This window comes from Rhodococcoides corynebacterioides, assembly GCF_019834675.1.
Taxonomy (GTDB): Bacteria; Actinomycetota; Actinomycetes; order Mycobacteriales; family Mycobacteriaceae; genus Rhodococcoides; species Rhodococcoides corynebacterioides_A.
The window spans coordinates 55573-111992 of sequence record NZ_JABUBU010000010.1; the positions used below are offsets into that span (position 1 = coordinate 55573).

At 71.4% G+C, this 56420-nt stretch carries 49 protein-coding genes and 1 pseudogene (1 of these 50 running past the window's edge); 19 read left to right on the top strand and 31 right to left on the bottom strand.

The genetic code is table 11. From position 1 onward, the window contains the following. A protein-coding gene (locus tag HQ603_RS12035) for an HAD-IIA family hydrolase (RefSeq protein ID WP_068104775.1) crosses the window boundary here: on the top strand, positions 1–71 show its end. Its footprint begins 691 nt before the window's first position; the window shows 71 of its 762 coding nt (coding positions 692–762); the start codon falls outside the window, past its left edge; its stop codon occupies positions 69–71. Continuing rightward, positions 68–1159 (top strand): isochorismate synthase, encoded by a 1092-nt coding sequence (locus HQ603_RS12040; RefSeq protein ID WP_222684769.1) that lies wholly within the window; start codon positions 68–70, stop codon positions 1157–1159. Before HQ603_RS12035 ends, HQ603_RS12040 begins: the two co-directional genes overlap by 4 nt. Positions 1160–1185: 26 nt before the next feature. Here HQ603_RS12040 and HQ603_RS12045 read toward each other — a convergent pair whose 3' ends face one another. Continuing rightward, the gene (locus HQ603_RS12045) at positions 1186–2391 is read right to left on the bottom strand and encodes an O-succinylhomoserine sulfhydrylase (RefSeq protein ID WP_222684818.1); all 1206 of its coding nucleotides are present in this window, start codon (positions 2389–2391) and stop codon (positions 1186–1188) included. After that, positions 2391–2801 carry a rhodanese-like domain-containing protein gene (locus HQ603_RS12050; protein WP_222684770.1) on the bottom strand — a complete coding sequence of 137 codons (411 nt, stop codon included), beginning with the start codon at positions 2799–2801 and terminating at the stop codon, positions 2391–2393. Before HQ603_RS12050 ends, HQ603_RS12045 begins: the two co-directional genes overlap by 1 nt. An 82-nt stretch (positions 2802–2883) precedes the next feature. Between HQ603_RS12050 and HQ603_RS12055 the strand changes: the two genes are divergently transcribed. Then, the gene (locus tag HQ603_RS12055; protein WP_222684771.1) at positions 2884–4575 is read left to right on the top strand and encodes an MDR family MFS transporter; all 1692 of its coding nucleotides are present in this window, start codon (positions 2884–2886) and stop codon (positions 4573–4575) included. Positions 4576–4669: 94 nt separating this feature from the next. On the opposite strand, the gene HQ603_RS12060 is transcribed toward HQ603_RS12055, so the two are convergent. Continuing rightward, the gene (locus tag HQ603_RS12060; protein ID WP_222684772.1) at positions 4670–5074 is read right to left on the bottom strand and encodes an Rv0361 family membrane protein; all 405 of its coding nucleotides are present in this window, start codon (positions 5072–5074) and stop codon (positions 4670–4672) included. A 13-nt stretch (positions 5075–5087) separates the two neighbouring features. Next, positions 5088–6167, bottom strand: coding sequence for an alkene reductase (locus HQ603_RS12065; RefSeq protein ID WP_371831046.1), 1080 nt, complete (start codon positions 6165–6167; stop codon positions 5088–5090). A gap of 169 nt (positions 6168–6336) precedes the next feature. Here HQ603_RS12065 and HQ603_RS12070 point away from each other — a divergent pair, with 169 nt between their 5' ends. Next, a complete protein-coding gene (locus tag HQ603_RS12070; protein ID WP_222684773.1) occupies positions 6337–7716 on the top strand; it encodes an FAD-dependent oxidoreductase in 1380 nt (459 codons plus the stop codon). On the opposite strand, the gene HQ603_RS12075 is transcribed toward HQ603_RS12070, so the two are convergent. Beyond that, a complete protein-coding gene (locus HQ603_RS12075; RefSeq protein ID WP_222684774.1) occupies positions 7713–8582 on the bottom strand; it encodes an SMP-30/gluconolactonase/LRE family protein in 870 nt (289 codons plus the stop codon). The genes HQ603_RS12070 and HQ603_RS12075 overlap by 4 nt on opposite strands. Before the next feature lie 74 nt (positions 8583–8656). On the opposite strand from HQ603_RS12075, the gene HQ603_RS12080 reads away from it, so the two are divergent. Further along, on the top strand, positions 8657–9391 hold the full coding sequence (locus HQ603_RS12080; RefSeq protein ID WP_222684775.1) for an amidohydrolase family protein: 735 nt from the start codon (positions 8657–8659) through the stop codon (positions 9389–9391). A gap of 29 nt (positions 9392–9420) precedes the next feature. Here the strand turns inward: HQ603_RS12080 and HQ603_RS12085 are convergent, their stop codons facing one another. The 3 genes from HQ603_RS12085 to purT are packed head-to-tail and all read right to left on the bottom strand — an operon-like array spanning position 9421 to position 11857. Then, entirely contained in the window at positions 9421–10164 is a 744-nt protein-coding gene (locus HQ603_RS12085) for an alpha/beta fold hydrolase (protein WP_222684776.1), read from the bottom strand. Between the two features lie 45 nt (positions 10165–10209). Further along, entirely contained in the window at positions 10210–10689 is a 480-nt protein-coding gene (locus tag HQ603_RS12090) for a DUF456 domain-containing protein (protein ID WP_222684777.1), read from the bottom strand. Positions 10690–10699: 10 nt separating this feature from the next. Then, complete coding sequence (purT, locus tag HQ603_RS12095) at positions 10700–11857, bottom strand: formate-dependent phosphoribosylglycinamide formyltransferase (RefSeq protein ID WP_371831047.1); 1158 nt, start codon at positions 11855–11857, stop codon at positions 10700–10702. Positions 11858–12235: 378 nt separating this feature from the next. Between purT and HQ603_RS12100 the strand changes: the two genes are divergently transcribed. The 4 genes from HQ603_RS12100 to HQ603_RS12115 all read left to right on the top strand — a co-directional run bounded on the left by HQ603_RS12100 (position 12236) and on the right by HQ603_RS12115 (position 16502). Beyond that, entirely contained in the window at positions 12236–13321 is a 1086-nt protein-coding gene (locus HQ603_RS12100) for a CaiB/BaiF CoA transferase family protein (RefSeq protein WP_222684779.1), read from the top strand. Next, positions 13321–13923: a class I SAM-dependent methyltransferase gene (locus tag HQ603_RS12105; RefSeq protein WP_222684780.1), complete on the top strand. Its 603-nt coding sequence runs from the start codon at positions 13321–13323 to the stop codon at positions 13921–13923. The genes HQ603_RS12100 and HQ603_RS12105 overlap by 1 nt, the downstream gene beginning before the upstream one ends. Before the next feature lie 132 nt (positions 13924–14055). Then, positions 14056–15891 carry an acyl-CoA dehydrogenase gene (locus HQ603_RS12110; RefSeq protein WP_222684781.1) on the top strand — a complete coding sequence of 612 codons (1836 nt, stop codon included), beginning with the start codon at positions 14056–14058 and terminating at the stop codon, positions 15889–15891. Between the two features lie 131 nt (positions 15892–16022). Then, positions 16023–16502 carry a DUF4383 domain-containing protein gene (locus HQ603_RS12115; protein ID WP_222684782.1) on the top strand — a complete coding sequence of 160 codons (480 nt, stop codon included), beginning with the start codon at positions 16023–16025 and terminating at the stop codon, positions 16500–16502. A gap of 362 nt (positions 16503–16864) precedes the next feature. On the opposite strand, the gene HQ603_RS12120 is transcribed toward HQ603_RS12115, so the two are convergent. From HQ603_RS12120 to HQ603_RS12160, 9 genes are all read right to left on the bottom strand, one after another. Next, positions 16865–17650 carry an HpcH/HpaI aldolase/citrate lyase family protein gene (locus HQ603_RS12120; RefSeq protein WP_222684820.1) on the bottom strand — a complete coding sequence of 262 codons (786 nt, stop codon included), beginning with the start codon at positions 17648–17650 and terminating at the stop codon, positions 16865–16867. A gap of 26 nt (positions 17651–17676) precedes the next feature. After that, positions 17677–18108, bottom strand: coding sequence for a MaoC family dehydratase (locus HQ603_RS12125; protein WP_222684821.1), 432 nt, complete (start codon positions 18106–18108; stop codon positions 17677–17679). A gap of 47 nt (positions 18109–18155) precedes the next feature. Next, positions 18156–19316, bottom strand: a complete 1161-nt coding sequence (locus HQ603_RS12130) for an acyl-CoA dehydrogenase family protein (RefSeq protein ID WP_222684783.1) — start codon at positions 19314–19316, stop codon at positions 18156–18158. Continuing rightward, positions 19313–21328: an acetyl-CoA carboxylase biotin carboxylase subunit gene (locus tag HQ603_RS12135; RefSeq protein ID WP_222684784.1), complete on the bottom strand. Its 2016-nt coding sequence runs from the start codon at positions 21326–21328 to the stop codon at positions 19313–19315. Before HQ603_RS12135 ends, HQ603_RS12130 begins: the two co-directional genes overlap by 4 nt. A gap of 8 nt (positions 21329–21336) precedes the next feature. Then, complete coding sequence (locus tag HQ603_RS12140; RefSeq protein ID WP_222684785.1) at positions 21337–22911, bottom strand: carboxyl transferase domain-containing protein; 1575 nt, start codon at positions 22909–22911, stop codon at positions 21337–21339. Positions 22912–22987: 76 nt separating this feature from the next. Continuing rightward, a complete protein-coding gene (locus tag HQ603_RS12145) occupies positions 22988–23482 on the bottom strand; it encodes a flavin reductase family protein (RefSeq protein WP_222684786.1) in 495 nt (164 codons plus the stop codon). A gap of 104 nt (positions 23483–23586) precedes the next feature. Next, entirely contained in the window at positions 23587–25290 is a 1704-nt protein-coding gene (locus tag HQ603_RS12150) for a VanW family protein (RefSeq protein WP_222684787.1), read from the bottom strand. A gap of 112 nt (positions 25291–25402) precedes the next feature. Then, positions 25403–26755 carry a reverse transcriptase family protein gene (locus HQ603_RS12155; protein ID WP_261773754.1) on the bottom strand — a complete coding sequence of 451 codons (1353 nt, stop codon included), beginning with the start codon at positions 26753–26755 and terminating at the stop codon, positions 25403–25405. A 208-nt stretch (positions 26756–26963) separates the two neighbouring features. Beyond that, positions 26964–28265, bottom strand: coding sequence for an acetyl-CoA C-acetyltransferase (locus tag HQ603_RS12160; RefSeq protein ID WP_222684788.1), 1302 nt, complete (start codon positions 28263–28265; stop codon positions 26964–26966). 142 nt (positions 28266–28407) lie between these two features. Between HQ603_RS12160 and HQ603_RS12165 the strand changes: the two genes are divergently transcribed. The 4 genes from HQ603_RS12165 (at position 28408) to HQ603_RS12180 (ending at position 33116) form a co-directional block, all read left to right on the top strand. Next, positions 28408–29754: a 3-oxoacyl-ACP reductase gene (locus HQ603_RS12165; RefSeq protein ID WP_222684789.1), complete on the top strand. Its 1347-nt coding sequence runs from the start codon at positions 28408–28410 to the stop codon at positions 29752–29754. A gap of 1 nt (position 29755) precedes the next feature. Continuing rightward, positions 29756–30628, top strand: coding sequence for a MaoC/PaaZ C-terminal domain-containing protein (locus HQ603_RS12170; RefSeq protein WP_222684790.1), 873 nt, complete (start codon positions 29756–29758; stop codon positions 30626–30628). 86 nt (positions 30629–30714) lie between these two features. After that, positions 30715–31380 (top strand): acyltransferase, encoded by a 666-nt coding sequence (locus HQ603_RS12175; RefSeq protein WP_308126494.1) that lies wholly within the window; start codon positions 30715–30717, stop codon positions 31378–31380. After that, entirely contained in the window at positions 31377–33116 is a 1740-nt protein-coding gene (locus HQ603_RS12180) for a glycosyltransferase family 2 protein (protein WP_222684791.1), read from the top strand. The genes HQ603_RS12175 and HQ603_RS12180 overlap by 4 nt, the downstream gene beginning before the upstream one ends. Before the next feature lie 45 nt (positions 33117–33161). Here HQ603_RS12180 and HQ603_RS12185 read toward each other — a convergent pair whose 3' ends face one another. Beyond that, positions 33162–34448 (bottom strand): hypothetical protein, encoded by a 1287-nt coding sequence (locus HQ603_RS12185; RefSeq protein ID WP_222684792.1) that lies wholly within the window; start codon positions 34446–34448, stop codon positions 33162–33164. A gap of 236 nt (positions 34449–34684) precedes the next feature. Here HQ603_RS12185 and HQ603_RS12190 point away from each other — a divergent pair, with 236 nt between their 5' ends. Together HQ603_RS12190 and HQ603_RS12195 are read left to right on the top strand one after the other, a co-directional pair. Then, on the top strand, positions 34685–35995 hold the full coding sequence (locus tag HQ603_RS12190; RefSeq protein WP_222684793.1) for an O-antigen ligase family protein: 1311 nt from the start codon (positions 34685–34687) through the stop codon (positions 35993–35995). Between the two features lie 2 nt (positions 35996–35997). Further along, complete coding sequence (locus HQ603_RS12195) at positions 35998–36744, top strand: hypothetical protein (RefSeq protein WP_222684794.1); 747 nt, start codon at positions 35998–36000, stop codon at positions 36742–36744. Here the strand turns inward: HQ603_RS12195 and HQ603_RS19125 are convergent. The 11 genes from HQ603_RS19125 to HQ603_RS12250 all read right to left on the bottom strand — a co-directional run bounded on the left by HQ603_RS19125 (position 36692) and on the right by HQ603_RS12250 (position 48452). Further along, positions 36692–37786 carry a glycosyltransferase gene (locus tag HQ603_RS19125; protein ID WP_222684795.1) on the bottom strand — a complete coding sequence of 365 codons (1095 nt, stop codon included), beginning with the start codon at positions 37784–37786 and terminating at the stop codon, positions 36692–36694. The genes HQ603_RS12195 and HQ603_RS19125 overlap by 53 nt on opposite strands. Continuing rightward, a complete protein-coding gene (locus HQ603_RS12205) occupies positions 37783–39069 on the bottom strand; it encodes a glycosyltransferase (protein ID WP_222684796.1) in 1287 nt (428 codons plus the stop codon). Before HQ603_RS12205 ends, HQ603_RS19125 begins: the two co-directional genes overlap by 4 nt. Beyond that, positions 39066–40505, bottom strand: coding sequence for a lipopolysaccharide biosynthesis protein (locus HQ603_RS12210; protein ID WP_308126495.1), 1440 nt, complete (start codon positions 40503–40505; stop codon positions 39066–39068). Before HQ603_RS12210 ends, HQ603_RS12205 begins: the two co-directional genes overlap by 4 nt. A gap of 5 nt (positions 40506–40510) precedes the next feature. After that, positions 40511–41650: a DegT/DnrJ/EryC1/StrS family aminotransferase gene (locus HQ603_RS12215; protein WP_222684798.1), complete on the bottom strand. Its 1140-nt coding sequence runs from the start codon at positions 41648–41650 to the stop codon at positions 40511–40513. After that, positions 41647–42318 carry a PglD-related sugar-binding protein gene (locus HQ603_RS12220; RefSeq protein WP_308126496.1) on the bottom strand — a complete coding sequence of 224 codons (672 nt, stop codon included), beginning with the start codon at positions 42316–42318 and terminating at the stop codon, positions 41647–41649. The genes HQ603_RS12215 and HQ603_RS12220 overlap by 4 nt, the downstream gene beginning before the upstream one ends. Further along, a complete protein-coding gene (locus HQ603_RS12225) occupies positions 42315–43448 on the bottom strand; it encodes a DegT/DnrJ/EryC1/StrS family aminotransferase (RefSeq protein WP_222684799.1) in 1134 nt (377 codons plus the stop codon). Before HQ603_RS12225 ends, HQ603_RS12220 begins: the two co-directional genes overlap by 4 nt. Beyond that, complete coding sequence (locus HQ603_RS12230) at positions 43445–44452, bottom strand: NAD-dependent epimerase/dehydratase family protein (RefSeq protein WP_222684800.1); 1008 nt, start codon at positions 44450–44452, stop codon at positions 43445–43447. Before HQ603_RS12230 ends, HQ603_RS12225 begins: the two co-directional genes overlap by 4 nt. Next, a complete protein-coding gene (locus HQ603_RS12235; RefSeq protein WP_222684801.1) occupies positions 44449–45507 on the bottom strand; it encodes a Gfo/Idh/MocA family protein in 1059 nt (352 codons plus the stop codon). Before HQ603_RS12235 ends, HQ603_RS12230 begins: the two co-directional genes overlap by 4 nt. Then, positions 45500–46447, bottom strand: a complete 948-nt coding sequence (locus HQ603_RS12240) for a WecB/TagA/CpsF family glycosyltransferase (protein WP_308126497.1) — start codon at positions 46445–46447, stop codon at positions 45500–45502. Before HQ603_RS12240 ends, HQ603_RS12235 begins: the two co-directional genes overlap by 8 nt. Before the next feature lie 154 nt (positions 46448–46601). Beyond that, positions 46602–47189: a TetR/AcrR family transcriptional regulator gene (locus tag HQ603_RS12245; protein ID WP_068099303.1), complete on the bottom strand. Its 588-nt coding sequence runs from the start codon at positions 47187–47189 to the stop codon at positions 46602–46604. Positions 47190–47243: 54 nt separating this feature from the next. After that, positions 47244–48452: a glycoside hydrolase family 3 N-terminal domain-containing protein gene (locus HQ603_RS12250; protein ID WP_222684802.1), complete on the bottom strand. Its 1209-nt coding sequence runs from the start codon at positions 48450–48452 to the stop codon at positions 47244–47246. Between the two features lie 95 nt (positions 48453–48547). On the opposite strand from HQ603_RS12250, the gene HQ603_RS12255 reads away from it, so the two are divergent. The 3 genes from HQ603_RS12255 to HQ603_RS19290 are packed head-to-tail and all read left to right on the top strand — an operon-like array spanning position 48548 to position 53547. Then, complete coding sequence (locus HQ603_RS12255; protein ID WP_222684803.1) at positions 48548–49015, top strand: universal stress protein; 468 nt, start codon at positions 48548–48550, stop codon at positions 49013–49015. Positions 49016–49051: 36 nt separating this feature from the next. Next, complete coding sequence (locus HQ603_RS12260; RefSeq protein ID WP_072681274.1) at positions 49052–49213, top strand: DUF2613 domain-containing protein; 162 nt, start codon at positions 49052–49054, stop codon at positions 49211–49213. A 26-nt stretch (positions 49214–49239) separates the two neighbouring features. Continuing rightward, positions 49240–53547, top strand: coding sequence for an alpha-(1->3)-arabinofuranosyltransferase domain-containing protein (locus tag HQ603_RS19290; protein ID WP_442981437.1), 4308 nt, complete (start codon positions 49240–49242; stop codon positions 53545–53547). Here the strand turns inward: HQ603_RS19290 and HQ603_RS12270 are convergent. Further along, positions 53511–54659, bottom strand: a pseudogene (locus HQ603_RS12270) (acyltransferase family protein); the annotation flags it as partial. The gene HQ603_RS19290 and the pseudogene HQ603_RS12270 overlap by 37 nt on opposite strands. A 107-nt stretch (positions 54660–54766) precedes the next feature. Here HQ603_RS12270 and HQ603_RS12275 point away from each other — a divergent pair. Beyond that, positions 54767–55924 (top strand): DUF3068 domain-containing protein, encoded by a 1158-nt coding sequence (locus HQ603_RS12275; RefSeq protein ID WP_222684805.1) that lies wholly within the window; start codon positions 54767–54769, stop codon positions 55922–55924. A gap of 4 nt (positions 55925–55928) precedes the next feature. Here the strand turns inward: HQ603_RS12275 and HQ603_RS12280 are convergent. After that, positions 55929–56420: zinc-binding dehydrogenase (locus HQ603_RS12280; protein WP_222684806.1), on the bottom strand; the 492-nt coding region annotated here is incomplete at its 5' end.

Sequence of the window (56420 nt, forward strand, 5' to 3'; positions counted from 1 at the left end):
CGTTCCGGCCGACGCGGGTCATCGAGTCGGTCGCGGACCTGGTGGGCCACACGGAGACTCCGTTCGGATGACCTTTCTCTACTCCCGTCCCGACCGCAGCGTGGTGGCGTCGGGCGCACGGCAGTCGTTCGACCACGTCGACGACGCGCGCGAGGCGCTCGCCGACGGTGACGCGTCGGTTCTGGTGGGGGCGTTCGGGTTCGACGCCACCACGCTGTGCGCGCTGGTGGAGCCGGTCACGTTCGAGCGGTACGACGAGCCCCGCGTCCCCGCCGACGACCTCGACCTGCCGGGGGCGGTGATCGCCTCGCGGAACCCGCCGCCGGAGAAGCACGTCGACCGAGTGCGCCGGGCCCTGACCATCCTGCGGCACCCCGGCGGGGCACTGCGCAAGGTGGTGCTGGCCCGCTCGATCACCCTGGTCTTCGACCGCCCGCTGGACCCGATCGTGTTGGCGGACAGCCTGATCGCGGCCAACCCCGGCCACAACGGGTTCTGCGTCGACCTCACCGCGGCGGGTGGCCCGTACTTCGGGCGTCACCTCGTCGGCGCGTCGCCGGAACTGCTGGTCCGCCGTACCGGACGGGAGGTGGTGTGTCGTCCCTTCGCCGGGACCGCTCCGCGCAGCGCCGACCCCGACGCCGACCGCGCGGCCGGCGAGGCGCTGCTCGCCAGCGCGAAGAACCTCGAGGAACACCGCTACGTGGTCGACGCCATCGCCGCCGCGCTCGCCCCGCTGTGCGACGACCTCGACGTTCCCGCCGAGCCGACGCTGATCGGGACGCCGGCCGTGTGGCACCTCGCGACCCCGATCACCGGCACTCTGCGCGAGACCGCCACCACCGCACTGGATCTCGCGTTGGCGCTGCACCCGACGCCCGCCGTCGCGGGCAGCCCCACCGACCTGGCCCTGCGCACCATCGACCTGGTCGAGTCGGGCCGCAGCCGCGACTTCTACGCCGGTGCCGTCGGGTGGTGCGACGCCTCGGGCGACGGCGAGTGGATGGTGGCCATTCGCTGCCTCGACCTCGCGGCCGACGGCAAGAGCGGTGTCGCGACGGCCGGCGGCGGCATCGTCGCCGAGTCCGACCCCGACGCCGAACTCGACGAGACCACCGCCAAGTTCGCGACGGTGCTCGCGCCGTTCGGCCTCGCCTGATCGGACGCGCGAGCGCCGCGCCGCCGCTATCGGCTCAGCGCGCCCTCGACGTCACCGAGCAGGTCCGCCACGTCCTCGAGACCGACGGAGATGCGGACCACGCCGTCCGTGATCCCCACGGCCGCACGGCCTTCCGGTCCCATGGACCGGTGGGTCGTCGTGGCCGGGTGCGTCGTCATGGTCTTGGCGTCGCCGAGGTTGTTCGAGATGTCGACGATGCGCAACCCGTTGAGGAACTGGAACGCCCGCTCCTTGCCGCCCTCGAGCTCGAACGTGACCACGGTGCCGCCGCCGGACATCTGGGACATCGCCAGCTCGTGCTGCGGGTGCGACTCGAGGTACGGGTACCGCACCCACGAGATGCCGGGCTGCGTCTCGAGGAACTCCGCCACGGCCAACGCGGACGCCGTCATCCGCTGCACCCGCAGGGCCATCGTCTCGAGACCCTTGAGCAGGGTCCACGCGTTGAACGGGCTCAGCGCCGGGCCCGTGTGCCGCATGAGCTTCTGGACCGGGCCGTCGATGTAGTCCTGCGAGCCCAGGATCGCGCCGCCGAGCACGCGGCCCTGACCGTCGATGTGCTTGGTGCCGGAGTAGACCACCACGTCGGCGCCGAGGTCGAAGCTCCGCTGCAGGATCGGCGTCGCGAAGACGTTGTCCAGCACCACCTGTGCGCCCGCGGCGTGGGCCATCTCGACCACCCGCCGGACGTCCACCAGCGACTGCATCGGGTTGGACGGCGTCTCGAAGAACACCGCCGTGGTGGGCACCGACAGCGCCTGCTCCCACTGGTCGAGATCCTCGCCGTCGACGAAGACCGTCTCCACGCCCCACCGCGGCAGGATCTCGTTGCACACCACGAAGCACGAGCCGAACAGACTGCGCGCCGCCACCAATCGGTCCCCGGCCTTCAGCAGCGCCCCGAGCGCGGTGAACACCGCCGACATGCCGGACGACGTCGCGAACGCCGCCTCCGCGCCGTCGAGCAGCCGAATGCGCTCCTCGAACATCGACACCGTCGGGTTGCCGTAGCGCGAGTAGACGAAGTGGTCGACGTCACCCGTGAAGGCCTGCTCGGCCGCCTCCGCGCTCTCGTAGACGAAGCCCGACGTGAGGTAGAGCGCCTCGGCGTTCTCCTCGAACCCGGACCGGTTCAGCCCGCCGCGCACTCCCAGGGTGCCGGGGCCCACGCCGCCGGGAAGGGGCTTGGCGAAGCCACCGCCGCGAGGGATCACTTCTGCCGCCACGCGAGGCCGACCGCACGCCACCCGGCGCCGCCGCGGTGCCCGTCCTCGTCGGTGGCGCCCTCGAACCCGTCGAGCACGTTGTAGGCCGGCGAGATGCCGGCCGCCGTCGCGGCCTCCGCGGCGCCGATGGACCGCTGACCGGAGCGACACAGGAAGACCACCGGGCCGGACTCGACCCCGGACGCGCGCAGCTGCTCGACGAAGTGCTCGTTCGGCCGACCGTCGGGGTAGCTCACCCACTCGACGAAGGCGGTGCGCTTGTTCAGCGACGAGGTGTCCGGCACACCGACGTACGTCCATTCCGCGTGCGTACGGACGTCGACCAACGACGCGTTCGGATCCGAGGCCAGCATCTCCCAGGCCTGCTCGGGCGTGATGTCTCCTGCGTAGCTCACGGCCCCAGTTTCGCACACAGGGCTTCGTGCCCGATTTGTCGCATAGTCGCAGCGCAGGGCGGTATGAGGGCAAGATGTGCCGATGAGCGACACCACTGCTCCGGGGAGCGAAGCCACCGCGTCGGCGCAGGATTCCACCGGGACCGACTTCACGCACAAGCAGATCCTGACCGTCATCTCCGGGCTGATGCTCGGAATGTTCCTCGCGGCGCTGGATCAGACGATCGTCTCGACGTCGATCCGCACCATCGCCGACGACCTGCAGGGGTTCTCCATCCAGGCGTGGGTCACCACGGCGTACCTCATCACCGCCACGATCTCGACCCCGCTCTACGGCAAGCTGTCCGACCTCTACGGCCGCAAGCAGTTCTTCCTCGCCGCCATCACAATCTTCGTGATCGGGTCGGCGCTCTGCGGCTTCGCGACGTCGATGTACCAACTGGCCGCGTTCCGCGCCGTGCAGGGCCTCGGCGCCGGCGGCCTGTTCTCGCTGGCCCTGACCATCGTCGGCGACATCGTCCCGCCGCGCGAACGCGCCAAGTACCAGGGCTACTTCCTCGCCGTGTTCGGCACGTCGAGCGTGCTCGGTCCCGTCATCGGCGGCGTGCTCTCCGGCGCCGACGAGATCCTCTCGATCACCGGCTGGCGCTGGGTGTTCTTCGTCAACGTGCCCATCGGCGTCGTCGCGTTGTTCGTCGTCGCCAAGGTCCTGAATCTGCCGCCGCGGCGCGGGAACGCCGTCGTCGACTGGGGCGGCGCCGCCGCGCTCGCGGTGGGCTTGGTGCCGCTGCTGATCATCGCCGAGCAGGGCCGCGTCTGGGGCTGGGGCTCCGGCCGGGCGGTGATCTGCTACGTCGTCGGCGCGCTCGGTATCGCCGCGTTCATCGCGGTCGAGGTCCGGATGAAGTCGAACGCCCTGATTCCCATGCGCTTCTTCCGCAACTCGACGTTCAGCATCGGACTGCTGCTGTCGGTGGTCACCGGCGCCGCGATGTTCGGCGGCATCACCCTGCTGCCGCAGTACCTGCAGGTGGTCAAGGGATCGTCGCCGACGCTCGCCGGGTTCCAGATGCTGCCGCTGGTGCTGGGCATCATGATCGCCTCGGTCTTCTCCGGGCAGATGATCTCCCGCACCGGGCACTACCGCCCGTACCCGATCATCGGCACCACCCTGATGACGGTCTGCATGTTCGCGTTCTCGTTCATCCGCTACGACACCCCGCTGTGGGCGATCATGCTCGCGATGTTCGGGTTCGGATTCGGCCTGGGCAACCTGATGCAGCCGCTCACCCTCGCCATCCAGAACGCGCTGCCGCCGCAGGACATGGGCGTCTCGACGTCGTCGGCCACGTTTTTCCGCCAGATCGGCGGCACCATCGGCGTCGCCGCGTTCCTGTCGCTGCTGTTCTCCCGCGTCACCGACACCATTCGCGACGCGTTGATCTCGGCCGCCGCGACGCCCGAGTTCCAGTCCGCCGTGGGCGAGGCCGCGCAGAGCGGCGACCCGACGGTCGCCGGGCTGGCGCGGGGACTGGCGTCGGGCGACGGGTCGGCGGCCGGCGGGGTCCTCGAGGACACGTCGTTCATCCAGAAGCTGCCGACGGCCCTCGGTGACCCCTTCCGCATCGGCTTCTCCGACGCGATGGATCAGGTGTTCGTCGCCGCGGGCGTGCTCCTGGCCGTCGGGTTCGTCATCAACCTGTTCCACAAGGAGATCCCGCTGCGCACACAGGGCGGGTTGGCTGCGCAGCGGACGGAGCTAGCGGAGCCCTGAGCCGGCCCCGGTGCGCAGCGCACCGGGATCTGCGCAGGCTGCAACACACGCGGATCGAGCTGCGCTGCGCAGCCCGGCGGGCCGGGGGCGGACCTCAGCTGCTGCAGATCTTCCAAGCCTCGTCCTGACGCACGGCGTTCCAGGTCAGGGTCTGCTCGCTGCCGTCAAGGGTGACGGTGACGTCCACCTCGGCGGCGTCACCGTTCACCCGCACCTCGTCGATCGTCTCGAGCTCGACCGACTCGGCGTCACGCAACGGCGCGTTCACGATGCCGGCGCACTGCAGGGAGCTCAGCCGGTCGCCGTCGTTCTGCCCGGCGGCCTCGACGTACTCGGCGACCACCGTGCCCACCCGCTGGTTCTCGCTCACGTTGTCCTCGGGCGAGCGGGTCAGCGAGAGCACCGCGACGATGATCGCCACCACGGCCACCACCGCAGCCGCCGCGAGGAACGGGGCTGCGGTGGAACGGCCAGCGGGTTCGGGCTCGGGTGTGGTCATGCCCGGCAGTCTCTCACCCCTCCAGGGTCGGGTAATCGGTGTAACCCTCGGCGCCGCCGCCGTAGAAGGTGCTCTCGTCGGGAGTGTTCAGCTCGGTGTCGTGGGTCCAGCGCGTCACCAGATCCGGGTTCGCGATGAACGGGCGCCCGACGGTCACCGCGTCGGCCACGCCGTCGGCGACCAGGGTCACCGCGTCCTCCCGCGTGGTGGGCTTCTCGAAACCGGTGTTGAGCACCAGCGGACCCGACCACGCGGACCGGATCTTGCCGAGGAACGGATCGTCCGGCGAAACGAGGACGTGCAGGTAGGCCAGGCCGAGACCGTCGATGCCGTCCAGCAGTGCCTCGTAGGCGCCCGTCGTGTCGTCCTCGGCGATGCCGCTGGCCGTCGACCCGGGTGAGATGCGGATGCCCACGTGTCCGGCGCCGATCGCGTCGGCGACGGCGCGGGTCACCTCGACCACCAGACGCGCCCGGTTCGCCGGGCTCCCGCCGTACGCGTCGGTGCGGGTGTTGGCGCCGTCCGCGAGGAACTGGTGCAGCAGGTAGCCGTTGGCGGCGTGGATCTCGACGCCGTCGAGACCGGCCGCGATCGCGCGTCGGGACGCGTCGACGAACTCGGCGACGACGCCCGGCAGTTCCTCCGCCGTCAACGCCCGCGGCGTCGGGATGGGCTGCTCCCCGGATGCGGTGACCATGTCGATGCCGGGGGCGATCGCCGACGGCGCGACCGACTCCTCTCCGGTGTTGTCCGGGTGCGAGACGCGTCCGGCGTGCATCAGCTGCACCACGATTCGTCCGCCGCCGCCGTGCACGGCGTCGGCGATGCGCGCCCAGCCGGCCTGCTGTTCGTCGGTGTGGATGCCGGGGGTGTTCAGGTAGCCCTTGCCGACGGCGGACGGTTGCGTGCCCTCGGACACGATCAGTCCGGCGCCGGCCCGCTGCCGGTAGTACTCGACGTTGAGATCGTTCGGGGTGCCGTCGGGCTCACTGCGGTTGCGGGTGAGCGGGGCCATCCACACGCGGTTGCGGGTGGCGATGGCCCCCGCCTCGAGTGGCTGGAGAATCGGGGAGTCGGGGCCTAGTTCGGTCACGGGTGGTGCCTTTCCGGGGGTTTCGTCGGACTGTCTCTATTCGTCGCCACAACGGTGCCTCGACTGTTCGATGCCGATTCCCTACCGCTGACCTGGCGCACCGCGGCCCCCACCTGTTCATTTATGCTTGGCTGTCCGCCTCGTTCGATCGTTAGGTAGATCCACGCTGATGACTGACCAGACCCGCCCGCTTCGTGTGGCCATCGTGGGCGCCGGCCCGGCCGGTATCTACGCCGCCGACGCGCTCATGAAGTCGGACCACAACGTGTCCGGTCCCGGCGTGAGCATCGACCTCTTCGAGCGCATGCCCGCCCCCTTCGGCCTGATCCGCTACGGCGTCGCGCCGGACCACCCGCGCATCAAGGGCATCATCACCGCGCTGCACAAGGTGCTCGACAAGCCGCAGGTCCGCCTGCTCGGCAACATCGACTACGGCACCGACATCGACCTGCCGACGCTGCGCCGCTTCTACGACGCCGTCATCTTCTCCACCGGCGCCAACGCCGACCGCGAACTGAAGATCCCGGGCATCGACCTCGACGGCAGCTACGGCGCCGCGGACTTCGTCTCCTGGTACGACGGCCATCCCGACGTGCCCCGCACCTGGCCGCTCGACGCAAAGAAGGTCGCCGTGCTCGGCGTCGGCAACGTCGCGCTCGACGTCGCCCGCGTGCTGGCCAAGACCGGCGACGAGCTGCTCCCCACCGAGATCCCGGCCAACGTGTACGAGGGCCTGAAGGCCAACAAGGCCGTCGAGGTGCACGTGTTCGGCCGCCGCGGTCCCGCGCAGGCCAAGTTCACCCCGCTCGAACTGCGCGAGCTCGACCACTCGCCCAACATCGAGGTCATCGTCGCGCCCGAGGACATCGACTACGACGAGGGCTCGGAGAAGGCCCGTCGCGAGTCCAAGCAGGTCGACATGGTGGCCAACACCCTGCAGGACTGGGCCATCCGCGACCAGGGCGACCGCCCGCACAAGCTGTTCCTGCACTTCTTCGAGTCGCCGCACGAGGTGCTCGGCGAGAACGGCAAGGTCGTCGGACTGCGCACCGAGCGCACGGAACTCGACGGCACGGGCAACGTGACGGGCACCGGCAAGTACACCGACTGGGACGTCCAGGCCGTGTACCGCGCCGTCGGCTACCTGTCGCAGAACATCGCCGACCTGCCGTTCGACGAGCTCGCGGGCACCATCCCCAACGAGGCCGGCCGCGTGCTGAACAACGACGGCACGCCGTTCCCGTCCACCTACGTCACCGGCTGGATCAAGCGCGGCCCGGTGGGCCTCATCGGCCACACCAAGGGCGACGCCAACGAAACCGTCGCCAACCTGCTGGCCGACGCGCCGTCGTTCGCCGGCGCGGAGGAGCCCGCCGAGGACGCGGTGACGTCGTTCCTCGAGTCGAAGAACATTCCGTTCACCACGTGGGACGGCTGGTACCGGCTCGACGCCCACGAGCGCAGCCTGGGTGAGCCCCAGGGCCGCGAGCGGGTCAAGGTCGTCGAGCGCGAGGACATGCTCCGCGCCAGCGAGCCCGACAAGATCTAGATCCGGACCGCCAGCAGGCGTCCTTCACGCTCCTCCTTGCGAGCGTGTTCGTTGAAATCCGGTGCGGCGCACGCGAACAGCGTGCGCCCATCGGATCCACCGAATCCGCAGGCGAACACGCCGGTGTCGAAGGCCAGCTCGTCCACGACGCCGTCGCCCTCGCGGATCTGCACGATGCGCTGGTTCAGCGCGTCGGCCGCCCACAGCGTGCCGTCCGGTCCCAGCGCGCAGCCGTCGGGTGCCATTACCACCTCGCCGATCCCGGTGGCCATGTCGGTCGACTCCGGCATCGGCCCCAGCACCGCCCAGTCCCGACGCGGGCCCAGCACGCCGTCGGCACCGATCCGGAACGCGGAGATCCTGTTGCCGAGGGTCTCGTCGACCAGCAGGTCGCCGTCGGCGGTCACCGCCATCCCGTTGGGGAAGTGCAAGTCCGTCGCGTCCTCGTGGACCGACCCGTCGGGCTCGACGCGCAGGAGCGACGCCGTCTCGATCGGGGCGAGGTTCATCAGGTCGAAGCCGAAGTTGCCCACGTACGCGCGGCCGTCGGCGTCGACGTGCATGTCGTTGGCGTGACCGGTGGCGTGCGCCGAGAGATCCGCGTGCTCGACGAGGCTGCCGTCGGTCTCCCGGCGCAGGACCTTCCGGTCCCGCATCGACACCACCAGCAGTCGACCGTCGGGCAGCCAGCCGAGGCCCGACGGCTGCTCCGGCACCTCCGCCTCCACCCGGACGTCGTCGCCGTCCTCGGTCGCGGACAGCACCTGCCCGGTGTAGAAGTCGGACACCCAGATGCGCCCCTCGTGCCACCGCGGGCACTCGAAGTAGGTGTAGCCCTCCAGCACGATGGTCGGTTCGGCCTTCATGGATCTCCTCGATTCTCGTCCACCATCCGCGGTGGGTCGTACGCCGTAAGCCTCCGTGAGGCATCCTGACAGACGTGTTCGACAGCCACGTCCACATCAGAGATCCTCGATTTCCGTTGGTGAACAACGAGACCTACCAACCGGAGTCGTACACCGTCGCGGACTACCTCGCCGACGTCGACGGACTCGGCGTGACCGGCGGAGCCGTCGTGTCCGACACGTTCCAGTCGAAGGACGCGGCGTTCCTGACCTCCGCGCTGGACGAGCTCGGTCCCGGCTGGGTGGGGGTGGTCCACCTCGGCGACGACGCCACCGACGACGACATCGCGGCGCTCGACCGCGCCGGGGTCCGCGCGCTGCGCTTCCACCTCCGACGGGGCGTCTCGGACCTGCCGACCATGACCCGCCAGGCCGTGCGCGCCCACGCGGTCGCCGGGTGGCACGCCGAGTTCTACGTCGACGCGGGCCTGCTCCGCACGCTCGAACCCGTGATGTCCAAGCTGCCCGCCGTGAGCGTCGACCACCTCGGGATGAGCGAGGACGCGATGCCCTATCTGCTGGACCTCGTCGACCGCGGCGTCCGGGTGAAGGCGTCGGGATTCGGCCGCATCCAGCACGACCCGGTCTCGGCGATGCGCCGCATCCACGCCGTCAACCCCGACGCCCTGATGTTCGGATCGGACCTGCCGGGCACCCGCGCGCGGCGCCCGTTCGACCCCGCCGACCTCGACCTGATCGCCGAGGCCGTGGGCGGTGACCTGCAGGCCGTACTGGTGGGCAACGCGCGGGCCTGGTACCGGCAGCGGTAGGGCCGCCGGCCGGGGGTTGCGCGCGGGGGTCAGTCGGCCGTCGCCACGTCGTGCAGGATGCGGGCGAGGTCGGCGGGACGGCTCCACAGGGGCCAGTGGCCCGTCGGGAGGTCGACCAAATCCAGGTTCTCGAGGTGCGCGACCTCGGCGAACATGGGGTGGCCCGCCCGGGCGAGCTCCATCATCCGCTCACTGCGTATCGAGCAGCACACCATGGTGGTCGGCGTGCGGCGGCGCGCGTCGTTGGTCAGGTGCACGGCCTGCCGCAGGGTCGTCGCCGGGTGGTCCACGGCGTCCGCCCGGAACCGGGCGAGCGTTTCCTCGCTCAGTCCCTCGAGGCCGGCCTGCTGCCCCAGTACGTCGAACGGCGGCAGCGGTCGGTCGCCGTCGGCGGCGGGGTCGGCGGCGCTGCCGGACGTCACCGGCCCCGAGTCGACCCACACCATCCGATGGATCAGCTCGGGGTGCCGGTCGAGGACCAGGCAGGCCGGCGCGTTCGCCCCGCTGTGCGCTACCAGGACCGCCGCACGGCCCTCGCCCGCCCGCACGAGGCACTCCTCGATGGCCGCGGCCTGATCGTCGAGGGTTCTCGACGCGCGCAGGTCGTCGTCGGGGTCGAGGCCCGGCAGCGTGATCGGCCACGCCCGGGTGCCCAGATCGGTGAGAGCGGCGACCACCTCGTCCCACGCCCATGCGCCGAGCCAGTGGCCGGGGACGAGGACGACGTCGCGGGAGGCAGGTCGGTGCGGTGACGAGGCCGGGTTCGAGGTCATCCCTCGATGGTCGCGCCCGGGCCGTCCGGAAGGAAGGGCCGAACGTCAGAGCACGACGGCCAGCAACCAGGTGCCGGCGGCGAGGAGCGCCCCGAACAGTTCGACCAGGATCGACAGGCCCACCGCCTTGGTGGCGTGCACCGCGGACCGCCACGCCGACCCCGCCGTGCGGCTGCGCGGCAGTTCCGCCAGGAACACCCCCAGCGGGAAGCCGAGGAACAGCCCCACCACCGGGACGACGACGAACCCGACGATGCCGACCACCCCGCCGACGACGATCGAGCGCGTCGGCACCCCGGCGTCCCGCAGGCGTCGGCCCGGCCACAGGTACTTCACGACGCCCGCCACCACCAGCACCGCGGCGGCCACCCCGAACACCGTCCACGCCGTCGTCGTCGCGGTGAGGAACGCCCACACGCCGATGGCGGCGAGAATCAGCAGCACCCCCGGCAGGACGGGCACAACGACGCCGATCAGACCGACGACGATCGCCAGCCCGACGAGCAATTCGCCGGCGGGACTCACGACGGATCGCTCACGTCGCCGAGACCGGCCGCACCCGACTCGCCGCGGTGCGCGCACGCTCCCGGGCGGTCTCGACGTCCGCGGCCGTCGCGTAGGCGACGCCCATGCGTCGTCGGGCGAAGCTCTCCGGTTTGCCGAACAGCCGCACGTCGGACTCGGGGACCCGCAGTGCGTCGTCGACACCCTCGAACGCGATGCCGACCTCGTCGAGGCCGCCGTAGATCACGGCCGACGCGCCGGGTGAACGCAGCGAGGTGTCCACGGGCAGGCCCAGAATCGCGCGGGCGTGCAGCTCGAACTCCGAGAGCCGCTGCGTCCCCAGCGTGACCAGGCCGGTGTCGTGCGGGCGCGGGCTGACCTCGGAGAAGAAGACGTCGTCGCCCTGCACGAACAGCTCGACGCCGAACACCCCCCGCCCGCCGAGCGCCGTCGTGATGGTGCGGGCCACCTCGCGCGACGCCTCCAGCGCGACCGGCGACATCGGCTGCGGCTGCCACGACTCGACGTAGTCACCGGACTCCTGCCGGTGGCCGATCGGCTCGCAGAAGTACGTCTCGATCTCGCCGGATTCGTCGGAGGCGCGCACCGTGAGTTGCGTGATCTCGTAGTCGAAGTCGACGAAACCCTCGACGATCACCCGTCCCAGCGCCACGCGGCCGCCGGCCTGCGCGTGATCCCACGCCGCCTGGACGTCGTCGTCACCTCGCACCACCGACTGACCCTTGCCCGACGACGACATCACCGGCTTGATCACCGCCGGAAACCCGGTGCGGGACAGGACTTCCCGCATCTCGTCGACGCTGTCGGCGAAACCGTAGGGGGACGTCGGCAACCCCAACTCCTCCGCCGCGAGACGACGGATGCCCTCCCGGTTCATCGTCAGCTGCGTCGCGCGCGCCGTCGGCACCACCGTGGTGACGCCGCGCTGCTCGACGACGGCCAACGCGTCCGTGGCGATGGCCTCGATCTCGGGGACGATCAGATGCGGGCGCTCGGCGTCGATCACGGCCAGCAAGGCGTCGGGATCGCTCATGTCCACCGTGTGCGCACGGTGCGCCACCTGATGGCCGGGCGCGTCGGCGTACCGGTCGACGGCGATCACCTCGACCCCGAGCCGCTGCAGCGCGACGATCACCTCCTTGCCCAGCTCACCCGAGCCCAGCAGCATCACCTTGGTCGCGGACGGGGACAGCGGAGTTCCGAGCCGGAATGTCGTCACAGCAGGCATGCTAACGGGCATGGCGGACACGACGGATCTGCTGACCCGGTGCAGGTGACCGGAACCTGCACAGGTGCGACGGGACGGGGCGGTCCACGAACCTGCTCCCCTTTCCGCAACCTGCTTCGGTTGTAACCGGAGCAAGTTGCTGGAACCGAAGCAACTTCCCACCTGCGCAGGTTCCCGCCAACCACACCGGTTGCAACCGGTGCAGGTGACCGGAACCTGAGCAGATTCGACGGGACGGGGCGGTCCACGACCACTCGGTCCCCCCACCCGCACGATCCGGTCACGGCCACCGCTCCCGCGCGTCGTTAGGGTCGGCGCATGACTTCAGGTGGGCCTCTGGCCGGGATCAAGGTCGTCGAACTCGCGGGCATCGGTCCGGGACCCCACGCCGCGACGCTGCTCGCCGATCTGGGCGCGGACGTCGTGCGAGTGCAGCGCGCGGGTGCGCTGCCGGGCGAGGGCGCGACCGGCGATCCGTTGATCCGGAACCGCCGCATCGTCGAGGCCAACCTCAAGGATCCCGCCGACCTCGACCGGGTGCAGCGACTGGTGGACCGCGCCGACGTCCTGATCGAAGGGTTCCGCCCGGGCGTGACCGAGCGCATGGGCCTCGGGCCGGAGGACACGACGGGCCGCAACCCGCGCCTGATCTACGGCCGCATGACGGGGTGGGGTCAGGACGGGCCGTGGGCGCAGACGGCCGGCCACGACATCAACTACATCTCCGTGACCGGCGTGCTGCACGCGATCGGGCGGGAAGGCGAGCGCCCGGTGCCGCCGATGAACATGGTCGGCGACTTCGGCGGTGGCTCGATGTTCCTGGTCACGGGCATTCTGGCGGCGCTGGTGGAGCGGGCGTCGTCGGGTCGCGGACAGGTGATCGACGCCGCGATGGTCGACGGCACCGTCGCGCTGTCACACATGATCTGGGGCTGGCGCGGCATCGGGATGTGGTCCGACGAGCGGGGCGCGAACCTCCTCGACACCGGCGCCCCCTTCTACGACACGTACGAGACCGCCGACGGCAAGCACGTCGCGGTGGGGGCGCTCGAGCCGCAGTTCTACGCGGCGCTCCTGCAGGGTCTGGGCCTGGACCCGACCGCGCTGCCGCACCAGCTGGACCGCGCGCGGTGGCCCGAGCTGCGCGCGACCTTCACCGACGTCTTCGCCTCCCGCACCCGCGACGACTGGGCCGCCACCTTCGACGGGACCGACGCGTGCGTGACGCCGGTGCTCACGTTCGGGGAGGCGTCGTCGCATCCGCAGATGGCGGCCCGCGAGAACCTCGTCGACGTCGACGGCATCACCCAGCACGCCCCGGCGCCGCGGTTCTCGCGGACCGTGCCGACGCAGCCGGAGGGCCCGGCCCGCACCGCGGCGGATCCGGACGAGATCTGGACCTGATGGACGCCGCCGCCTGGGACGCGAAGTACGACGGACGGACCCCGTCGCCCGGGTCGCCGCCCGACGACGTCCTGGTCGAGTTCGTCACCTCGCGTCCGCGCGGGCGGGCGTTGGACCTCGCCTGCGGGCACGGCCGCAACGCTCTGTGGTTGGCGATGCGGGGGTGGCAGGTCGACGCGGTCGACTTCAGTGCCGTGGCACTGTCCGGGGCGGCATCGGTGGCCGCGACCGCGACGCGGTCCATTCGGGAACGCATCCGCTGGGTTCAGGCGGACGTCACGACGCTCGTCCCGCCGCGGGAGTACGACCTCGTCCTCGCGTCGTATCTGCACCTGCCGCCGGACTCCCGACGGGCCGTGCTGGGCGCCGCGATCGGGGCGCTGAAACATGAGGGAATCCTCATCGTGGTCGGTCACCACGTCGACAATCCGTCGACGGGCGCACCGGGTCCGACGGACGTCGAAATCCTGTACACACCAGGCGATCTCGTGGTCGACCTGCCGGACGGCGCGACCGTGATTCGGGCGGCCCGCACACCCCGGCGCGTGGGTAACGCGACCGCACTCGACACCGTTCTGGTGGCGTCGGTTACCGACGAGTAATCCCCTGTTGGCAGGGTCTCGCCGTCGGCGTACTATGGCGTCAAGTTACTGGCGAGTAGCAAGCGCCGGGTGCTCACCGAAGGCGGTACCGACGAGGGCGGACCGCACCACCTAGTACGGAGACGCAGTCACATGGGCCACTACAAGAGCAATCTGCGAGACCTCGAGTTCAACCTGTTCGAGCTCTACGCCCTCGACAAGACGCTCGCGTCGGGCGAGTTCGGCGACCTGGACGTCGACACGGTACGGGAGATGCTGGTCGAGGTCCGTCGCCTCGCCGAGGGCCCGCTGGGCGAGTCCTTCGCCGACGCGGACCGCAACCCGCCCACCTTCGACCCGGAGACGCACACCGTCACGCTGCCGGAGTCGTTCAAGAAGTCCTACCGCGCGCTGCAGGAGGCCGGCTGGGACCACCTCGGCCTCGACGAGGAGCTCGGCGGCCTGCCCGCCCCCCGCCAGGTGTTCTGGGCCGTCGCGGAGATGCTGCTCGGCTCCCAGCCCGCCGCGTTCATGTACGCCGCCGGCCCCGGCTTCGCACAGATCCTCTACGACAACGGCAACGAGGAGCAGAAGCGCTGGGCGCAGTTCGCCTCCGAGCGCAACTGGGGCGCCACGATGGTGCTCACCGAGCCCGACGCCGGATCCGACGTGGGTGCCGGCCGCACCAAGGCCATCCAGCAGGAGGACGGCACCTGGCACATCGAGGGTGTGAAGCGCTTCATCACCTCGGCCGACTCGGACGACCTGTTCGAGAACATCTTCCACCTGGTTCTGGCTCGCCCCGAGGGCGGCAAGCCGGGCACCAAGGGCCTGTCGCTGTTCTTCGTCCCGAAGTTCCACTTCGATTCCGAGACCGGCGAACTCGGCGAGCGCAACGGCGTCTTCGTCACCAACGTCGAGCACAAGATGGGCCTGAAGGTCTCCGCCACGTGTGAGCTGACCCTCGGCGGCCACGGCATTCCCGCCAAGGGCTGGCTGGTCGGCGACGTCCACAACGGCATCGCGCAGATGTTCGACGTCATCGAGCACGCGCGAATGATGGTGGGCACCAAGGCCATCTCGACGCTCTCCACCGGTTACCTCACCGCGCTGGACTACGCCAAGCAGCGTGTCCAGGGTGCCGACCTGACGCAGATGACCGACAAGGCCGCGCCGCGCGTCACCATCACGCACCACCCCGACGTCCGTCGTTCGCTGATGACGCAGAAGGCCTACGCCGAGGGTCTGCGTGCGGTGTACCTCTACACCGCCGCGCACCAGGACGAGGCTGCGGCGCAGCACGTTTCGGGCGCGGACAAGGACACCGCGTACCGCGTGAACGATCTGCTGCTGCCGATCGTCAAGGGCGTCGGTTCCGAGGTCGCGTACGAGCAGCTCGCGCAGAGTCTGCAGACGCTCGGCGGGTCCGGTTTCCTGCAGGACTACCCCATCGAACAGTACATCCGCGACGCCAAGATCGACTCGCTCTACGAGGGCACCACGGCCATCCAGGCGCAGGACTTCTTCTTCCGGAAGATCGCCCGTGACCGCGGCGTCGCCCTGGCTCACGTTGCCGGGCAGATCAAGTCGTGGATCGACAGCGAGGCCGGCAACGGTCGCCTCAAGAGCGAGCGCGCCCTGCTGAACACCGCGCTCGAGGACGTCCAGGGCATGGTGGCCACGCTCACCCAGCACCTCATGGGTGCGCAGGAGCAGCCCACCGAGCTGTACAAGGTGGGCCTCGGCTCCGTGCGTCTGCTGCTCAGCGTCGGCGACCTGATGATCGGCTGGCTTCTCCTGCGCCAGTCCGAGATCGCCATCGCCGCGCTCGACAACGGCACCAGCGAGAAGGACAAGCCGTTCTACGAGGGCAAGGTCGCCGTGGCGTCCTTCTTCGCCAAGAACATCCTGCCGCGTCTCACCAGCACCCGTCAGATCCTCAGCGATCTCGACAACGACGTGATGGAGCTCGACGAAGCCGCGTTCTGATTCGTCCGTTCCTCCCACCCCTCGGCCGCACCATTCCTGGAATGGTGCGGCCGAGGCGTTTGCGGGGCCGTCGAGCGGCAATACGTCCGCACCGCCGGGACAGGCCCGGTCGGTGATCGAGGAGGACGACGATGGCAGCAAACACTGGCTCCGTGGGCGCGCGGCCGGGCTACGGGCGCTCACCGGTGCAATGGGGTGCCCTTCTGGTGGGCATCGTGTTCCTGGCGGTCGGAATCCTGGGTTTCGTCCCGGGCATCACGACGAACTACGACTGCCTGAGCTTCGCCGGACATCACTCGAGCGCGATGCTGCTCGGAATCTTCGCGGTGTCGATCCTGCACAACCTGGTGCACCTGCTCTTCGGGGTCGCGGGCATCGCGCTGTCCCGCACCCCGGCGAGCGCGCGGACGTACCTCATCGGCGGCGGGGTGATCTACCTCGTGCTCTTCGTGTACGGACTGCTGATCGACCACGACAGCTCGGCCAACTTCGTGCCCGTCAACAGTGCCGACAACTGGCTGCACCTGGTCCTCGGGGTCGGCATGATCGCGTTGGGGTTCGTCCTGCCTCGCGCCGTCCGGACCGCCACCACCGCGACGCCGCGGCGGTAGGGCGGGCAGCTGCTCGGGTTCCGGTCACCTCCGCGGGGTGCAACCGGTGAGGGTGGCGGGAACCCGAGCAGGAGTGAACTTGCTCCGGTTTCAGCAACCTGCTCCTGCTACAACCGGAGCAAGTTGCTGGAGGCGGAGCAACTTCGAGCCCCACCCGCTCAGCTTCCGGTCACCTCCGCGAATTGCAACCGGTGAGGGTGGCGGGAACCCGAGCAGGAGTGAACTTGCTCCGGTTTCAGCAACCTGCTCCTGCTACAACCGAAGCAAGTTGCTGGAGGCGGAGCAACTTCGAGCCCCCACCTGCTCGGCTTCTGGTCACACGCTCAGGCTGCAACCGGTGAGGGTGCCGGAAACCTGCGCGCTCACCCCGGTGAGGGCGACGACCGGAGGATGCGCTCGGCGTGCCGAATCACCGGCGCGTCGACCATCTTCCCGTCCACGGTGAACACCCCTCGCTCCGAGTCCGCGGCCGCGAGTACCCGCCGCGCCCAGTCGATTCGGGCCGGAGACGGGGTGTAGCACTCTCGAATCACCGTGGCCTGGGTCGGGTGCAGCGCCACCTTGGCGTCGAACCCCACGGCCACGGCGTCGTCGGTCTCCGCACGGAGCCCGTCGAGGTCGGCGATGTCGAGGTAGACCGAGTCCAGTGCCGCCCGCCCGAAGGCCTTCGCCGCGAGCAGCACCGACGACCGCGCGTGCTGCGCCACGTCCCGGTAGTTTCCGTCGGCCCAGCGCGAGGACTCGCCCCCGAGCGCCGCGATCAGATCCTCCGCACCCCACATCACGGCCACGACCCCCTCGGCCGCGGCGACCTCGGCCGCGCGCGCCACACCCAGCGGCGTCTCGATCAGGGCGACCACGTCGCGACCGCCCAGAGCCCGAACGTCCTCGGCCGATTCGCATTTGGGCACCATCACCCGGCGGTACGACGTGCGGTCGAGGGTGGCGAGGTCGGCGGCGAACTCGTCGGTGGTCCGAGCGTTCACCCGCACCACGGTCCGAGCCGGGTCCAGCGGGGTGTCGATCACCGCCGCCCGGGCCGCCTCCTTGTCGGCGGGCGCGACGGCGTCCTCGAGGTCGAGGATCACCACGTCGGCCACGGCTGCCGCCTTGGCGTACCGCTCGGGGCGATCGGCGGGACAGAACATCCAGACGGGGCTCACGGGACCTGCACTCACGCGCTCGGCTCCCGGCGCACCAACGTCCTCCGCGTGGCCGTCGCCACGACGACGCCGTGCTGGTTGCGCCCGGTGTGCTCGAACGTCACGATGCCCTCTCCCGGCCGCGACGACGACTCGCGCTTGGCCGCGATCAGCGTCTCGGCGTACAGGGTGTCGCCGTGGAACAGCGGCTTGGGGAACGCGATGTCGGAGAACCCGAGGTTGGCGACGATGGTGCCCTGCGTCAGCTGCGCCACGGACAGCCCTACCAGCGTGGACAGCGTGAACATCGAATTGACCAGGCGCTCACCGAACGTGGTGTCCGCCGCGTAGGCGGCGTCGAGGTGCAGCGCCTGCGTGTTCATCGTCAGCGTGGTGAACAGAACGTTGTCGGCCTCGGTGATCGTGCGCCCGGGCCGGTGCTCGTAGACGGTGCCGATCTCCATCTCGTCGAACCACAGGCCGCGCTGGACGACCCGGACCGGCTCGCCGGTCACAGCCCCACCTGACGGGCGATGAGCATCAGCTGAACCTCGGTGGTGCCCTCGCCGATCTCGAGGATCTTGCTGTCCCGGTAGTGCCGCGCCACCGCGTACTCGTTCATGAACCCGTAGCCGCCGTGGATCTGGGTGGCGTCGCGGGCGTTGTCCATCGCGGCCTCCGACGCCACCAGCTTGGCGATCGCCGCTTCCTTCTTGAAGGGCTTGCCGGCCAACATGAGTGCGGCGGCGTCGTAGTACGCCGTCCGGGCGGTGTAGGCACGGGCCTCCATGCGGGCGATCTTGAACGCGATGGCCTGGTTGCGTCCGATCGCGGTGCCGAACGCCTCGCGCTCGCGGGCGTACTTGACGCTCTCGTCGACGCAGCCCTGTGCGGCGCCGACCGCCAGTGCGGCGATCGCGATGCGGCCCTCGTCGAGGATGCGCAGGAATCCCGCGTACCCGCGCCCCTCCTCACCGAGCAGGTTCTCGGCGGGCACCCGCACGTCGGTGAAGGTCAGCGGATGGGTGTCGGACGCGTTCCATCCCACCTTGTCGTAGGCCGGTCCGGCCTCGAAACCCGTTGTGGTCGTGGGCACGAGGATCGAGGAGATCTGCGCCTTGCCCGACGCGTCCCGGCCGGTGACCGCCGTGACGGTGACCAACTCGGTGATGTCGGTACCCGAGTTGGTGATGAACTGCTTGGAGCCGTTGATCACCCAGGAGTCGCCGTCCCGCACGGCGGTGGTGCGCGTGCCGCCGGCGTCGCTGCCCGCTCCGGGCTCGGTCAGGCCGAAGGCACCCAGCGCCTGTCCGGACGTCAAGCGCGGCAACCATTCCTGCTTCTGCGCCTCGGTGCCGAACCGGTACACCGGCATCGCCCCCAGGGAGACTCCGGCCTCGAGGGTGATGGCGACGCTCTGGTCCACCTTGCCCAGTTCCTCGAGCGCCAGGCAGAGGGCGAAGTAGTCGCCGCCCATGCCGCCGTACTCCTCGGGGAACGGCAGACCGAACAGGCCCATGTCGGCCATGCCCCGCACGACCTCGTACGGGAACGTGTGGTCCCGATCGTGCTGCGCGGCAACGGGTGCCACGACGGTGCGGGCGAAGTCGCGGACCGTCTTGGCCAGCTGGGTGTACTCGTCGGGCAGGGAGCCAGTGCTGAGGTGGGTCATGCCGCGTTCTCCTTGGCGGTCGAATCAGGGGTGGTATCGGTGCGCAGCTGCGCCAGAACTTGGTCGACGGCGACCTGGTCGCCTCGGGTGACGAACACCCGAGCGACACCGTCGGCGGGAGCCGTGAGTGCGTGTTCCATCTTCATCGCCTCGACGACCACCACCACGTCGCCGGCGCGGACCTCGGCGCCGTCGGCCACCGGGGTGGCGATCACGGTGCCGGGCATGGGGCTTCGGATCTCGTCGGACGTCGCGGCCGCGTCCGCCTCGGCGAGGTCGACCTCCGCGGCGACACGGAGCCGGCGGCCACCGCCCGCACCGGTGACCCACAGGGAGTCCGCGTCGGGGACCACGGTCACGGTCGTCCGGAGACCGTCGAGCACGACGCCGACCCGGTCTCCTGCCACCGACACCGACAGCGATCGCTGCGGTCCGTCGTCGACCGTGACGACGGCGTCGGCCGGGGTCCCGGAGAAGGTCACGACGCGACGCGTGGTGCCGTCGTCGACCACGACGGTGATCGGCGCCCGACGTCCCCCCGCACGCCATCCCGACGGGACGGTCCACGGGTCGACCTCGCTGGTGGGCCACGACGACGCCCACCGGAAGGTCGCCGCGGCGATCAGAGACTCGTCGGCGACGTCGGGGGCAGCGTAGTCGGGGACGACGCGGTCGAGCAGCCCGGTGTCGAGTCGCCCGGCGATCACGTCGTCCGTGCCGAGCAGGTAGGTCAGGAAGTCGACGTTGGTGCCGACACCGAGCACCGCGGTGTCCGCCAGCGCCCGGGTCAGGATCCGCAACGCGTCGGCCCGGTCCCGGCCGCGGGCGATCACCTTCGACAGCATCGGGTCGTAATCACTGCCCACCACGGACCCGACGGACAGCGAGGAGTCCACGCGTACACCGGGTCCGGACGGTTCCACGAGCCCGACGACGGTGCCGCCGGTGGGCAGGAACCCGCGCGCCGGATCCTCGGCGTAGATGCGGGCCTCGACGGCGTGGCCGGTGAGGGTCACGTCGTCCTGCGTGATCGGCAGCGGTTCGCCGGCCGCGACGCGCAGTTGCAGCTCGACCAGGTCGAGCCCCGTGACCTCCTCGGTCACCGGATGTTCCACCTGCAGACGGGTGTTCATCTCCATGAAGAAGAACTCGTCCGGCGCGTCGGCGGAGACGATGAACTCCACGGTGCCGGCGCCGACGTAGTCCACACTGCGGGCCGTCGCGCAGGCCGCCTCGCCGATGCGAGCGCGGGTGGCCTCGTCGAGCAGCGGCGACGGGGCTTCCTCGATCACCTTCTGGTGCCGACGCTGCAGCGAGCATTCCCGCTCGCCCAGATGCACGACGGAGCCGTGCGCGTCGGCCATCACCTGGACCTCGATGTGCCGCGGGGACAACACGAATCGCTCGAGGAACAGCGTGTCGTCTCCGAACGACGACGCCGCCTCGCGCCGCGCCCGCTCGAGCGCCGGCCGCAGCGCCTCCGCCGACTCGACGACGTGCATGCCCTTGCCGCCGCCGCCGGCCGACGGCTTGATCAGGACGGGGAAGCCGATCTCCGGTGCGGCGGCGACCAGCTCGTCGTCGGTCAGCCCCGGCTCGGCGATGCCGGGCACGACCGGGACGTCGAACGCGGACACGGCCTTCTTGGCGGTGATCTTGTCGCCCATCGTGCGGATCGCCCCGGCGGGCGGGCCGACGAACGCGATGCCTGCGCGATCGCACGCCGCCGCGAACTCGGCGTTCTCGGAGAGGAATCCGTAGCCGGGGTGGATCGCGTCGGCACCGCTGCGGCGCGCGGCGTCGATCACCGCGTCGATGTTCAGATAGCTCTCCCGCGCAGCGGCCGGGCCGAGGCGCACCGCGGTGTCGGCGACGCGCACGTGCAGGGCGTCGCGGTCGGCGTCGCTGTGCACCGCGACGGATCGAATGCCCAACCGTCGCAACGTCCGACACACGCGGACGGCGATCTCGCCGCGGTTGGCGACGAGCACGGTGGTGATGTCGGGGGTCATAGCTGCCGTCACATCCTGAAGACGCCGTAGGACACGGGCGGCAAGGGCGCGCCCGCGCAGACCGAGAGTGCCAGCGCCAGTGTGGTTCTGGTGTCGGCCGGGTCGATGATGCCGTCGTCCCACAACCGCGCGGTCGAATGGTAGGGGTTGCCCTGCTCCTCGTACTGCGCGCGGATGGGGGCCTTGAACCGCTCCTGGTCCTCCTCGGTCCACGGCTCACCCGATGCGGAGTGCTGATCGCTGCGCACGGTGGCGAGCACCGACGCCGCCTGCTCGCCGCCCATGACGGAGATCCGCGCGTTCGGCCACATCCACAGGAAGCGAGGCGAATACGCGCGCCCGCACATCGAGTAGTTGCCCGCGCCGTAGGAGCCGCCGATGACCACGGTCAGCTTCGGCACCCGAGCGCACGCGACGGCGGTGACCATCTTGGCGCCGTGCTTGGCGATGCCGCCGGCCTCGTACTCCCGGCCGACCATGAAGCCGGTGATGTTCTGCAGGAACAGCAACGGGATGCTGCGCTTGTCGCACAGCTCGATGAAATGTGCTCCCTTGACGGCGGATTCGCCGAACAACACACCGTTGTTGGCGACGATGCCGACGGGGTGCCCCGCGATGTGCGCGAAGCCCGTCACCAGCGTCGTGCCGTACTCGGCCTTGAACTCCGCGAACTCGCCGGCGTCGACCAGCCGGGTGATGACCTCGTGCACGTCGTACGGTGTGCGCGGATCGGTCGGGACGACGTCGTACAGCTCGGTCTGGTCGGCCGCCGGGCGTGGCTCGACGGTCTCCCACGGCGTATCGGACTTCGGCCCCAGCGTGGCGACGATCGCGCGGACGCGGCGCAGCGCATCGCGGTCGTCGGCCGCGAGGTGATCGGCCACGCCGGAGACCTTGGCGTGCACGTCGCCGCCGCCGAGTTCCTCCGCGGTGACGACCTCGCCGGTCGCGGCCTTCACCAGCGGCGGGCCGCCGAGGAAGATCGTGCCCTGGTTCCGCACGATCACGGCCTCGTCGCTCATCGCGGGGACGTAGGCGCCGCCGGCGGTGCAGGAGCCCATCACGGCCGCGATCTGCGCGATGCCCTGCGCACTCATGGTCGCCTGGTTGTAGAAGATGCGGCCGAAGTGCTCGCGGTCGGGGAACACGTCGTCCTGCATGGGCAGGAACGCGCCGCCGGAGTCGACCAGGTAGACGCAGGGCAGCCGGTTCTGCAGCGCGATCTCCTGCGCACGCAGGTGCTTCTTGACGGTCATCGGGTAGTAGGTGCCGCCCTTGACCGTGGCGTCGTTGGCCACCACCATCACCTCGCGGCCGGCCACCCGCCCGATCCCGGCGACGACGCCGGCGCCGGGGCACGCGTCGTCGTACATCCCGTTCGCGGCCAGCGGGGCAACCTCGAGGAACGGGCTGCCGTCGTCGATCAGCGTGTCGACGCGGTCACGCGGGAGCAACTTGCCGCGGTCGACGTGTCGCGCGCGGGCCTTCTCGCTGCCGCCGCGCGCCGCATTCTCCGTCGCTGCCCGCAGGTCGTCGACCAGCGCCAGGTGCGCATCGCGGTACGCGCCCGTCCTCACCGTCATGTGCCACCGTCTCTCGGTTAATCGCCCTTAACCAAGACGGTAAACGATGATTAACCGAAAGTCCACGAGCCCGGGCTCACTCGACGAGGCGGCGGAACCGACTTCCCTGGAACACGATGGGGGCTACGCCGCTGTGCACGTCCAGACCATGGATCCGCAGAAGCACGATCGCGTGGTCACCGGCCGGAATCTGCTGCTCGACGGTGGTGTCCAGCCACGCCGACGCCCCCTCGACGAACACCGCGCCGTCGTCGCTGGTCGACGTGGTCAGGCCGGCGAAACGATCGCCGGTCTTGGCCGCGAGGGTCCGCACGGCGACGTCGTGCGCCTCGCCGAGCACGCTGATGCCGAGGTGCGACGCCGCCGCGAGGCGCGGCCACGTGCCGGAGGTGTTCTGGATGCAGAAGGCCACCAGGGGCGGGTCGATCGACACCGAGACGAAACTGCTCGCCGCCAACCCCACGCGCTCGCCGTCGATCTGCGCCGCGATCGCGACGACCCCGCTGGGAAACGTGCCGTACGCCCGGCGCAACGTGTCCTGGTCGAGGTCGGTGGTGGAGGCGAGGCTCATGAACTCCACGGTAGGTCCGCGCTCATCCCGCCGCCACCACCCACGGGGGTGGACCGTGCAAGGTCACAGGCAGGGGGTTCGGATCACCGTGAGCGGGACTCGCGCTACTCGCACCTCACGATGGGCACGGGGTCGTACTTCACGGTGCGGGTGGTGCGGGAGAGTTCGGCCCCGGTGGCGGCATCGGTGACGACGCGGGTGTCGCTCGTGGTGAAGCCCGGCGCGCCGCTCGACGCGATGCACTGCGGGCCGCGCGGCAGTCGGATCGTGTCCGGCGACGTCGGTGCGGACCGGGACCCGGTGATCGACTCGACGTCGACGGTCTTGGTGCCCCAGATCCGAACGGTGACCGACGACGAATCGGCGAACGATTCGATCACCGCGCCGGTCTCGAAGGGGTTCCGGAACTTCAGGTCGATCGCGCCCTCGAACACCGTCGCCTCCCGCGCCTCGGGGTAGCGGGAGATGTAGTAGCTGTGCTCGGTGTGCTCGACGTCTTCCATCCCGGCGAAGTAGGAGGCGTTGTAGAGCGTGGTGGCGAACTGGCTGATCCCGCCGCCCACGGCGCGGTCCGGCCGACCGTTGTCGATGATGCCGGACTCCACGAAGCCCTGCGCCGTCCCGCGCGGGCCGGTGTAGCCGTTGAGCGAGAACGTCTCGCCGGGGGCCACGACGGCACCGTTCACGATGTCCGCGGTCAGCCCGATGTTCACGCCGGACGCGTACTCGAACCCGCCGGTGGTGTACTCGGCCACCACTTCCCGGATGCCGAGTCCGTTCGCCCGCTCGGTGGTCACCGCGGGCGCCTGCGGTCCGTACTGCGCGTCGACGGACCGCGCGGGCCCGTCGGCGGCCAGCAGGTCGGGGAGGTTCTCGAGCGTCTGCGGCCATTGCACGGCCACGCCCTCCTGCGACGGCACGACGACGGGCCGTCCCGACGAGAAGTCGAAGCGCGCGTTCACCGGGCGCGTCTCCGTGTCGGCCAGTCCGGGCGCGAGGATGCGGATCGCGGCGTCGGTGTCGTAGGCCGGGTCCAGCCCGCCGTCACCGTTCGGCTCGAACCGCAGGACCTCGCCGACTCGCTCGGGCGGGAGCGCGGCGGTGGCGTTCTCTCGGCCCGTCACGAGGACCGGGGCGGACACGGCGGGCGCGGCCACCTCGTCCACGGCCTCGCGGACGGCGTCCTCGGAGACGGTCACCGCCTGCTCGTCGTAGGGCAGGTCGACGGTCTCCCCCGTCGCCCAGTCACGTTGCAGGGTCGAGGCGGCGGCGTCGACGTCCAACGTCCGGCCCGTCACCGGCGGCACCGGCACCGGCACCGGCGTGGCCGCGTCGAACACCACGTCGCCCTCCACGGGCGCCCGGTCCACGACGGGACGGAGGTTCTCGACGGCGGCGGTCAGGGCGGCGTCGTCGACCGAGGAGACGACGCCGATCTCGCGCGAGCCGAAGAACGACGTCACCCGCGTGATCGGGGACAACGGCTGGTCACCCGCGCGGTCCAGGGTGCCGACCCAGTCGATCCCGAGGCCGGCGGCGGCCGGGACGATCTCGGCGGTGGCGTCGTCGGCACGCACGGTGACCGGCTGGTCGGCGCGGGTACCGAGGCGGTCACGCAGCAGGGCTTCCGCGTCCTGTGGGCTCCGGCCACCGACGTCGACCCCGGCGACGGTGACGCCGCGGGGGATGTCGCCGCTGGAGGTGAACCAGTCGACCGCGTAGAGCGCGACGCCCACGGCGACGACGGCGCCGGCGACCACGGCCACGGGCTTCCACGTCGACGACGTGCGCGAGTGTTGCTGATACACGGCCCGAGCCTACCGAGAAGGCCCCGCAGCGCTGCCGGGTCGGGGGTCGGGCAGCACTGCGGAGCCACCCCCTCTATCGGGGCGGGCGGGGAAGCGTTACAGCGGCCGCTCGTCAGGACGCCCAGTCGACCTCGTCGGCCAGGGCGAGCAGCCGCCGTCGTCGGGTGTCGTTCGACTCTCCCACCCACGCGACCCGTCCCAGGACGTACGCCCGGAAGTCGGGGACACCGTCGTGGTTCTGCGCCGCGGCACCGGTCCGACGGCAGTTGTGGAGCAGGGCGCGCAGCGCGTCGTACTCCTCCCGCGGCACCTGCGGGGACACGTTGACCACGAGGCCGGTCATCGATTGGCGCCGGTGGGAGCGTCGTACCCGCGTCTTCGCCGCGTTCGGGGTGAACCCCTCCTGCCGCAGGATGCGGTCGACGGAGCCGATCACGGTCCGAACGTCGGTCGACGACGGGCCGGAGAGGGCCAGATCGTCGGCGTACCGGGTGTAGGCCAGGCCCCGAGCGCGGGCAAGTCCGGCGAGGCGGCGGTCGACGCCGCGTGCCACGAGGTTGGCCAGCGCCGGCGACGTCGGGGCGCCCTGCGGGAGGTGTCGCCCGCGCAGGTCGGCCGCCTCCCGCCACGGCAGCGGCCGGGCCTCGTCCACGGGCAGGGACGTCGTGCAGATGCCGGCGAGGACCGCGGCGACTGCATCGGGGTAACCGCAGGCGGCGAAGACTCCGCGGATGCGCGCGAACGTGATGGTCGGGAAGAAGTTCCGCACGTCCATCCGGATGACGACGTCCTGCTGCCGATGCGGGTCGGCGAACGTGTGGACGCCGCGGCCTCGCCGGAATCCGTGGGCGGCGTCGTGCGGCTCGATGCGGTCGACGATGCGACGGAGGACGCGGCGCTGCATCTCGCGCAGCCGCGGCTTCGGGATCTCGAGGAGGCGGTGCGCGCCGGCGCTCTTGGGGATCGTCACCGCGCGGTAGTGCCGGAGCGGAGTCGGTGCGCGACGCAACCGGCCCTGCAGATCGGCGAACCAGTCCAGCTCGTCCAAGGTCACGTCCAGGGAGGCGGCGAGTTCGGCCGCCGTCGCGTACCGCGGCACGTCGAACCGCCACGGCCGCACCACCACCGGAGCCCGCGGGATCGAGATGCGCGGCGGCGGACCGGGATACCCCGCCTCGAGCAGGACGCGGACCGCGATGTCCACGGTGTAGGGCGCACCGGTGATCGCGTCCATCAGCCGACCGCGCAGGGTGTCGACGTCGAGGAACCGGCCGAACGGCACCAGCATCTCGTCGAGCGAGGCGCGGGTCCATGCGGTGTCGACCAGCAGCGGCGCGATCACCGGAACGTGGTGGCGGGCCCAGTGCGGGTTCTCCGGCGGCGGAGTCACGGTCGCGAGCGGCAGCGGGACCGGGGCGACCATGCTCTCCCGTCGGCGGCGCAGCGCAGCACGCGGAGCGTGCATTCCTGCGTCGGACGCAGTGATCGGCTGTGTTCTCGTACCCGAGGGTTGCCCCCGAGACGGGTGACCGGCCGAGTACTCCGGTCGACCCCACTCTCGCCCCGGCACCGCTGCACGCGGCCCATGGTGCCACAGCGGCCGCATGTCCGGGCAGCACGAAGGGACCCGGCCACCCCTCGTTGCCGGGTCCCTTCGTGTGCGCGAGAACCGGTCAGGCGGCCTCGACGATGGCGGTGATCCCCTGACCGCCGGCAGCGCAGATGGAGATCAGGCCGCGGCCGGACCCCTTCTGCGACAACATCTTCGCGAGCGTAGCCACCACGCGGCCACCGGTCGCGGCGAACGGGTGACCCGCCGCGAGGGAGGAGCCGTGCACATTGAGCTTGCTCCGGTCGATCGAGCCGAGGGCGCCGTCGAGGCCCAGGCGCTCCTTGCAGTACTCGTCGCTCTCGAAGGCCTGCAGCGTGGCCAGCACCACGGAGGCGAAGGCCTCGTGGATCTCGTAGTAGTCGAAGTCCTGCAGCGTGAGGCCGTTGCGCTCGAGCAGACGCGGGATGGCGTAGGTGGGGGCCATGAGCAGGCCGTCCTTGTACGAGCCGTTGCCGTGGACGTAGTCGACGGCGGCGAACTCGGAGTCCACCAGATGGGCCAGCACGGGGAGGTTGTGCTGCTCGGCCCACTCGTCGCTCGACAACAGGACGGCCGACGCGCCGTCGGTGAGCGGCGTGGAGTTGCCGGCGGTCATGGTGGCGTCGCCCAGCGAGGTCCCGAAGACCGGCTTGAGCTTGGCCAGCTTCTCCGCCGACGAGTCCGGGCGCAGGTTGTCGTCACGCGTCAGCCCGAGGTAGGGGGTGATCAGGTCGTCGAAGAACCCGGAATCGTAGGCCGCGGCCATGTTGCGGTGGCTCGCGGCGGCGAGGGCGTCCTGGTCCTCGCGGCGAATGCCGAACTCCTTGGCGGTCTCCGCGGCGTGCTCGCCCATGGACTTGCCGGTGCGGGGCTCGCCGTTGCGCGGGATCTCGATGCCCAGCATGGACGGGCGCACGTTCGCGAGCAGCTTCAGGCGATCGGTGGTGCTCTTGGCGCGGTTGAGCGAGAGCAGGAACTCGCGCAGCTCGTTGTTGACGCCGATGGGGGCGTCGGAGGTGGTGTCCACGCCGCTGCCGATGCCGGACTCGATGCGGCCGGCCGCGATGGCGTCGCCGACCGCGATCACGGTCTGCATGCTGGTGCCGCAGGCCTGCTGCAGGTCGAACGCGGGGGTGTACGGGCTGAGCGCGCTGCCGAGCACCACCTCGCGGGTGAGGTTGAAGTCGCGCGGGTGCTTGAGCACGGCACCGCCGCCGACCAGGCCCAGCCGCTCGCCCTGGAGGTTGAACCGACTCACCAGACCGTCGACGGCGGCGGTCAGCATGTCCTGGTTGGACGCGTTCGCGTACGCCTTGTTGGAGCGGGCGAACGGAATTCTGTTGCCACCGAGGATCGCGACGGGGCGCTTCTCTGTACTGGTCACTGCTTCGTTCTCCCTGTGCGCGGAGGGTACGGCCTTGTGGCCGCATCGTCGTGGACTCTATTCTTACTCACCGGTAAGTTACTTGTCGATACCACCCGACAAGTCGCGAAACACGACATTCCCCGAGACACGAAGGTGAGACATGGCAGCCACCAAGGGAGCCCCCGACCTCTACTCGCAGTTCCTGTCCTCGGCGCCCGGCGCGTTCCTCGCCAAGCAGGCCGGACTGCCGCAGCCGGAGACGCTGCGCCGCTACCGGCCGGGTGAGCCGCCGCTCGCCGGACCGATCCTGATCGGCGGCAGCGGCCGCCTCGCGGAGCCCCTGCGCGTCCTGCTGTCCGACTACCCCGTCGCCAGCGCGCACGACGACAAGCTGGGCGCCCTGGTCTTCGACGCCACCGGCATCGCGTCGATCGAGGAGCTCGAGCAGCTGTTCCAGTTCTTCTCCCCGAACATCAAGCGTCTCGGACCGTCGGGCCGCGTCGTGGTGCTCGGCACCACCCCGGAGGAGACCTCCTCGGTCGACGAGCACATCGCCCAGCGTGCGCTCGAGGGCTTCACCCGCAGCGTCGGCAAGGAGCTGCGCCGCGGCGGCACCTCGCAGCTGGTCTACGTCTCCTCCGACGCCGCACCGGACCTGTCGGGTGTCGAGTCCACCCTGCGCTTCCTGCTCTCGGCCAAGTCCGCCTTCGTGTCCGGTCAGGTCATCGCCGTCGGCAAGGACTCGTCCACCGCTCCCGCGTCGTGGGACAAGCCCCTCGAGGGCAAGGTGGCCCTGGTGACCGGCGCCGCGCGCGGCATCGGCGCCACCATCGCCGAGGTCCTCTCGCGCGACGGCGCCCACGTCATCTGCGCCGACATCCCGGCCGCCGGTGAGGCACTGTCGGAGACGGCCAACAAGGTGGGCGGAACCTCGCTCGCCCTCGACGTCACCTCGCCCGACGCCGCCGACGTCCTGGCCAAGCACGTGAAGGAGCGTCACGGCGGCCTCGACATCGTGGTGCACAACGCCGGCATCACGCGCGACAAGCTGCTCGCCAACATGGACGACGCTCGCTGGAACTCGGTCATCGGTGTCAACCTCGCTGCGCCGCACCGCATCACGTCGTCGCTGGTGAAGTCCGGCACGCTGAACGAGGGCGGCCGCGTGATCGACGTGTCCTCCATCGCCGGCATCGCGGGCAACCGCGGCCAGACCAACTACGGCGCGTCGAAGGCCGGCGTCATCGGCATGGTCCACGCCGAGGCTCCCGAGCTGGCGAAGAAGAACATCACCATCAACGCCGTGGCACCCGGCTTCATCGAGACCGCGATGACCGCCGCCATCCCGTTCGCGACGCGCGAGGCGGGACGACGGATGAGCTCGCTGCTGCAGGGCGGCCAGACCGTCGACGTGGCCGAGACCATCGCCTACTTCGCGAGCCCCGCCTCCAACGCCGTGACCGGCCAGATCGTGCGCGTGTGCGGTCAGTCCCTGATCGGAGCCTGACGTGGGTGACGTGATCACGCTCGATGCGCCCCCGCGCATCCGGGACGTCTACGCGCGCGCCGCGCTCGACTCGGTGCCGATCATCGGCGGCGGCAAGCGGACCCGGTCCGTGCCGAGCACGACGCTGAAACTGGCCGGGGTGCAGGTGGATCCGGACAATCTGGCGGCGTACTGCCGGGTGACCGGGCTGCGCCTGACCGACGCGCTCCCCGTCACCTACCCGTTCACGCTGGTGTTCCCGACGGTCATGTCGCTCATGGTGTCGAAGGACTTCCCCTTCGCCGCCATGGGCTCGGTGCACGCGGAGAACGTGATCGAGAGCCTGCGTCCGGTGTCGGTGCTCGAGCCGCTCGACCTCACGGTGCACGCGGAGAATCTGCGCGAGCACCGCAAGGGTCTGCTGATCGACCTGGTCAGCGAGGTGGCCGTCGGCCGCGAGACGGTGTGGCGGCAGACCTCGACGTTCCTGTCGCTGCAGAAGACCTCGCTGTCGGGCGGGCCGCGGGAAGCGCCGCCGGCCGACGAGGTTCCGCCGCCGCCGCTCACCACGCTGCGTCCGGACCAGAAGGTGATCTCGAAGTACGCCGCGGTGTCGGGTGACCGCAATCCGATCCACGTCTCGTCGTTGGGCGCCAAGGCCTTCGGGTTCCCGCGCACCATCGCCCACGGGATGTGGAGTGCCGCGGCCGTGCTGGGGGCGGTCGACGGCCGCATCGCGGACCGGACGACGTACTCCGTGAAGTTCGGCAAGCCGATCGTGCTGCCGGCGAAGGTCAACGTCTACGCGGACCAGGCGGGTGACCGTGGCCGGTGGGACCTGGCCCTGAAGCACCCGAAGAAGGGCTACCCGTTCCTGACGGGCACCCTGCGCTGACGGGCACCCTGCCCTGATCACCGGGTAGGGATTCAGCCCACCGAACGACTGGTGAGGGCGGACACGACGACCGTAGCGTCGGCCTCGTGTCCGCCCTCACTGCGTCCGTGCCGGCGTCGCCCGCGCCCGCCCTCACTGCGTCCGCGCCGCCCGTCGTCCATCCCGCCGGCCTGTGCGAGAGCGACACCGTCGGTGCGCGCACCCGCGTGTGGGCCTTCGCTCACGTGCTGCCGGGTGCCGTCGTGGGCGCCGACTGCAACATCTGCGACCATGCCTACGTCGAGGGCGGCGCCGTGCTCGGCGACCGGGTGACGGTCAAGAACCGCGTCCTGATCTTCGACGGCGTCACGGTCGAAGACGATGTGTTCCTCGGCCCCGCCGTGGTGTTCACCAACGACGTCCACCCGCGGGCGCACGTGAAGAAGGGCCCCGACGCCCTGTCGCGCACGGTCGTCGAGCGCGGCGCCACGCTGGGCGCCGGGGTGGTGGTGGTCTGCGGGACGCGCATCGGACACGACGCGTTCGTCGGCGCCGGCGCCGTCGTGACGGGCGACGTCGCCCCGCACGCCGTGGTGGTCGGGAACCCCGGCCGCCGCATCGGCTGGGCATGCCGGTGCGGGCGTCGTCTCCCCGGTTCCGGGGTGTGCGACTGCGGACGGCGATGGCGCCTCTCGGACGAGGGCCCGGTGCCCGCGACCCCCCGCACGTCCGGTCCGGCGGCACCGGCCGTTTCTTCCGCGGGTTCGGCGTGAGCCCGGGGTTCGCGTCCGCCGACCACGCCGACGTGACGGCGGTCGTGGTGACCTACCAGTCCGGCGCCGGTGTCGGCGATCTACTGGAGAGCCTGCATCGCGAAAGCCGTTTCGTCGCACTGCACGTGGTCGTGGTCGACAACGATTCGACGGACGACACCGCCGCCGTGGTCGCGACGTTCCCCGGCGTGGAGTTCGTCCCGGCCGGAGGCAACACCGGGTACGCCGCGGCGGTCAACCTCGGAACGGCGCGCGCGGGAGCATCCCCGGCCGTCCTGGTCCTCAACCCCGACGCCGTCGTCGCCCCCGGGTGCGTCGGCGCACTGCTCGCCGCGCTGCGTGAGCCCGGCGTGGTCGCCGTGGTGCCGTCGCTGACCGACGCGACCGGCGCGGTGTCCCACTCCCTGCGCCGCGAACCACGCCTCGTGGCCACCGCGGTGGATGCCGCGGTGGGGCACTACCTCCCGCACCGACCGCGATGGTCCAGCGAGACGGTCCGAGACCCGCTGGCGTACAGCATCTCCCACGACATCGAGTGGGCCACGGGCGCGGCGGTCATGATCGACGCCGGCGTCGCCCGCGCGGCCGGGCCTTGGGACGAGAACTTCTTCCTCTACTCCGAGGAGACCGACTACTTCCGGCGCCTGCGCCGACTCGGCCGCATCCGCTTCGTCCCCGAGGCCGTGGTGACCCACCTCGGCGCCGGCTCCGGGACGTCGCAGCCTCTGCAGGATCTGTTGACGGTGAACAAGATCCGCTACGCCGAGAAGCACCACGGACGTCTGTGGGCGACGGTGTTCCGGGGACTGATCGTCACGGCGGAACTGGCCCGGTCCTCCGCACCGCACCACCGCGCCACGCTGCGGGTGGTGCTCGATCGGTCCCGGTGGCGTGGACTGCCGCGCGCCCGGCGCCGACCACCGACCGCCGACGCCGGCTCCGGCACCGTGGTGATTCCGGCCCACGACGAGGCCGCGGTACTGGCCGCGACGCTGGCCCCGCTGTCCCGGCTCGCCCGCACCGGCACGGTCGAGGTGATCGTGGCGTGCAACGGATGCACCGACGGCACAGCCGATCTGGCCCGATCCGTACCCGGCATCACGGTGCTCGAGACGGATGCCGCGTCGAAGACGGACGCGATGAACGCCGCCGACGCGACCGCGATGTTCTGGCCGCGGCTCTACCTCGACGCCGACATCGTCGTCACCCCGCGGGCGGTGCTCGACGTCCTGGCGGCCGTCCGTGGCGGCGTGCTCGCCGCCCGGCCGCCCTTCGTCTACGACACCCGCCACGCGTCGTTGCCGGTACGCCGGTTCTACGCCGCCCGCTCCCGCGTCCCCGAGTTCTCCCGACATCTCTGGGGCGCCGGGTGTTACGCGCTCGGCGAGACCGGACACCGGCGGCTCGGGCGGTTCCCCGACGTGGTGGCGGACGACGTCGTGGTCGACGGCCTGTTCACCGCGGGGGAGAAGACGGTGGTGGACACCGACCCCGTGGTCGTGGCCGTCCCGCGGACCGTCCGCGCCCTCGTCGCGGTGCTCTCGCGCAGCCTGCGGGGCAATGCGGCGGTGCCGCGCACCACCGATGCCCGATCCTCGCTGTCCACCCTCGCCCGCAGTGTTCGCGGACCGGTGAGCGCCCTCGACGCGGCCGTGTACGTCGCGATCGCGACGGCGGGTCGGGTGGCGGCTCGGCGCGACCGCGGGTGGGTGCGGGACGAGACCAGCCGGGGCTGACTCCCGGCCCGCCCGCCCTGCGCGCCGGACCCCCGGCGACGACAGCTAGTGCCCCGGCTCCGACACACACTCACGTGCCGACGTGCGGTAGACGTGCAGGCCGCCGGGGACGTCGTCCTCGAGCTCGCCGTCGGGCCCCGCGACGACCGTGCGGGATTCGCCGACGACCTCGATCGGCGACCGGGGAGCACACGCGAGTTCCAGGGAGACTCGGCCCCCGTCGCGCGGGGTCGCCGCGAGAACGTAGAGGTCACCGCCCGAGTACCGGGCCGTCACGTCGACGGAGGACGCGACGACGAGACCGTCGGCGACCGGGGCCGCGAGGACGGGAGCGAGGTCGCGCAGCCTGCCGGCCGTGGTCGCGACGGCCTCGAGCATGGCGGGGTCGCAGTCGAGGAGGACGTGCTGGGACCGACAGTCACCGCCGAAGCTGTGATTGAAGAACACCACCCCCCGCGCACCGTGCACGATGCTGCTCCACACCGCGTCCTGCATGTCCCGCGGCGTGATCGAGCTCGGAGAATTCTCGAACGGACGGCCGACCTCGACGAAAGCCCAGACCGGCTTGCTGCCCGGCGGGTCGACGAGACCGCGCACCCGGTCCACCGTCGCGCCGTAGTTCTCCGCGCGACGACACGAGGCCTCGGGCACCGCGGTCCCGCCCGCCAGGAGAACACCGCCCTCCGTCGCGCCGCAGATGTTCGGGTCCGTGAACCAGTACGCATCGGCGGAGACGACGTCCTGATAGTCGTTGACGAATCGGCGCGACTGCTCGTCCGTGCCCCAGAAGAGCACGCTCTTGCCGAAATTGCCGTAGGTCAGGGCGTTCTCGTCCGCGGTGGACGCCAGGGTGTCCAGAACGGTGTACCCGCATTTGGCCGTCACCGGTTCGCACACGTCCCCGTCCCCGGGGAACCGCCCGGTCCAGGCCGCCTCGCCCGGCCCGGCCCACATGTCGACCTCGTCCGCGGTGAACCGGCCGTTGGTGCCGTCTCCCCAGGACGAGAGCACCGTCATCCCGGCGTCGGCGACCAGAGTCGGATCGGAGTCCGGCGTCGGTTCCACGTAGGTGGTGATCCCGGATGCTCGATAGATCGGCCACCGCGTGTCGTCGACCACGGAGCTCGCCCAGAGACCGACGGGGAAGAAGTCGGCGCCGGCCGGAAGCGACGGGGAGAATCGGCCGTAGAAGTCGGCTCCGCCGTCGACCTCGCGCAGAGTGACGGAGTCGGGCAACGCGGCGGAGCGTGGGTGCTCCGGTTCGGCGCAGGACGTGACGACGAGCGTGACGACGGCGGCCACGACGACGGCCTGTCGCGTGCGGTGCACCATGTACCACCTCCGTGTCGAGACTACGAGCCGGCGGCGCCGAAGACGAACGGGCAGAGCGAAGTTCATCCGACCGAATGGTCGTTCTCGACCGTCGGCGTCGGTAGCGTCGGTGCATCGGCGCACCCCGGTGCGATACGCCGAATCCACCCCTCCCCGAGAAGCCGAGGTCGCTCATGCTGCTGACGCGGCCGTGCGGGACGACGTCCGACTTCGGGACGACAACCGGTTCCGTACCCGTGTTGCTGCGTCTGACCGTCCTGACCGCTCTCGTGCTCCCCGCGAACATGGTCCTGGAGCCGCTCGGGGCGAGCGGCTACGTGGCCATGATCGTCGCGTTGGTGCTGTTCGGGGTCTGGGCCGCGTCCGCACTGTGGAACGGCCACGACGCGATCGGCTGCCGTCATCCCGCTCGTATCGGCCTGACCCTGTTCTGGCTGACCACGATCCTGTCCTACCTCCGGATGACCGGGGCCGACACCACGGCGAGAGCGTCGGCCGACCGATGGTTGCTCGGCCTGCTGGCCGTCACGGCCATCGTCTGCGTGACCGCCGAGACCGTCACGAGCACCGATCGCGCGCTCGTCCTGGTGCGCACCGTGATCGTGGGTGCCACCGTGACGTCGGCTGTCGCACTGTGGCAGTTCGTCTTTCGGGTCGACCCGCTGGACGTGGTCCGGTCGGTGATGGTCGGCATGGTCGACAACGGCGGCCAGACGACCTTCCAGCAACGGGGCACCCTGACGCGGGTCGCCGGGAACACCTTTACGCCGATCGAACTCGGTGTCGTCACGTCGATGGTGCTGCCCCTGGCCGTGTGGCGTGCGCTCGTCGACCGGTCCGCCGGACGCGTCGCGCGGTGGCTCCCGTGCGTGCTCGTCACCGTGGCGTGCGTGCTGACGGTCTCGAGGTCGGCCGTACTCGGTCTCGTGGTCGCCACCGCGATCACCGTCCCGTTCCTGCCCCGCCACGCCCGTCGCTGGGCCGCGATCGTGGTGCCGACGTGCGTGGTCGGAGTCTTCGTCGCGGTGCCCGGCCTGATCGCGACGCTGGCGTCGAGCATCGGTGCCGATCCCTCCACCGACCCCTCTCTGGCGACGAGGGTCAACAACTACCCCCGGGTGCAGGCGATGATCGCCGACAGTCCCTGGTTCGGCATCGGGCCGGCGACGTATCTGCCCGACAACGCCCTCGATCTCCTCGACAACCAGTACTTGCACAGCGCGGTGGAAACCGGGGTGCCCGGAGCCCTCGCCCTGGTCGCCGTCCTGGTGCTGCCGATCGTGGCCGCCGGGACGGTCGCCTGCTGGGCACGCGATCCGGAGCTGCGGCTCCTGGCTGCCGCGGTCGCCGCGGGGTGCGCAGTCGCCGCCGTGTCCTCCGCCGTGTTCGATTCCCTGTCGTTCCCGGTGTTCCGCATCGTGTGGCCGGTCCTGGTGGGGTTGTCCGGATCCGTCTGGCTCATCGCGCGACGCACCGCACCGACTCGATGCGGACCCCCCGACCGTGGGCCTGTGCGCCCAGCTCACACCACCCCGACGGAGGAATGACCATGGATCCGCACGCCGCGTTGCGAACCCTGCTGCGCCACAAATGGGTTGCGCTGCCGTTCGTCGTTCTGACGGTCGCGTTGTTCGCCGGCGCCCTGTTCTTCGGCCCGCGCGTCTATCAGGCGACGTCCAGCTACGCCATGATCACGCCGGCCGTGCCGGGCACGGTGGGCGTCCCGGGACTGCCGGAATCGACCGCGATCGCGGACAACCCGTACCTCAGGTCCGCCGATCCCACACTCGTCCTCCAGGTCGGGAAGACCCGCCTCGCGTCCGACGAAGTCACGGGGATGCTCCGATCGGAGAACCTCTCCACCGACTTCGTCGTCGCGTCCGGACCGGCCACCAGTACGCAGATCCTCACCGTCACCGCCGAGGCCGCGGACCCCGCGGTCGCGGTGCGGACCGCACAGCGGTTGGGGGAGATCCTCGATCAGCAGATCCGCCAGGTCCAGCTCGTGAACGGTGCATCGGACACGTCCCTCATCACCGTGCAGACGATCAACCGGGCGTCCACCGCGACCGAGAAGGTCTCGGGTCGCCTCCGTACCTCCGCCGTGGCCGGACTGGGTGGCGTGGTGCTGCTGATCGCCGCGATCTCGGTCGCCCGGGCACTCGACCCGACGGATCGAGCCGGGCGTCCGCGCCGCGAGCCGGGGAGCGTGCACGAGTCGCCCCGCGCGCGCGAGGCGACCGTCACCGGCCGAGCAACGCCAGGACGGATCGTGCCCGCGCGTCCCAGCCGTTGAGAGTCGCCAGCGCGACGCGCGCGTCCATCTCCTCGGGGGTGGACGTGGCGCGCGCCAGCATCGCGACCCCGTCCGCGAACTGCTGCGGACCCGTCGTGACGCGCACGTGGTCGCTCTCGAACCAGCGCGACGCCGGCAGATCGCTCGACACCACGGGCAGCCCGGCGCCGAGGTAGTCCAGGGTCTTGAGCGGGAAGCTGGCCCGGTTGAACTCCGAGTTCGCGTACGGGACCAGCCCCACGCGGCCCGCACGGAGACGGTGCGGCAGTTCCGGCGGCGAGACCGTGCCGTGCCACCGCACGCCGGACCGTCCGAGCCACCGGCTCAGCTCGGCGGAGAACGCCGGATCGCGGTCGGTCCGCGGGCCCACGACCTCGACCTCGACACCCCGGTCGACGATCGCGTCGAGGGTGGCGACGTCGAGCCGCTCGTTCAGTTGTCCGGACAGGACGGCGCGGCCGGCCGGCGCCACCTCGGCGGTCCGGGGGTCGACGGCATGCTCGGTGCGATACCCGTTCGGCAGCAGAACGACGGCGTGAGGATCCGACCGCTGCGCCCGCGCCGCCGTGACGAGGTCCGGAGCCACCGCGGCGACCACGTCGGCGCCGCGTACGGCAGCCGCGACGCGGGACTGCACGAACGACCGGGACAAGCCCATCATCGTCGAGCCCGCGACCCAGTCGTCGGTCAGATAGAAGAGCGTTCTCCTCGCCGCGAGCGTCGGTAGTCCGTCGGGCGACGCGGCGACCACATCGACGTCGCCGTGCCCGTGGCGGCGGAGGTGACGCGCCACGGCAGCGTCCCGCAGGGCCCGACTGAGCGCACGCACACCCGGTCTGGTCACGCCGGGCGGACCGACGACGCGGATGCGCTGCACGTTCGGATGCGGAGACGTCACCGTCGCTCGGCGGCCTCGCGCACGCAGAACGGAGACCACGGGATCGACCCACACCACCGGCTCGTGCCGCGCCACCTCCTCGACGAGGCATCGGTCGGTACCGACGATGCCGTCCCAGCACGCACCGGCGTACCAGACGATCACGCGCGCACCGGTCGTGGATCCGCGACGGTGTTGGAGTCGTCGATCCCGACGGTGTTGGAGTCGTCGATCCCGACGGTGTTGAAGTCGTCGACCGCGGCGCGACCCCGCCGCCGGTTCCATTGCCGTCGCACCTCGTACTCCCCGAACAGCGTCGCGCTGCGCGCGCCGTCGGGAATCGCTCCCGACACGGTGGTGGCCCGCTCCAGGGTTCGGGTGTAGAGCGCCACCTGCCGACGGACCGCGGCCTCGAGGGAGAAGCGTTCGGCGACCACCGACGCGGCGAACGCGCCGAGTTCGGCGCGACGACGCGCGTCGTCCAGGAGCGGACCGAGCTCGGCCCGCAGATAACGCGCACCGTCGTCGGGGGACCGACCGACCCCGTACCAGCCCTCCCACAGGAAGCCGTCGACCGACTCGGGCGTCAGGGTCCGCCAGAAGCCCCGTTCACCCTGCACGACGACGGGTGTTCGAAAGGCCATGGCGCGCAACGCCGATCCGCCCATCCCGAGAGCGATGTCGGCGGCGGCGTAGCCGGGACGCGGATCGGTGAGGGCGCCCGTGGTGACGACGACCCGACGGCCGGCGCGGGCATTCGCGGCCGCGACGCGTCGGTCGACCTCGGCACGCGCGGGTCCGTCACCGACCAGCGCCAGCACGACGTCCGTCGTCGCGGCCAGGTCGGCCACCACGTCGATCGCGACGAGCGTCCCCTCGAGTTTGAGCTCGTGCGCCAGACGCGCGACGGACACCACCAGTGTGGCGTCGCGTCCGATGCCCCATCTCCGGCGAAAGGCGACGCCGGACGCGGTGTCCCGCACGTTCTCCCTCAGGTCCACCGGTGGTTCGAGGACGTCGACGCGTCGTCGCCCCCTCGACCGCTCGACCGCGGCGATCCGTTCGGTCCCGACGACCAGATCGACCGTCCGCGGCAGGAAGTCGGCGACCGCCATCGACATGACCGTCGCGAACGGCCGGGCGGTCGTCCCGACGCAGGCCAGGGTGGCTTCGAGAACCGGTGGCCATTCGTACCCGTGGACGACGTCCACCCGCCGTTCGCGCAACGTCGCGCGCAGGTGACGGACCACCGCCGACGACGGCCGACGGCGTGGGGACGGCGACGCCACGAACTCGAGGCCCTTGCTGCGCACCCGGTCCACCAGCGGACCGGGGTCGCCGTAGACGCACACCTCGTGCCCCGTCTCGGCGGCCGCAGCGGCGAGATCGATGGCATTCAGCTGACTTCCGCCCAGACCGAGATCGTGCGGATACACCAGGATTCTCACGACTGCTCCACCTTCGTCTCTCGTACCCGTCTCACCGAGTCCCGCACGCCGTGGACCGCGACGGCCGTGCCTGCCAGAGCGACGAATCCTGCTGCCGTGCAGCGAAGGAACGCCCCACCGCCGTCGGGCAGAGCGGCGGCCGCCGCCCACGTCGCCGAGGTCACCGCGCCGGGAACCACCAGCCCGCGGGCCGAGCGCCGGAGATCGACCCCCGCCGCCGCCAACCGCTGCAGGTAGGCCGGAACGGCGAACACCACGACCGAGATCACCTGCGCCACCGCGACGCCCTCGATTCCGCCCAGCGAAGCCCCCAGGAGCAGGCACGGGACGGACGGACCGGTCCACCAGAGCTGCACCACCAGGAGGGCGCCGGTCCGGCGCATCACCACCAGGTAGTCGTACGAGAGCTCGAGCAGTGTCCGGACGGCCACGAATGCCGCCATCCACGCCAGCACTCCGGCCGATCTCTCCCACTCGGGACCGTAGAGGAAGGCCACGACGGGATCCGCCGCCACGGCGAGCACGACACACAGGGGCAGGACGACGGCCGCGGTCAGGCGGGCGAGATGGCCGAACATCTCGGCCGCAGCGGCACGATCGTCCTGCATCGAGGCGAAGAGTGCGGGCGCGACGGAGCGCAACGGCGTGCCGATCACCGCCAGTGGCCACGAGGCGAGATTCACCGCGAGGACGTAGAAGCCGAGATCCGTCGCCCCCAGGGTCGTTCCCACGACGATCTGATCGGCGTACCCGGCGGCGAACACCACCGCCGACGCGCCGGCCAGCGGCAACCCGAATCGGAGGAGAGGGCGGACGAGGGCCGGATCGAGCCCCGGACGCCGACCACCGGGAGCCATCCGCCAGAACAACACCGCCGTGACCACGGATGCGACCACCCGTCCGACGGCCAGGCTCATGGCTCCGCCGCCGCCGACCGCGAGCCCGATCGAGACGAGCGCCGCGATCCAGGTGCCGGTCTGGTCGACGATCATGCGCTCCTTCTGCATGAACTCGCGCTGCATCAGCGCCGCCGGGGCCGCGACGACACCGTTGATCAGGACACACACGGCCATCACCCGGACGACGGGCGCGGCCGACGGCTCGCCCATCGCCGACGCGAACGGTGCGGCGGCGATCAGGCACCCGACGAACAGGACGGCACTCGACAGGATCGACGACGTCGCCACGGTCGGCGCGATACGGTGCGGGTCGCCCGGCCATCGCACGATCGCCAGGGAGATCCCCAGTTCGTTGATGCTCAGGACGGCCAGCAGGGCCACGGTCGCGACGGCGAACGCGCCGAACGACTCCGGTCCGAGCATCCGGGCGAGCGCGATCCCGATCCCCACCGTGCCGAGGCGGGCGAGTGCGGTGTTCGCCAGGCTCCAGCCGAACGCCCGCGAGGCACGTCGTCCGACGTCCTCGGCGGTCGACACGGCGATCACCGCACGGCTGGTGCGCGACGTGCGCCCGCCGTCCCCGCGCACACGCGCCGCACCACCTCGGCCACCCGGTCCTGCTGTTCCGCGGTGAGGTGCGGGAACATCGGCAGCGACAGGATGCGCCGCGCGGCCCGCTCGGCGACGGGGTAGGACCCCGGTCCGAGGCCGAGTCCCCGGTACGCGGGCGTGAGGTGAATCGGTGTCGGATAGTGGATTCCGGTCCCGATGCCCGCCGCCGCGAGGGCCGCGGCCAGTTCGTCCCGACGGTCGGTGCGGACGACGTGGAGGTGCCAGACGTCGTCGTTGCCGGGAAGCGACGTCGGCAGCTCGAGGCCGTCGGCGTCGCCGAGCAGCGCGGCGTAGCGCTCCGCGGCGTCCTGCCGAGCGCGGTTCCACTTCTCGAGGCGGGCCAGTTTCGCCGACAGCACGACGGCCTGGACGGCGTCGAGACGCGAGTTCAGCCCGATCACCTCGTGCTCGTACCGGCGGGCGCTGCCGTGCGCCGCCAGGACCCGAACACGCTGCGCCACCGCGGGATCGGCGGTGAGCACGGCACCCGCGTCCCCGGCCGCGCCCAGGTTCTTGCCCGGATAGAAGCTCGTGGCGGCGGCGTGGCCGAAGGATCCCGCCGCGCGGCCGGACCGGAGCGCGCCCTGCGACTGCGCCGCGTCCTCGACGACCGCGAGACCGTGTGCTGCGGCCACCGCGGTGATCTCCTCCATCGGGGCGGTCTGCCCGTAGAGGTGCACCGGGACGATCGCGGCCGTGCGGTCGGTGACCGCCCGTGCCGCGTCGTCCGGATCGAGCAGCAGCGACGCCGGGTCGACGTCCGCGAGGACCGGGACGGCGCCGATCCGGGACACCGCCTCGGCGGTGGCGATGAACGTGTTGGCCGGCAGGATCACCTCGTCACCGGGGCCCACGCCGACGCCGCGGAGCGCGAGTTCGACGGCGTCCGTGCCGTTTCCGACGCCGACGCAGTGGTCGACGCCGACGAAGGCGGCGTAGTCGCGCTCGAACCGGGCCACGGCCGGACCGCCGACGAAGGCCGCCGTGCGCAGGATCTCCTCGACGGCCGGGACGATCTCGTCGTGGATCTCGGCCTGCTGGGCGGCGAGGTCGACGAAGGGGACGGTCATGCTGCTCCTCGGGACGCGGGGACGATCGGTCGGGCGGGACATCCGACTCTGGTCTGGTGGTCGGGAACGTCGTCGAGTGCGACGGCGCCCATGCCGAGCACGGCGCCGCGGCCCACGCGCCGGTGTTCGCGCACCGAGCTGGTCATCCCCAGCGTGGCGCCGCGCCCGATGCGGACACCGCCGCCGAGGGCGACGCCGGCGCAGAGGGTGGCGTAGTCCTCGACGACGCAGTCGTGCGTGAGGGTCACGTTGGGCATGACCACCACGTGATCCCCGACGGTCACGTCGGCGGTGATCGCCGTGTGCGCCAACAGGATCGACCCGGCGCCGACACGGCATCCCGCGGGCACGTCGACGGACGGATGGACGATCGTCGCGAAGCGTTCGGGGCCGATGCCGACGGCGGCGAGGCGTGCGGCGACGGCGGCCCGCGCCGCCCCGGAGCCGGCGCAGATCACGAAGTGGCACCCGGCGAAGGACGCCGCGGCCGAGGTGGTCCCCACGACCGTCGTGGAACCGACCCGGACCCCCGACCGATCCGGGTCGTCGTCGAGCACGGCGACCACCTCGTCCGCTTCGCCGGCACGGACGGTGCTCAGCACCTCCCGCGCCAGTCCGGACGCGGCGAGCAGGACCAGCCTGCGCGCCGACGGTGCCAGCGGGCTCACGACGACGCCGTGAGCGTGTCGACGACGCGGCGGTACTGCTCCTCGGTCATCGCGTGGAACAGCGGCAGGATCAGCGTGTTGTCCGTCAGATGGTCGGTCACCGTCAGGTCGCCGACCACGGCGTCGGACTCGGCGTACGCCGGTTGGCGATGGATCGCCATGATGCCGCGACGGGCCGAGACGTCCCGTGCGGCGAGCGCCTCGAGGTAGCCGTCGCGGTCACGCGCCGCGGCCTCGGTCACCTCGACCCAGAAGGACTGCGCATTGCCGGTGCCGTCCTCCGGGTCGGCGACGCAGCGCAGCCCGCGGACGGCGGCGAGGTCGTCGCGGTAGCGCTGCGCCCACTCCCGGCGCCGGGCCACGATCTCGTCCAGGCGCCCCACCTGGACCACCCCGACGGCAGCCTGCAGGTCGGTCATCCGGTAGTTGAAGGCGACCTCGGTGTAGGACTCGGCCGCGGGCAGCGTCACGCGGTGCCGGTCCGCCGCCGAGCGGCTGGTGGCGTGCTCCCGCAGCGCCCGCGCCCGCGCGGCCCACTCCCCGTTCGACGTCGTGATCATGCCGCCCTCGCCGGTGGTGAGGATCTTGCGCGGGTGGAAGGACCACGCGGCGATGTCGGCGCCCGCGCCCACGGGCCGGCCGCGATGGGTGGACCCGGCCCCGCAGGCCGCGTCCTCGACCACGACGATCCCGAGGGGGTCGCACAACGCGCGAATCCCGGTGAGATCCACCGGAACCCCGCCCTGATCCACCGCGATCACGGCGCGGGTGGACGGGGTGAGCACGCGCTTGACACTGTCCGGGGTGACGTTGCCGGTGAGCCGGTCGATGTCGGCGAACACCGGCCTCGCCCCCACGTAGCGCACCGCGTTGGCCGTCGCGACGAACGACAGCGACGGCACGACGACGTCGTCCCCCGCCCCGATGCCCGCGACGACGAGGGCGAGGTGCAGCGCGGTCGTGCAGCTGCTGACGGCCACGGCGTGGGCGGCGTCCATGCGCGCGGCGAACACGGACTCGAACTCCGCGACCTTCGGTCCCTGCGCCAGCCACCCCGACTCGAGCGTGGCGGTGACCGCCGCGATCTCCTCCGCGCCCAGGAAGGGGCGCATGACGTCGACGCGCGTCATCGGGAGGCCGCCGCGACGGCCGTGGTGTCCATCGTGTGTCGCCGCGGGCGCCACCAGTCGACCAGGTGACGCAGCCCCTCGTCGAGGTCCACGGACGCCGTGTAGCCGAGGTCCACCGCCGCGGCGGTGACGTCGGCGAGGCGCCGTGTCACGCCGTTCACCGCCCGCTCGGGCCCGTACTCGATGCCGAGATCGGACCCCATGACCCGCAGCAGTGCGTCCGCCAACTCGCGCAGGCTCGTCTCGCGCCCGGAGCCGATGTTGTAGACCCCGTCGACCACGTCGCTCGCCGCGGCGAGCACGTTCGCCCGCGCGATGTCCTCCGTGAACGCGAAATCCATGGTCTGCGCGCCGTCGCCGAAGATCAGCGGCGGACGCCCGTCCGCGATGCGCTCCATCCAGCGCACCAGCACCTCGGTGTAGACGCCGTGCACGTCCATGCGGGGGCCGTAGACGTTGAAGTACCGGAGCGAGACGTGGTTCAGTCCCGCGGTCGCCCGGAAACTCCGCAGCATCCCCTCGCCGAACGACTTGGCCGCCCCGTAGAAGGTGTCGTTGTTGTGATGGTGGTGGCGTTCCGTCGTCGGGAACGTCTCCGCCAGGCCGTACACCGAGGCCGACGACGCGGAGACCACCTTGCCGACGCGATTGTCCACCGCCGCTTCGATCACTGTGAACGTACCGTCGACGAGCACCTCGAGTGCCAGTCGCGGGTCCTCCGCGCACTGAGTGATGCGGATGGCGGCCTGGTGGAAGAGCAGGTCGGTGCCGCGCGTGACGTCGTGCATCAGGTCGCGATCCCGGATGTCCCCCTCGACGAGGGTGACCCGGCCGTCGGCGAGCGCGTGCGCGAGATTGTCCCGTCGGCCGCGAGTGAGGTTGTCCACCAGCGTGATCGACGCGCATCCCGCGTCGAGAAGCTGGTCGACGAGGGTCGATCCGATGGTGCCGGCGCCGCCGGTCACCACCGCGGACGCCCCGACGAGTGCGGTCGTGTCGGTCACTCCATGTCTCCGTTCTCGGCGTTCACGTGGCGCGGCCGGACGGGCCGGCCGTGATCGGCGGCGCTGGCCGACGCCGCTTCCAGGACCGAGAGCACGCGCAGTCCGGCGATGCCGTCGGTGGCCGGCGGCCGGTCCTCACGGATGGCCGCGGCGAACTCGCCGACCATGGCGGACAACGCTTCCCGCTCCTCGAGCGCCGGAACGGTGATGTCGCCGAGGCGGTACGAGACGGCCGAGCGCTCCCGCAGGTCCGGCCCCGAGGGGCCGATCTGCACGCCGCGATCGTGTACGGAGATGCGGCGCGCGGGATCGAGGTCGTCCCACACGAGGGTGCGGTGGGTACCGCCGATCACCGTCTGCCTGATCTTGGTCGGGGACAACCAGTTCACCGCGATGTGCACGGTGGCGCCGTCGCGGGTGTCGAGGTTGAGGTGCGCGACGCACGCCTTGCCCGCCCCCAGCGGATCCGAGCCCACCGCGGACACTCTGGTGGGCGCGAGCCCACCGGGCAGGATCGCGTCGAGAATCGACAGATCGTGCGGGGCCAGATCCCACAGCACGTCGACGTCGGGCTGGATCAGACCGAGGTTGATGCGCGTGAACTCGAGGTACAGGATGCGGCCGAGCGCGCCCTTCGCGATCGCGTCGCGGATGTACTGCACCGCCGGGGTGTAGCAGTAGGTGTGGTCGATCATGAGCACGCGGCCGGCGTCCCGTGCGGCGCGGACCATCTTCGACGCATCCGTCGAGTCCGGTGCCAGCGGCTTCTCCACGACCACGTGCTTGCCGGCCTCGAGCGCCGCGAGAGCGATCGACGCGTGCGTCGCCGCGGGAGTGGCGATCGCGACGGCGTCGACGTCCGGCCGAGCCAGGACCGCCTCGACGTCGGTGCACACCTCCACCGTGGACCGGGCGCCCACCACCTTCTCCGCGCGGGCGCGGTCCCGGTCGCACACCGCCACCAGGTCCCACGCCGGGTGGGCGCGGAAATTGCGCGCCAGGTTGGGTCCCCAGTAGCCGGCGCCGATCACCGCGACGCCCAACGGCCTAGCCACGAGCGTTCCGAACCCGCGGCGCGTCGTCGCCGACGGGCCGGCCGGCGGACGGGTCCGAATCGGCCACCAGGTAGGCACCGCGCAGGCGCAGCCAGGCCTCCGGTCCCTGCACGAGGTAGCGGCGGAAGAGCCGACGCGGTTCGTGGACCAGCCGGAACAGCCACTCGAGCCCGTGCTCGGACATGATCGACGGCGCCCGAGCGACGTCCCCGGAGAGGAAGTCCGCGGCCGCGCCGAAGGCCAGGAACACCCGAGCCCCGGTGTCGTCGCCGAACCGTTCGATCCAGACCTCCTGCACCGGTTTCCCCAGCCCGACCACCAGCACGTCGGTGCCGGCCGCGCGGACCTGTTCGGCGATGTCGTCCGCCAACACGTCGTCCTCGACCGTGGTGCGATCCGGTGCCCAGTACCCCGAGACCGCGAGACCGGGGTAGTCCCGCGCCAGCGTGGTCCGCAGGTGCTCGTGCACGCGCGGCGTGCCCCCGAGGAATCCGACCGACTTCCGTTCCGCCCGTGCGAGTTCGAGCAGTCGGGGCAGCAGGTCCGCACCCGTCAGGCGGGGCCACTGGGTGCCGGTGAGGTCGCGCGCCCGGTCGACGATGGGTTGCCCGTCGGCGAGCAGCAACCACTCGTGGGTGGGCCGCTCCGTCGGCAGGTTCAGGCGCGACCGCTCGATGCCCCCGAAGTGGTGGATGTGATCGAGGTTGACCGACCCGATGGCGAGGGGCTTGCCGCCCGAGAGTCGTTCCGCCACAACGGACAACACGTGGGGAGTGCCGCACAGATCGACCCGGGTGCCGGCGATGTCCATGCGGGCGGTCCGGCCGGGAGCGGGTCGGGCCGGGGCGGTCGCGGCAGGAGCGGACGGAGCGGGGGCGAGAGGAGTGCGAGGGGTGGGCACCGAGACGGGACGAGCGTCGGCGATGGCGGAACGGTTCACGGGGCACCTCGGCAGAGAACGACGGTGGCGCGGTTCGGAATTCACCTCGACCGGTACGGGCCGCGAAACGAACCGATCGAGCGGAACAGTATTCGCGTTCGGGAGCGTCGCCTACAGGTCGACCGGAAGTTAATTCGGATGGATGAAGCGGCCGTCAGGACGCGCGCAGACCCCGCCACGCGAGCGTCTCGAGCAGCTCGGTGGCCTGGTGGACGTCCACCTCGCCCCCGGCGACGCGGTCCGCGACGGCCTCACCGGCGCCGACCAGCGCGACAGCCATCAATCCGAAGTCGTGCTCGGGCCCCGGGTCCTTGGTGCTCATCTCCAGCAGGGACGCGGTGAGCGCGATCAGGCGGTCCCGACTGCTCTGCACCTGTCCCGCGAACGCCTGCTGACCGATGGCCTGGCGATAGAGGACCATCCACGACGAGCGGTGCTGGTCGACGAACGTCAGGAACCCCACCAGGGCCTTGCGGAGCTGCTCGCGAGGACTCAGCGACGGGTCCGCCGCCGGCGTCATGGCCTGGACGAACTCGAGGCCCTCGCGGTGGATGCAGGCGGCGAACAGCTCGTCCTTGCTGCCGTAGTACAGGTAGAGCATCGGCTTGGAGATCTGCGCCCGCGCGGCGATGGAATCCATCGACGTGGCGTGAAAGCCGTTCTCGGAGAACACCTCGATGGCCGCGTCGAGCATCTGCTGTTCGCGGACGGCGCGCGGCAACCGCTTGGTTCCGCCTGCCATGCGCCCTCCCGCGGTCTCGGTGCAGCCCCCGATCTTACTCGACGGTCAGCTCGCTCACACGCAGCCCGGGGCGGCCTTCGCCCGCAACACGGTGGCCACCTTGCGGTTCACCTGCTCGTCGGTCAGCCGGCCCGACGCCACCGCGTCCTCGAGCCGGTCGAGCACGTCCGGGACGGCGTCCGTCGTGATCCACAGGGCGACGTCGGCGCCCGCGACGAGCGCCGCCTCCACCGCCTGCTCGATCCCCAGGCGCGAGGTGATCGCGGCCATCCCGGACAGGTCGTCGGTGAAGATCGGTCCGTCGAACGGCGCCGCGCCGTACCCACCGCCGCCCCGCAGCAACGCCATCGCCGCGGGACTGATGCTGGCGGGCTCGCCCTCGGCGGTCAGCCCGGGCACGTCGAGATGACCCACCATGACGCCGACGCCGGGACGGGCCAACTCACGGAAGGGCACCAGGTCGCGGGTCTGGAGGGCGTCGAGCGGCGGGGTGGTCACGGCGCCGGTGTGCGAATCGCCCGACGCCGCACCGTGGCCGGGGAAGTGCTTGATCACCGGGAGCACACCGGCGTCGCGCAGTCCCCGCGCGGCGGCGTCGGCGTAGGCGACGACGGTCGCCGGATCGTCCGCATACGACCGGTCGCCGATGACGGTGTCGTCGGCCTGGTCGCTGACGTCGACGTCGGGCGCGAAGTCGACGGTGATGCCGAGCTCCCGCAGGCCCTGCCCGCGCTCGCGCCACATCGCGTAGGTCTGCTCGACGGTCATGGTCGCCGCGGTCTCGCGCGCGCTCGGGATCGATCCGAGCAGGTCCTCGGCTCGCGAGACCCGGCCGCCCTCCTCGTCGATCGTGACCATCACGGGGAGCGTCGCGGCGTCCTGCACGCGGGCGACGCCGCCGCCCGCGAGCATGCCCGGTTCGGTCCAACTGCCCACGAACACGCCGCCGACCTGCTCGGCCTGCACCACCGCGACGGCGTCGTCCGTGCCGGTGACGCCGACGGTCAGCAACTGCGCCAGACGCTGGCGTTCGGTGAGGGCGGCGACGGCCTGTGCACAGGTGTCGGCCGGGGGTGCGGCGGGCGACGACGACACGGCCGCCGGCGACTCCGACATCGCGGGCGACGACGAGGCCGCCGGGGACGGTGCGGGGGACTCCGGTGCGTCGGTCCCGGCCCCCGAACCACACGCCGCCAGCGCCACGGTCGACACGGTCGACACGGTCGACACGGCCAGGAGACAGGTCAGACGGTATCCGGGCATGACCGAAACGTTATCGCGATGGGCCCGCGGCCGGCGCCTCGCGCCGGTAAGGTGCTGGCCACGCACACGAGCCCATCCCCGTCGGGAGGACCGTCATGTCCTGTGACGTCATGTTGATCGCCTACGACGGGTCGGACAACGCCCGTCGCGCCGTGCAGTACGCCGGCCGATTCCTGCAGGCCCAGCGAGCCATCGTCGTCACCGCGTGGGAACCGATGGTGCGACAGGCCGCCCGCATGTCGGGTCTGTCCGGAGTGATGGCCCCCGAATGGCTGCCCGACGACGCCGCCGAGGACATCGCGCTCTCCGACGCGCGCGCCACCAACTCCGAGGGCCTCGAGCTCGCGGCGCGGGCCGGCATCAACGCCGACGGTCGCTGCGAGGAGTCGCACTCCGCCATCTGGACCACCATCGTCGAGGTGGCCGACGAGGTGAACGCCGACATCATCGTCACCGGCACCCGCGGGCGCACCGGACTGCGGTCGCTCCTGCAGTCCTCGGTGGCCGACCTGGTGCTCAAGCACAGCCACCGACCCGTTCTCATCGTTCCGCCCGGCCGGTGACACCCGCACCGGGCACCGCCCTGGTACGTTGAGCGCGTGAAATCCGCAGCCGTGAGCGCCCTGGTCGGAGCCGTGCTGGGGGTCGCCGTGGTCTTCGGCGCCACCGCCGCCGCGTCCTCGAATTCCCGTCCCGAGATCGACCGGTCCGGCAACGCGGATTCGTCGCTGCTGAACCAGGTCGAGTACGGCAGCCGCTGACCGCTCGCGAACCCGCCGTCGCTGCGGTGCCCCGGGTCGCGCCCGTCGGCGCCGAATGGCGGCTCTGGTCGGCCCTCGGCGCCCTGATCCTGTCGTTCCTGCAGGCCCCCGGCCTGATCGTGGCCGACACCAAGTACGACCTCACGCAGAACCCGCTGGGGTTCCTGTCCCGGGCGTCCCACCTGTGGACGTCCGACGCGCCGCTCGGCCAGGTGCAGAACCAGGCCTACGGCTACTTCTTCCCGCACGGGGCGTTCTTCGCGCTCGGTGACGTCCTCTCCGTTCCCGGCTGGGTCACGCAACGCCTGTGGTGGGCGCTGCTGCTCTTCGCCGGGTTCTGGGGCATCGTCCGGCTCGCCGAAGCCCTCGAGGTGGGCAGCCGCGGGTCCCGGGTGGTCGCCGGGCTGACGTTCGTCCTCGCCCCCCGCGTCCTGACCACACTGGGGTCGATCAGCTCGGAATCCCTGCCGGTGATGCTCGCGCCCTGGGTGCTGATTCCCCTGGTGCGCGTGTTCTCCGGCCGCGCGCTCGACGTCCGCCGCGCCGCCGCGTCGTCCGCGGTGGCCGTCGCTCTGATGGGGGCGGTGAACGCCGTCGCCACCGCAGCCGCCACGCTGGTCGCGGTGGTGTGGTGGCTCGCGCACCGCCCCGACGCCCGCTGGTGGCAGTTCACCCGCTGGTGGATCGCGGCGCTCCTGGCGGCCACGCTGTGGTGGATCGTGCCGCTGCTGATCCTGGGCCGGGTCAGCCCGCCGTTCCTCGACTTCATCGAATCGGCCGGGACGACGACGCAGTGGGCCTCGCTCACCGAGGCCGTCCGCGGGACCAGCAGTTGGACCCCGTTCGTCTCGCCGGAGCGCATCGCGGGCGCGATCGTCGTGACGCAGCCGGCCGTCGTGCTCGCGTCGTGCGTCGTCGCGGCGGCGGGCCTCGCGGGCCTGGCCATGCGGTCCATGCCGGCGCGCGGACGGCTCACGCTGGTGCTGCTGATCGGCGTGGTGGGCATGGCCGCCGGGTACATGGGCGGACTGGGCTCGCCGGTGTCGGAACCGGTGCGCGCGTTCCTCGACGGCGTCGGCGCGCCCCTGCGCAACATCCACAAGCTCGAGCCACTGATCCGGCTGCCCCTCGCGCTCGGCGTCGCCCACCTCCTCCGGTTCGCGCCGCTGCCGGGCACGGTGTCCTCCGCCCGCTGGCGACGCGCCGCCCGCCACCCGGAGAAGGAGCCGCTGGTCGCGTTCGCGGCGCTGATTCTCGTGGCGCTCACCGTGGCGACCTCGCTGGCCTGGACCGGGCGTCTCGCCCCGCGCGGCGCCTACCCGGCGGTGCCCGACGACTGGACGGCGGCGGCGCAGTGGCTCGGCGAGCACGCCGGGGACGGGGCGGAGCAGTCGCGGGCCCTGGTGATCCCCGGCGCCCCGCTCGCGTCCCAGTTGTGGGGACTGACGCGGGACGAGCCGCTGCAGGCCCTCGCGTCGTCGCCCTGGGCGGTGCGCGACGCCGTCCCCCTGGTTCCGCCGGGTGCCATCCGCGCCCTCGACGCCGTGCAGCGCCTGCTGGCGAACGGCCGCTCGTCGGCCGGGCTCGCCGCGACCCTGACGACGATGAACGTGCGACACCTGGTGCTGCGCAACGATCTCGATCCGGAGACGTCCCGGTCCACCCGGACGTCCACGGTCCACCAGGCGATCGACGGGTCGCCGGGACTGCGCCGCGTCGCCACGTTCGGCGACGACGTCGGGCCCGGCGACGTCGAGGGCATCGTCTCCGACTCCGACCTGCGTCCGACGTACCCGGCGATCGAGATCTTCGAGGTCGACGCGGGCGGTACTCCGAGCGGCCCGTACACCGTGGCGGCGGATGCGGTGCCGCGAGTCCAGGGCGGACCGGAGGTCGCGGCCCGGTTGGACGACGAGCGTGAGCGCGGCGGCATCGCGCCCGTCCCGGCCGGCCCCGTCCTGCTCGACGGCGACGCGCGGGCGGCGGGGCTGCCCGTCGACGACGTCCTGGTCACCGACACCCCCGTCGACCGCGAGGTCGACTTCGGTTCCGTCGACGACCACAGCAGTGCCGTCCGCGCCCCGGACGACGCGCGGCGCACCCTCAACGCCGTTCCGGACTACCCGGCGGGTCCCACCCCGCTGGTCACCGGATCGTGGCGCGGCGCGCGCGTCACGGTGTCCTCGTCCGCGTCCGACGCCACGCAGTTCGGCGGCGCCCTGCCGGGGGCGAACCCGGCCGCGGCCGTCGACGGTGACGCCGTCACCGGTTGGATCAGCAACGGCCTCGAGAGCGCCGTCGGGCAGTGGCTCGAACTGCGACCCGACACCCCGCTGACGTCCGGTCTGCTCGAATTCCGCACCACCGCAGGGTCACTGGGCTCGCCCGTCAAGTGGGTGGAGATCGCCACCGACAACGGCACCGCCGCCGCGCGGATCACCGAACCGGGTGAGCCGGTGACGGTCTCGCTGCCGGCGGGCCGCACGACCGTCGTCCGCATCACGGCCACGCAGACGGAGGACGGGTCGCGCGGCGCGCAGTTCGGCATCGCCGACCTGCGGCTGACCGACTACTCCGACCCGGCCGCGCCGACCCCGGTGCGCATCGAGCACCGTACCGATCTCCCGGCCCCCGCCGCCGGCGCGCAGGTCACCGGATGGTCACTCGCTCAGGAACTTCCGGGCCGTGCCCCGTGCATCGACACGACCGACCGGGTGCGCTGCGCGGGCGGTGTCGGCGTGGATCCGGAGGAGGTCGACGCGTTCCAGCGCACCCTGTCGGTGCCGCAGGGAACGGCGGTGACCCCCGAGGTGTGGGTCCGCGGTCGACCGGGCTCGGCGCTCGAGGATCTCCTCGCCCGCGACGGCCGCCCCCGCGCCCGCGGCGCGTCCGAGGTGGCCGACGTGCGGGGCTCCGCGTTCGCCCTGACCGACGGCGACGAGCGCACCAGCTGGACCGCGTCACCGGACTCGGTCGAGTCCCGCGCCGGCACGTATCCCACTGTCACACTGTCCCTTCCGTCCCGCACGCGCGTCGACGGACTCGCGCTCACCCAGCCGCTGGGGACGTTGCCGGCGCACCCCACCCGCGTCGTCGTCGACCTGGGTGCCGGACCGCAGGTCCGCGAGATCGACCCCGAGGGAACGACGGAGATCGACCTCGCCCCCACCGAGACCGACCGGATCGTGGTCTCGGTGCTCGACTGGGACGACGTGTTGGACCGCACCGCACTGGGATTCGACCGCATCCGACCACCCGGGCTCGCCGAGATCGCCGTCCGGTCGGACGACGGCGCGCTCTCGGCCCCCGTCGACCGTGACGCCCCCGTCGTCCTGGCGTGCGGGGACGGACCCACCCTGACCGTCGCCGGGCAGCTCGTGCGCACCGCGGTGTCGACCACCGCGTCCGCCCTCGCGTCGGGCGAACCCGTCCGCGCCACCCTCTGCGCCGGGAACGTTCCCGTCGCGGCGAACGTCAGCAATCCCGTGCCGCTGCCCGCCGGTGACCGGTCGGTCTCGGTGGACCCCGGTGACGCGCTCGTCGTCGACTCGGTGACCCTGCGCACCGCGCCGCTGCGCGCGTTCCCCCCGGCCGGGCCGGACCCGGTGGCCGTCACCGCCGACGAGTGGACCGCCGGCGTGTGGAGCGCGGACACCCGACGCGTGACCCTCACCGGAGCGACCGAGGACCGCCTGCTGGTGGTGCCGGAGAGCACGTCCGTCCGGCGCGCGATGCTTCCCGACGGCACCGCCCTGACCCCCGTGGTGGTGAACGGGTGGCAGCAGGGCTGGGTGGTGCCCGCCGGCGTGTCCGGCGAGGTCACGCTGACCTTCCCGGCCGACACCGCCTACCGGACGGCGCTGGTGGTCGGTCTGCTCCTGACGGCGGCGCTGATCGCGTTCGTGCTCGTCGGGCCACGACGTGTCGACGACGCGACCACGCCGGTCCGACCCTGGCGCGGCACGGTCGCCGGGTCGGTCGCCCTGGCCGGTGCGGTGTGGGTGGTCGGCGGACTCGCGGGCCTCGGCCTGGTCGCGGCGCTCGCGGCGGTCCTGATCGGCGTGCGCACGAGATTCGGGTGGCAGGTCGCGGGGCGCAGCGCCGTGGTGGTCGCCGGCGTCGGGTTCACTCTCGCCGGAGCGATGCTCTCGACGGGGCCGTGGCGCGCCGCGGACGGCTACGTCGGGCATTCCGCACCGATTCAGGGCGCAGCGTTGCTCGCGGTGGCGGCCCCCGCGGTCTCGGTGCTGCTGGCCGCTGCCCCGAACTCGCCGGACTCCCCGGCGCTCGCAGGCGTCGTCGACCGTCGGCGCCGCTCCCGGTCACGCACGTAGACCCGCACCGGTTCCTCGATCAACGCGTACCCGGCCGCGGCCACGGGGACGGTCAGCACCAGCGTCAGCCCGGCCACCAGCGGGAACTGTCCGGCGAACGGAGACACGCCCAGCACCGGGAACACCACGGCCAGCACCGCCAGGTGCCACACGAAGATGCCGTAGGACCACCGACCGATCGTCAGCGCGAACTCGCCGCCCAGCCACCGCGTCCGGACCGACGTGCCCAGGACCAGCGGGGCCAGCAGACAGAACGAGATCAGCGCACCCAGCGAGACCTTGACGGCGAACTGCCACGCGGCCGGCGTCGTCAGATCCTGCTCGCCCGCCACCGGCGTCGCCGCGACGACGAAGGCGACGGCGGCGACCGCCAGCAACGTCCACCGTCGATCGGCGATGCGGGCCAGCCGGGGACGCACGGCGTCGGCCGGTCGGACGGCGACCTCCGCCGCGGTCTCGGCGACGATCATCCCGGCGGCGAACCACGACAGGTAGCCGGGCAGCCAGTTCTCGATGTTCACGCCGTCGATCGGCTCGATCGGCAGGAACGTCCACGCCGTCGACGCCGCCGCCACGCCCAGGAGCACAGGCACGCGCCACCGCGCACGCGGCCCGGACAGCCGCACCAGCAGCCACCCGACCAGCGGGAGGAGGAGGTAGAACGCCACCTCCACCGACAGCGACCACATCTGCGTGAGGCCCTGGGTGAGCGAGAGCGGGACGAAGACCTGCACCAACGTCAGATTCGCCAGCCACAGCCCGAGACCGCCGCCCGCGCCGGGCAGCAGCGCCAACACCAGGATCACCGCCGCCCAGTAGACGGGCAGGATGCGCGCCGCACGGTGCAGCAGGTACCGCCGCGCCGACGGCGACCGACCGAGACCGCGCGCCGCGGCCGCGTGCGGACGCCACAACAGGAAACCGGAGAGCGAGAAGAACACCGCGACGGCGAGATCGAGCCGGCCGAGCAGCGGGCCCACCACGGGCACCGAGAACGTGCCCGTCTGGAACGCGACGTGGGTGAGGAGCACACCCACCGCGGCCAACCCGCGCATTCCCTCCAGCGCCGGGACGAATCCCGAGGCCGATACCGAAGGTGCGTCGCTGGTCATGGTCCTGCCCAGTGTGCCTCATGGGGTCCCGCCCTCGGGCGGGCGATACGTTAGGGTTCGGGCAGATCCGGCCGCGCTCGACCACCTGACCACAGGAGTTCATGTCCATGGCGAAGAGTTCGTCGGCACCCGCGTCGACCCAGTCTCCGAAGCGCGTGCTTCCGTCGATCCTCATCGGCCTCGGCGTCTTCCTGTTGGTCGTGGCGATCCTGATCCCGCTGTACACGGTGGGACGGCTGGAGAAGACCCCGCTGGACCTCGAGATCACCACCGTCGCCACGGGCACCGGCTCGGTGCTCGACTCGCGCTCCCTCTCGGCCGGCGCGGCGCGCGTGGACGAGAACGTCCCCCTGGTCTCGCAGCGCTTCGTGACCACGGAGGAGCCGTCGGATTCCGACCGCATCACCGTGCAGGCCGGCTCCACGCTGCGGCGCACCGACCGGCAGGGCGACACCGGCCTGCTCACCGCCGTCGTCGACCGCGTGACGCTCGACCGCGTCTCCTCCATGCCCGTCGATCCGGTCGGCTCCATCCAGAGTCAGGCCGACCAGCCGGCCACCGAGGTGCCGCACACGGGTCTGCAGTACAAGTTCCCGTTCGACGCGCAGAAGCAGACGTACCCGTTCTTCGACACGGTGGCCCGCCAGTCCTTCGACATGACCTTCGTCGAGGAGACGCAGATCGAGGGCGTGACCGTCTACCACTACACGCAGACCATCCCGGCACAGGACCTGTCGAAGGTCGTTCCCTCCCCGACCAATAAGCTCGCCCTGCCGGCCAGTACGTGGGGTGTCGAGGGCGGCGACCAGCCGATCACCATGACGCGGTTCTACGAGAACACCCGTGACATCTTCGTCGAGCCCACCACCGGCGTGATCGTCAAGGGCCAGGAGGACGTGCACCAGTACTACGCACGTCGGGCCGGCACCCCCGAGGTGGACGTGATCCGCGCGCCCATCTCCTTCGACGACAACACCGTCGAGTACCAGCTGGGCCGCGCCCGCGACGGCATGGATCGCATCGCGCTCATCGGCCGCACCGTGCCGATCGTCGCCGGCGTCGTCGGTCTGATCTCGCTGGTCCTCGGCCTCCTGCTGCTGCTCCGCGGCGGCCGCGGTCAGGGCCGTCCGGCCACCGCCACCGGCCCCGCGCCGGATGCGCCGACGCAGGCGTACGACAACCGCGTCGACGACGGCGGTCGCGGCCACGACTGGACCACCGACCGCACCGAGGAGATCCCGCGCACCAACCTGCGCAAGGACTGACCGGTCAGGGGTGCAGGATCGTCACCCCGGCCGCATCACCGAGGGCGTCCAGCGCGAGCTGGGCGCCCTCGAGTGGTTCTCGGCGCGCGATCATCGAGGCGACCGCGTCGAGCGGCAGCGTGCGCAGCAGTTCCGGGTAGTCCCGCGCGGGCATGCCGTGGCTGCCCAGCACGTCGAGCTCACGGGCGATCACCACGTCCAGCGCGGTGTCCGCACCGTCCGGCAGCAGCCCCACCTGCACGTGCCGACCGCGTCGGCGCAGCGACCGCAGCGCGACGTTCACCAGCGCCGGGTGGCCCGAACACTCCAGTGCCACGTGCAGATCCGACGGCGCGGCGCTCTGCACGTCGGTGGCGCCCAGCCGCCGCGCGAACTCCAGAGCGTCCGGAGACCGATCCATCGCCGTGACGTGCGCGCCCGCCTGCGCGGCCACGATCACCGCCGACAGGCCCAGACCACCACAGCCGAACACCCCGACCCGCTCCCCCGCCACCAC

Excerpts from the sequence above, each read along its gene's own strand:
- HQ603_RS12040 (WP_222684769.1), top strand. The coding sequence starts at position 68 with ATGACCTTTCTCTACTCCCGTCCCGACCGCAGCGTGGTGGCGTCGGGC.
- HQ603_RS12055 (WP_222684771.1), top strand. The coding sequence starts at position 2,884 with ATGAGCGACACCACTGCTCCGGGGAGCGAAGCCACCGCGTCGGCGCAG.
- HQ603_RS12060 (WP_222684772.1), bottom strand. The coding sequence starts at position 5,074 with ATGACCACACCCGAGCCCGAACCCGCTGGCCGTTCCACCGCAGCCCCG.
- HQ603_RS12070 (WP_222684773.1), top strand. The coding sequence starts at position 6,337 with ATGACTGACCAGACCCGCCCGCTTCGTGTGGCCATCGTGGGCGCCGGC.
- HQ603_RS12075 (WP_222684774.1), bottom strand. The coding sequence starts at position 8,582 with ATGAAGGCCGAACCGACCATCGTGCTGGAGGGCTACACCTACTTCGAG.
- HQ603_RS12085 (WP_222684776.1), bottom strand. The coding sequence starts at position 10,164 with ATGACCTCGAACCCGGCCTCGTCACCGCACCGACCTGCCTCCCGCGAC.
- purT (WP_371831047.1), bottom strand. The coding sequence starts at position 11,857 with ATGCTGCTGGGCTCGGGTGAGCTGGGCAAGGAGGTGATCGTCGCGCTG.
- HQ603_RS12100 (WP_222684779.1), top strand. The coding sequence starts at position 12,236 with ATGACTTCAGGTGGGCCTCTGGCCGGGATCAAGGTCGTCGAACTCGCG.
- HQ603_RS12105 (WP_222684780.1), top strand. The coding sequence starts at position 13,321 with ATGGACGCCGCCGCCTGGGACGCGAAGTACGACGGACGGACCCCGTCG.
- HQ603_RS12110 (WP_222684781.1), top strand. The coding sequence starts at position 14,056 with ATGGGCCACTACAAGAGCAATCTGCGAGACCTCGAGTTCAACCTGTTC.
- HQ603_RS12115 (WP_222684782.1), top strand. The coding sequence starts at position 16,023 with ATGGCAGCAAACACTGGCTCCGTGGGCGCGCGGCCGGGCTACGGGCGC.
- HQ603_RS12120 (WP_222684820.1), bottom strand. The coding sequence starts at position 17,650 with ATGTTCTGTCCCGCCGATCGCCCCGAGCGGTACGCCAAGGCGGCAGCC.
- HQ603_RS12125 (WP_222684821.1), bottom strand. The coding sequence starts at position 18,108 with ATGGAGATCGGCACCGTCTACGAGCACCGGCCCGGGCGCACGATCACC.
- HQ603_RS12130 (WP_222684783.1), bottom strand. The coding sequence starts at position 19,316 with ATGACCCACCTCAGCACTGGCTCCCTGCCCGACGAGTACACCCAGCTG.
- HQ603_RS12135 (WP_222684784.1), bottom strand. The coding sequence starts at position 21,328 with ATGACCCCCGACATCACCACCGTGCTCGTCGCCAACCGCGGCGAGATC.
- HQ603_RS12140 (WP_222684785.1), bottom strand. The coding sequence starts at position 22,911 with ATGACGGTGAGGACGGGCGCGTACCGCGATGCGCACCTGGCGCTGGTC.
- HQ603_RS12145 (WP_222684786.1), bottom strand. The coding sequence starts at position 23,482 with ATGAGCCTCGCCTCCACCACCGACCTCGACCAGGACACGTTGCGCCGG.
- HQ603_RS12155 (WP_261773754.1), bottom strand. The coding sequence starts at position 26,755 with ATGCACGCTCCGCGTGCTGCGCTGCGCCGCCGACGGGAGAGCATGGTC.
- HQ603_RS12165 (WP_222684789.1), top strand. The coding sequence starts at position 28,408 with ATGGCAGCCACCAAGGGAGCCCCCGACCTCTACTCGCAGTTCCTGTCC.
- HQ603_RS12185 (WP_222684792.1), bottom strand. The coding sequence starts at position 34,448 with ATGGTGCACCGCACGCGACAGGCCGTCGTCGTGGCCGCCGTCGTCACG.
- HQ603_RS12195 (WP_222684794.1), top strand. The coding sequence starts at position 35,998 with ATGGATCCGCACGCCGCGTTGCGAACCCTGCTGCGCCACAAATGGGTT.
- HQ603_RS12215 (WP_222684798.1), bottom strand. The coding sequence starts at position 41,650 with ATGACCGTCCCCTTCGTCGACCTCGCCGCCCAGCAGGCCGAGATCCAC.
- HQ603_RS12225 (WP_222684799.1), bottom strand. The coding sequence starts at position 43,448 with ATGACGCGCGTCGACGTCATGCGCCCCTTCCTGGGCGCGGAGGAGATC.
- HQ603_RS12245 (WP_068099303.1), bottom strand. The coding sequence starts at position 47,189 with ATGGCAGGCGGAACCAAGCGGTTGCCGCGCGCCGTCCGCGAACAGCAG.
- HQ603_RS12250 (WP_222684802.1), bottom strand. The coding sequence starts at position 48,452 with ATGCCCGGATACCGTCTGACCTGTCTCCTGGCCGTGTCGACCGTGTCG.
- HQ603_RS12255 (WP_222684803.1), top strand. The coding sequence starts at position 48,548 with ATGTCCTGTGACGTCATGTTGATCGCCTACGACGGGTCGGACAACGCC.
- HQ603_RS12275 (WP_222684805.1), top strand. The coding sequence starts at position 54,767 with ATGGCGAAGAGTTCGTCGGCACCCGCGTCGACCCAGTCTCCGAAGCGC.